At 42.3% G+C, this 48,506-nt stretch carries 46 protein-coding genes and 2 pseudogenes; 12 read left to right on the forward strand and 36 right to left on the reverse strand.

Features of this window, described 5'->3' with window-relative positions; all coding sequences use genetic code 11:
* Window positions 1–26: 26 nt before the first annotated feature.
* Genes L4D78_RS09930 through L4D78_RS09940 form a run of 3 tightly spaced genes read right to left on the reverse strand, consistent with a single transcriptional unit; the run spans window position 27 to window position 3,991 of the window.
* A complete protein-coding gene (locus L4D78_RS09930; protein ID WP_428466768.1) occupies window positions 27–1,193 on the reverse strand; it encodes an acyl-CoA dehydrogenase family protein in 1,167 nt (388 codons plus the stop codon).
* 36 nt (window positions 1,194–1,229) lie between these two features.
* A complete protein-coding gene (locus L4D78_RS09935) occupies window positions 1,230–2,738 on the reverse strand; it encodes a CoA-acylating methylmalonate-semialdehyde dehydrogenase (protein WP_428466769.1) in 1,509 nt (502 codons plus the stop codon).
* Between the two features lie 29 nt (window positions 2,739–2,767).
* On the reverse strand, window positions 2,768–3,991 hold the full coding sequence (locus L4D78_RS09940) for a thiolase family protein (RefSeq protein ID WP_428466770.1): 1,224 nt from the start codon (window positions 3,989–3,991) through the stop codon (window positions 2,768–2,770).
* Window positions 3,992–4,229: 238 nt separating this feature from the next.
* Between L4D78_RS09940 and L4D78_RS09945 the strand changes: the two genes are divergently transcribed.
* Genes L4D78_RS09945 through L4D78_RS09965 form a run of 5 tightly spaced genes read left to right on the forward strand, consistent with a single transcriptional unit; the run spans window position 4,230 to window position 9,228 of the window.
* A complete protein-coding gene (locus L4D78_RS09945) occupies window positions 4,230–4,607 on the forward strand; it encodes a MerR family transcriptional regulator (protein WP_428466771.1) in 378 nt (125 codons plus the stop codon).
* A gap of 52 nt (window positions 4,608–4,659) precedes the next feature.
* On the forward strand, window positions 4,660–5,829 hold the full coding sequence (locus L4D78_RS09950) for an isovaleryl-CoA dehydrogenase (protein WP_428466772.1): 1,170 nt from the start codon (window positions 4,660–4,662) through the stop codon (window positions 5,827–5,829).
* A 9-nt stretch (window positions 5,830–5,838) separates the two neighbouring features.
* Window positions 5,839–7,443, forward strand: coding sequence for a carboxyl transferase domain-containing protein (locus L4D78_RS09955; protein ID WP_428466773.1), 1,605 nt, complete (start codon window positions 5,839–5,841; stop codon window positions 7,441–7,443).
* A gap of 17 nt (window positions 7,444–7,460) precedes the next feature.
* On the forward strand, window positions 7,461–8,288 hold the full coding sequence (locus L4D78_RS09960) for an enoyl-CoA hydratase-related protein (RefSeq protein ID WP_428466774.1): 828 nt from the start codon (window positions 7,461–7,463) through the stop codon (window positions 8,286–8,288).
* The gene (locus tag L4D78_RS09965) at window positions 8,281–9,228 is read left to right on the forward strand and encodes a hydroxymethylglutaryl-CoA lyase (RefSeq protein WP_428466775.1); all 948 of its coding nucleotides are present in this window, start codon (window positions 8,281–8,283) and stop codon (window positions 9,226–9,228) included. Before L4D78_RS09960 ends, L4D78_RS09965 begins: the two co-directional genes overlap by 8 nt.
* 105 nt (window positions 9,229–9,333) lie before the next feature.
* Here the strand turns inward: L4D78_RS09965 and L4D78_RS09970 are convergent, their stop codons facing one another.
* Window positions 9,334–9,612, reverse strand: a complete 279-nt coding sequence (locus L4D78_RS09970) for a hypothetical protein (RefSeq protein WP_428466776.1) — start codon at window positions 9,610–9,612, stop codon at window positions 9,334–9,336.
* A gap of 312 nt (window positions 9,613–9,924) precedes the next feature.
* Between L4D78_RS09970 and L4D78_RS09975 the strand changes: the two genes are divergently transcribed.
* Window positions 9,925–11,046, forward strand: coding sequence for a hypothetical protein (locus L4D78_RS09975; RefSeq protein ID WP_428466777.1), 1,122 nt, complete (start codon window positions 9,925–9,927; stop codon window positions 11,044–11,046).
* 326 nt (window positions 11,047–11,372) lie between these two features.
* Window positions 11,373–11,996, forward strand: coding sequence for a PEP-CTERM sorting domain-containing protein (locus L4D78_RS09980; RefSeq protein WP_428466778.1), 624 nt, complete (start codon window positions 11,373–11,375; stop codon window positions 11,994–11,996).
* 71 nt (window positions 11,997–12,067) lie between these two features.
* Here L4D78_RS09980 and L4D78_RS09985 read toward each other — a convergent pair whose 3' ends face one another.
* The 25 genes and pseudogenes from L4D78_RS09985 to L4D78_RS10105 form a co-directional block, all read right to left on the reverse strand.
* Window positions 12,068–12,373: a YkgJ family cysteine cluster protein gene (locus tag L4D78_RS09985; RefSeq protein WP_428455456.1), complete on the reverse strand. Its 306-nt coding sequence runs from the start codon at window positions 12,371–12,373 to the stop codon at window positions 12,068–12,070.
* Between the two features lie 123 nt (window positions 12,374–12,496).
* Complete coding sequence (locus tag L4D78_RS09990) at window positions 12,497–13,399, reverse strand: metal ABC transporter substrate-binding protein (RefSeq protein WP_428466779.1); 903 nt, start codon at window positions 13,397–13,399, stop codon at window positions 12,497–12,499.
* A gap of 12 nt (window positions 13,400–13,411) precedes the next feature.
* Window positions 13,412–14,287 (reverse strand): metal ABC transporter permease, encoded by an 876-nt coding sequence (locus L4D78_RS09995; RefSeq protein ID WP_428466810.1) that lies wholly within the window; start codon window positions 14,285–14,287, stop codon window positions 13,412–13,414.
* Window positions 14,287–15,039 carry a metal ABC transporter ATP-binding protein gene (locus tag L4D78_RS10000; RefSeq protein ID WP_428466811.1) on the reverse strand — a complete coding sequence of 251 codons (753 nt, stop codon included), beginning with the start codon at window positions 15,037–15,039 and terminating at the stop codon, window positions 14,287–14,289. The genes L4D78_RS09995 and L4D78_RS10000 overlap by 1 nt, the downstream gene beginning before the upstream one ends.
* Complete coding sequence (locus tag L4D78_RS10005; protein ID WP_428466780.1) at window positions 15,039–15,974, reverse strand: metal ABC transporter solute-binding protein, Zn/Mn family; 936 nt, start codon at window positions 15,972–15,974, stop codon at window positions 15,039–15,041. The genes L4D78_RS10000 and L4D78_RS10005 overlap by 1 nt, the downstream gene beginning before the upstream one ends.
* Window positions 15,975–16,010: 36 nt before the next feature.
* On the reverse strand, window positions 16,011–16,610 hold the full coding sequence (locus tag L4D78_RS10010; protein ID WP_428466781.1) for a DUF6162 family protein: 600 nt from the start codon (window positions 16,608–16,610) through the stop codon (window positions 16,011–16,013).
* Window positions 16,607–16,924 (reverse strand): hypothetical protein, encoded by a 318-nt coding sequence (locus L4D78_RS10015; RefSeq protein WP_428466782.1) that lies wholly within the window; start codon window positions 16,922–16,924, stop codon window positions 16,607–16,609. Before L4D78_RS10015 ends, L4D78_RS10010 begins: the two co-directional genes overlap by 4 nt.
* Window positions 16,925–16,981: 57 nt before the next feature.
* On the reverse strand, window positions 16,982–17,818 hold the full coding sequence (locus L4D78_RS10020) for a DUF4198 domain-containing protein (protein WP_428466783.1): 837 nt from the start codon (window positions 17,816–17,818) through the stop codon (window positions 16,982–16,984).
* Between the two features lie 40 nt (window positions 17,819–17,858).
* The gene (locus tag L4D78_RS10025; protein ID WP_428466812.1) at window positions 17,859–18,383 is read right to left on the reverse strand and encodes a DUF2271 domain-containing protein; all 525 of its coding nucleotides are present in this window, start codon (window positions 18,381–18,383) and stop codon (window positions 17,859–17,861) included.
* Window positions 18,384–18,426: 43 nt separating this feature from the next.
* The gene (locus L4D78_RS10030) at window positions 18,427–19,056 is read right to left on the reverse strand and encodes a PepSY-associated TM helix domain-containing protein (RefSeq protein WP_428466784.1); all 630 of its coding nucleotides are present in this window, start codon (window positions 19,054–19,056) and stop codon (window positions 18,427–18,429) included.
* A gap of 252 nt (window positions 19,057–19,308) precedes the next feature.
* The gene (locus L4D78_RS10035; protein ID WP_428466785.1) at window positions 19,309–20,151 is read right to left on the reverse strand and encodes a DUF3626 domain-containing protein; all 843 of its coding nucleotides are present in this window, start codon (window positions 20,149–20,151) and stop codon (window positions 19,309–19,311) included.
* A 161-nt stretch (window positions 20,152–20,312) separates the two neighbouring features.
* On the reverse strand, window positions 20,313–20,852 hold the full coding sequence (locus tag L4D78_RS10040) for an AAA family ATPase (RefSeq protein ID WP_428466786.1): 540 nt from the start codon (window positions 20,850–20,852) through the stop codon (window positions 20,313–20,315).
* Between the two features lie 173 nt (window positions 20,853–21,025).
* Window positions 21,026–22,954, reverse strand: a complete 1,929-nt coding sequence (locus L4D78_RS10045; protein ID WP_428466787.1) for an FAD-dependent oxidoreductase — start codon at window positions 22,952–22,954, stop codon at window positions 21,026–21,028.
* Window positions 22,955–23,038: 84 nt separating this feature from the next.
* On the reverse strand, window positions 23,039–23,875 hold the full coding sequence (locus tag L4D78_RS10050; protein ID WP_428466788.1) for a peroxidase, FMP-type: 837 nt from the start codon (window positions 23,873–23,875) through the stop codon (window positions 23,039–23,041).
* A complete protein-coding gene (locus L4D78_RS10055; RefSeq protein ID WP_428466789.1) occupies window positions 23,847–24,125 on the reverse strand; it encodes a hypothetical protein in 279 nt (92 codons plus the stop codon). Before L4D78_RS10055 ends, L4D78_RS10050 begins: the two co-directional genes overlap by 29 nt.
* Before the next feature lie 483 nt (window positions 24,126–24,608).
* Window positions 24,609–24,704 (reverse strand): annotated as a pseudogene (locus L4D78_RS10060) (AAA family ATPase); the annotation flags it as partial.
* Window positions 24,705–24,790: 86 nt separating this feature from the next.
* Entirely contained in the window at window positions 24,791–25,291 is a 501-nt protein-coding gene (locus L4D78_RS10065; RefSeq protein ID WP_428466813.1) for a GNAT family N-acetyltransferase, read from the reverse strand.
* 289 nt (window positions 25,292–25,580) lie between these two features.
* Window positions 25,581–26,441 (reverse strand): hypothetical protein, encoded by an 861-nt coding sequence (locus tag L4D78_RS10070; protein WP_428466790.1) that lies wholly within the window; start codon window positions 26,439–26,441, stop codon window positions 25,581–25,583.
* Window positions 26,442–26,541: 100 nt separating this feature from the next.
* Complete coding sequence (locus L4D78_RS10075) at window positions 26,542–26,949, reverse strand: GNAT family N-acetyltransferase (RefSeq protein WP_428455468.1); 408 nt, start codon at window positions 26,947–26,949, stop codon at window positions 26,542–26,544.
* A gap of 77 nt (window positions 26,950–27,026) precedes the next feature.
* Window positions 27,027–27,637 (reverse strand): annotated as a pseudogene (locus L4D78_RS10080) (FMN-binding negative transcriptional regulator).
* A 113-nt stretch (window positions 27,638–27,750) separates the two neighbouring features.
* Window positions 27,751–28,218 carry a GNAT family N-acetyltransferase gene (locus L4D78_RS10085; RefSeq protein ID WP_428466791.1) on the reverse strand — a complete coding sequence of 156 codons (468 nt, stop codon included), beginning with the start codon at window positions 28,216–28,218 and terminating at the stop codon, window positions 27,751–27,753.
* A 75-nt stretch (window positions 28,219–28,293) separates the two neighbouring features.
* Entirely contained in the window at window positions 28,294–28,731 is a 438-nt protein-coding gene (locus L4D78_RS10090; protein WP_428466792.1) for a GNAT family N-acetyltransferase, read from the reverse strand.
* Between the two features lie 151 nt (window positions 28,732–28,882).
* Window positions 28,883–29,101 carry a DUF6500 family protein gene (locus L4D78_RS10095; RefSeq protein ID WP_428466793.1) on the reverse strand — a complete coding sequence of 73 codons (219 nt, stop codon included), beginning with the start codon at window positions 29,099–29,101 and terminating at the stop codon, window positions 28,883–28,885.
* Between the two features lie 175 nt (window positions 29,102–29,276).
* Window positions 29,277–29,750, reverse strand: coding sequence for a GNAT family N-acetyltransferase (locus tag L4D78_RS10100; RefSeq protein WP_428466794.1), 474 nt, complete (start codon window positions 29,748–29,750; stop codon window positions 29,277–29,279).
* Window positions 29,751–29,955: 205 nt separating this feature from the next.
* Entirely contained in the window at window positions 29,956–30,261 is a 306-nt protein-coding gene (locus L4D78_RS10105; protein ID WP_428466795.1) for an NIPSNAP family protein, read from the reverse strand.
* 571 nt (window positions 30,262–30,832) lie between these two features.
* Between L4D78_RS10105 and L4D78_RS10110 the strand changes: the two genes are divergently transcribed.
* Window positions 30,833–32,470 carry a hypothetical protein gene (locus L4D78_RS10110; RefSeq protein WP_428466796.1) on the forward strand — a complete coding sequence of 546 codons (1,638 nt, stop codon included), beginning with the start codon at window positions 30,833–30,835 and terminating at the stop codon, window positions 32,468–32,470.
* Between the two features lie 88 nt (window positions 32,471–32,558).
* A complete protein-coding gene (locus tag L4D78_RS10115) occupies window positions 32,559–32,705 on the forward strand; it encodes a hypothetical protein (protein WP_428466797.1) in 147 nt (48 codons plus the stop codon).
* Window positions 32,706–32,719: 14 nt separating this feature from the next.
* On the opposite strand, the gene L4D78_RS10120 is transcribed toward L4D78_RS10115, so the two are convergent.
* Together L4D78_RS10120 and L4D78_RS10125 are read right to left on the reverse strand one after the other, a co-directional pair.
* Window positions 32,720–35,965, reverse strand: coding sequence for a hypothetical protein (locus tag L4D78_RS10120; protein WP_428466798.1), 3,246 nt, complete (start codon window positions 35,963–35,965; stop codon window positions 32,720–32,722).
* A gap of 351 nt (window positions 35,966–36,316) precedes the next feature.
* Window positions 36,317–38,455, reverse strand: a complete 2,139-nt coding sequence (locus L4D78_RS10125; protein ID WP_428466799.1) for a hypothetical protein — start codon at window positions 38,453–38,455, stop codon at window positions 36,317–36,319.
* 244 nt (window positions 38,456–38,699) lie between these two features.
* On the opposite strand from L4D78_RS10125, the gene L4D78_RS10130 reads away from it, so the two are divergent.
* On the forward strand, window positions 38,700–39,653 hold the full coding sequence (locus L4D78_RS10130; RefSeq protein ID WP_428466800.1) for a LysR substrate-binding domain-containing protein: 954 nt from the start codon (window positions 38,700–38,702) through the stop codon (window positions 39,651–39,653).
* Between the two features lie 94 nt (window positions 39,654–39,747).
* Here L4D78_RS10130 and L4D78_RS10135 read toward each other — a convergent pair whose 3' ends face one another.
* The 3 genes from L4D78_RS10135 to L4D78_RS10145 form a co-directional block, all read right to left on the reverse strand.
* Window positions 39,748–40,233 (reverse strand): VOC family protein, encoded by a 486-nt coding sequence (locus tag L4D78_RS10135; RefSeq protein ID WP_428460892.1) that lies wholly within the window; start codon window positions 40,231–40,233, stop codon window positions 39,748–39,750.
* A 223-nt stretch (window positions 40,234–40,456) separates the two neighbouring features.
* On the reverse strand, window positions 40,457–41,569 hold the full coding sequence (locus tag L4D78_RS10140; RefSeq protein ID WP_428460315.1) for an NADH:flavin oxidoreductase: 1,113 nt from the start codon (window positions 41,567–41,569) through the stop codon (window positions 40,457–40,459).
* A 307-nt stretch (window positions 41,570–41,876) separates the two neighbouring features.
* Window positions 41,877–42,416 carry a PadR family transcriptional regulator gene (locus L4D78_RS10145; protein WP_428466801.1) on the reverse strand — a complete coding sequence of 180 codons (540 nt, stop codon included), beginning with the start codon at window positions 42,414–42,416 and terminating at the stop codon, window positions 41,877–41,879.
* 179 nt (window positions 42,417–42,595) lie between these two features.
* Between L4D78_RS10145 and L4D78_RS10150 the strand changes: the two genes are divergently transcribed.
* Window positions 42,596–43,363: an SDR family oxidoreductase gene (locus tag L4D78_RS10150; RefSeq protein ID WP_428466802.1), complete on the forward strand. Its 768-nt coding sequence runs from the start codon at window positions 42,596–42,598 to the stop codon at window positions 43,361–43,363.
* A 96-nt stretch (window positions 43,364–43,459) separates the two neighbouring features.
* On the opposite strand, the gene L4D78_RS10155 is transcribed toward L4D78_RS10150, so the two are convergent.
* Both L4D78_RS10155 and L4D78_RS10160 read right to left on the reverse strand, forming a co-directional pair.
* Complete coding sequence (locus tag L4D78_RS10155) at window positions 43,460–45,052, reverse strand: BCCT family transporter (protein ID WP_428466803.1); 1,593 nt, start codon at window positions 45,050–45,052, stop codon at window positions 43,460–43,462.
* A gap of 21 nt (window positions 45,053–45,073) precedes the next feature.
* Window positions 45,074–47,065, reverse strand: a complete 1,992-nt coding sequence (locus tag L4D78_RS10160; protein WP_428466804.1) for a CocE/NonD family hydrolase — start codon at window positions 47,063–47,065, stop codon at window positions 45,074–45,076.
* A 156-nt stretch (window positions 47,066–47,221) separates the two neighbouring features.
* Between L4D78_RS10160 and L4D78_RS10165 the strand changes: the two genes are divergently transcribed.
* Entirely contained in the window at window positions 47,222–48,097 is an 876-nt protein-coding gene (locus L4D78_RS10165) for a LysR substrate-binding domain-containing protein (protein WP_428466805.1), read from the forward strand.
* Window positions 48,098–48,506: the final 409 nt, after the last annotated feature.

Consider the following 48,506-nt stretch of genomic DNA (forward strand, 5'->3'; position numbering starts at 1 on the left):
CGACAAGAATAGGCACGATGACGGAGTTACAATAGCTCAACACCGTCGCTCAGAACACGTCGAGCAATAATCAATCTCATAATTTCATTGGTGCCTTCAAGGATCTGATGTACGCGGACATCTCTAAAAAAGCGCTCCATCGGGTACTCTTTGATATAACCGTAGCCACCATATAGCTGCAGTGCCTGGTCACAAACTTTAAAGCCTACATCGGTTGCAAACCGTTTGGCCATTGCGCAATATACAGAAGCTTCAGGGTCTGATTGATCCAATTTATAAGCGGCGTAGCGTACTAATTGCCTTGCCGCGACCAATTCCGTTGTCATATCTGCGAGTGAAAATTGGACCGTCTGAAATTGGGATAACGGTTTACCAAATTGCTTACGTTCCTCAACATACTGCTTAGCGTTATTCAGCGCCTGCTGTGCCGTACCTAATGAACAGCTCGCAATATTAATTCGGCCACCATCTAGCCCTTTCATCGCATATTTAAAACCTTCGCCTTCTTTGCCTAAGAGATTAACCTCTGGAATCACAACCTGATCAAAAGTAACCGCGCGTGTGGGTTGACTATTCCAGCCCATTTTGGGCTCTTTCCTACCATAACTCACACCATCTGCATTGGCTGGCACCACAAAGGCGGTTATTCCCTCCGAATTTGGATGACTTTCATCATGCTTTAGTCGAGCCATCACCACTAAAACATCGGTTTCGCCAGCTCCTGAGATAAACGCTTTGGCACCATTAATAATATAGTTTTCACCTTGTTTTACTGCTGACGTCGTCAAAGATGCAGCGTCTGATCCTGCATTCGCTTCCGTTAAACAGTAGGATGCAAGCAGCTCACCAGTCATCAACTTCGGGCAGTATTGTTGCTTCACAACCTCTTGGCCAAAGCTAGCAATCATCCAGCTCACCATGTTATGAATAGTCATAAATGCGGTGGTTGATGTACAGCCCATTGCTAAATGTTCAAAGACAATTGATGCATCTAAGCGCGGTAGTCCCAAACCCCCTTCAGACTCTGGCACGTAAAGGCTTAAAAAACCCATTTCACCCGCTTGTTGGAGTACATCTTTTGGGAAGGTTTGTGTTTCATCCCAGTGTGCAGCATTGGGGGCTAACTGTTCTTGAGCAAATTGGCTTGCAGCACTGGCGAACGCACGTTGATCATCATTTAGCGCAAAATCCATAATCAATTCCTCGAGTCATCAATGGCTCATACTGATTTATCTTAGATGAATAGTCATATTCGGACCTTCTGGAATATCTTCATCAAACCAACGTGCCGTAATCGTTTTTGTTTCAGTATAAAAACGAACAGCTTGTTTACCGTAAGCATGAAGATCGCCATAAAAACTGCCTCGCCACCCTGTAAAAGAAAAGAAAGGTAACGGCACGGGAATGGGGACATTAATACCGACTTGGCCAACTTGAATTTGATGCTGATACTTTCTTGCTGCAGCCCCGCACGCTGTAAATATCGACGTCCCGTTGCCATAAGGATTCTGATTAACCAGTGCTATCGCCTCATCCAGAGTTTCAACCTCTATACACACCAGAACCGGACCAAATATCTCTTGTTTATAAATCGACATCTCCGTCGAAGCGCTTGAAAACAGTGTCGGCCCAACCCAATTGCCATCTGCATAACCATCAACTTCACACTTACTACCATCAAGCTCGCAAACCGCACCTTGCTGCTTGCCTTCTTCGATGAGTGAAATGACTCGCTGTTTCGCTTGCTGGCTGATCAAAGGCCCAAAAGCAGCACCTTCATCACCCGAAGCGCCGGGCCTTACTTTTTCCATCGCTGTTTTCAGCTTTGGAATAACGGATTTAGCCTCTCCCACTAGCACCGCAACAGAAATCGCCATACACCGTTGACCCGCAGCACCCACAGATGAGCCAACCAAGTTATTCACGACTTGCTCGTGATTGGCGTCAGGCATTACAACCATGTGATTTTTAGCCCCAGCAAATGCTTGTACTCGCTTAAAATGCTGAGTTCCCGTTCGATATATATACTGAGCAACAGGTACCGAACCTACAAACGACACCGTACGAATGTCTGGGTGAGCAAGCAGGTAATCTACCTGCTCTTTTCCACCATGCACAATTTGTAATACACCTTTGGGTGCGCCTGCTAACTCAAATAGCTCAGCCAAACGCATTGCAGTGAGTGGGACTTGTTCTGAGGGTTTTAAAACAAAAGTATTACCTGCTGCTATTGCCATCGGAAACATCCACAGTGGGATCATCGCTGGAAAATTAAATGGAGTGATCCCACAACAAACACCTAGAGGCTGAATTAATGAGTAGGAATCAATGTCTGTAGCAACATTTTCAACGGTTTCACCCATCATCAAACTGGCTATATTGGCGGCTTGTTCAACCACTTCAATTCCACGCCAAACATCACCTTTTGCATCAGCAAAGTTCTTGCCTGTTTCACTCGATAGCAATGTTGCTAATTCATCGTGATGGGCTTTTAATTCATGCTGATAATTCAACATTAATCGTGCTCGTTCTGGTGTGGGAATATCTTTCCAGCACTGAAACATCGCCTTTGCACTCTCAATCGCTTCAAGCATTTCAATGTCGGTGGTCAGTGGAACTTGTGCTATAGCAGCATTGCTAGCAGGATCGGTAACATCTACCCAAGAAGTCGACGCTGACTGCTTGAATTCACCATTGATATATAACGGAACTTTTTTTGGTGCTGTTGAATTGCTCATTATCGTCCCCAGAAAGTCAATTATTCAGGTTACTTGGTCGATACAGGTACTTCCAACGCCATTGCAGTTGCTTCACCGCCACCAATGCATAAAGCAGCGATGCCTCTAGCGGGTTTAGATGTCGCTTGCTGTAAACGATTTAATCGATGGATCAAAGTGACTAATATTCGTGCCCCTGTCGCCCCAATGGGATGCCCTAGCGCACATGCCCCACCATCAGGATTCACCTTCTCTGGTGCTAATTCCAAATGCTTGATGACAATTTGAGTGACAACAGCAAAAGCTTCATTGATTTCCCAACTATCAATGTCATTTACCGCCCAATTTAAATCGTCAAGAAGCTGCTGTATGGCGAAAGCTGGCGCTATCGTAAATTCAGCAGGCTTACGCGCATGACTGGCATGGCCTTTAATGATTGCCAGTGGTGATAACCCCTCTTGACGAGCAGATTCAGCATCCATAAGCATCAGCGCTGCGGCACCATCAGAAATCGAACTTGAATTTGCTGCCGTAACGGTTCCAGAAGGTGAAAAAGCGGGTCTCAGCTGAGGTATTTTAGTAATATTAATTTCTTGTGGGTGCTCGTCAGTAGTAATGCGGTGTGATTCACTTTTCCCTTTTTTGCTTGGCTTTACCGCCACATCAACTGGCACAATTTCATCTTTAAACCAGCCTAATTCTTGTGCCTGTAATGCACGTTCCACCGATAATACAGCCCATTTATCCATACTTTGCCGAGTAAACTGCTCTTTCTCGGCAGTTGCTTGAGCATACACCCCCATGAGTTTGCCTTCATAGGCATCTTCAAGGCCATCTAAAAACATATGGTCATAGCTGGTGTTATGGCCGAGTCGCTGTCCTGCTCTTGCTTGTTTTTGCAGGTAAGGCGCATTGGTCATGCTTTCCATCCCCCCCGCAATGACGACGCGATTACGATTAAGAAGTATCGAGTCATAGCCAAGCATAACGGCTTTCATACCCGAACCACATACCTTGTTCAAGGTCGTACAACCAATACTAACAGGTAAACCAGCACCTAACGCAGCCTGTCTGGCTGGTGCTTGACCACACCCCGCCGACAACACATTCCCCATAAACACTTCGTTAACCCGGTCGGGTTCAACACTTGTTTGCTCAAGCATTCCCGCAATGGCTGCACTGCCTAGTTGAGGGGCGGTTAATGACGAAAAGTGTCCTTGAAAACTGCAAATCGGCGTTCTGTTTGCCGCGACAACCCACACGTCCTTACTCATCAGCATGTCCTCATATCTACCGAGCAGCATGTAGCACTGTGCACTCGATTTCTTGACGTTTACGTAAGCATAGCACTAACATTTACGTAAACGTTAAGAACGAAACACACTAAAGTGTCAACCTAGTTATCCAGTGACATTACTGCCGTTACAGGAGTTCTGAGTGGTTTATCTCGATACGTTTAATTGGATAAGTCATTGGTCTACCACAGTCGTTTGACCTAAGAGGCGGTTCAAAGTGGAGACATTTAAGATTAGTGAACTTGCTAAAGAATTTGATATTACAACCCGCAGCATTCGGTTTTATGAAGATGTTGGGTTGTTACAACCTGATCGCCAAGGCAATGCCCGCATTTACCAACGACGAGATAAAGTCAGGTTAAAACTAATTTTACGCGGTAAAAGGCTCGGGTTTTCACTAGCCGAAATACGTGAGCTTTTTGAACTGTATGATACAGATCAGAGCGTAATACAGCTGGCAAAAATGTTAACGATTATCGACACGAAGCAAGCAGTACTACAGCGCCAACTTGAAGATATTAATGTCGTGATGAATGAGTTAAAGCTTGCAAAAAATCGCTGCCAACAAGCCTTGAATAACCACGCTAGTCAATAGCAGCATTTACAGAGTAACAGTAAAAGCAACCTAACTGCCTTTTGGAGCTCGTATGAATGATATGTTCACCGCACTCAATTTCGGATTAGGCGAGACCAATGACATGCTCCGCGAGCAAGTGAATCATTTTGCTCAAGATACCATTGCTCCACTTGCCGCCCATATTGATCGAGATAACCAATTTCCCAACCAACTCTGGCCTTTGCTGGGTGAAATGGGATTACTCGGTGTGACGATCAGTGAGCAATATGGGGGAGCCAGCATGGGCTACCTCTCACATGTCATCGCGATGGAAGAAATAAGCCGTGCGTCAGCTTCTGTTGGTCTTAGTTATGGAGCGCACTCCAACCTTTGCGTGAATCAAATTTACCGTCATGGTACTCCAGATCAGAAAGCCAAATATTTACCGAAACTCGTTTCCGGCGAGCACATTGGGGCACTCGCGATGAGCGAAGCCAATGCAGGCTCTGACGTTGTTAGCATGCAATTGCGAGCGGAAGATAATGGTGATCATTACATCTTAAACGGCAGCAAAATGTGGATCACTAATGGGCCTGATGCCCACACCATTGTGGTTTACGCCAAAACATCACCAGCTGAAGGTTCACATGGTATTTCAGCTTTTATTATCGAAAGCGATTTCTCCGGTTTTAGTCATGCCCAAAAACTCGATAAGTTAGGTATGCGTGGGTCAAATACCTGTGAGCTGGTATTTGAGAATTGTGTTGTACCGCACGAAAATCTACTGGGTGAGCTTAACCACGGCGTCAATGTGTTAATGAGTGGTCTTGATTATGAACGCATTGTATTGGCAGCAGGGCCTCTGGGTATCATGCGGGCCTGCCTTGATGTTGTATTACCTTACATTCACGACAGAAAACAATTTGGCCAATCCATCGGTGAATTTCAGTTAGTGCAAGGTAAAGTTGCCGATATGTATACCCGAACCAATGCAGCCCGTGCCTATATTTATACTGTCGCCGCAGCTTGCGATCGTGGAGAGGCAACTCGAAAAGATGCGGCGGGTGCCATCCTATACGCAGCGGAACTTGCAACACAGTTAGCCCTAGACACTATCCAATTGCTTGGCGGTAATGGCTATATCAATGAATTTCCCGCAGGCCGGCTACTCCGTGATGCCAAACTTTACGAGATTGGTGCAGGTACATCAGAAATTCGCCGCATGTTAATTGGCCGTGAATTATTTGAAGAGTCAAAATAAGGATATTCAATGGCGATTATACAAACAGCGATCAATCGTGATGATGTATTTTACCGCGATAATTACCGAGACATGGCGACTCTTGTTGATGAATTCCAAACTCATGTTGCAAGCCTCAAACAAGGTGGCGGTATTGAATCGCTCAAAAAGCAAAAAAAGAAAGGGAAATACCCGGTACGAACGCGTATCGACATGTTATTAGATCCTGATAGCCGCTTTCTTGAAATCGGCCAGTTCGCCGCTTGGAAAATATATGACGATGATATTCCCTGTGCCGGTGTCGTTGCTGGTATAGGGCGTATTGAAGGCATTGATTGCATGATTGTCGCCAACGATCCTTCCGTAAAGGGCGGTACATATTACCCACTCACCGTGAAGAAGCACCTACGAGCTCAAGAAATTGCCGAACGCTGCCATTTACCTTGTGTGTACCTTGTTGATTCCGGCGGTGCCAACCTTCCCCATCAAGCCGATGTTTTTCCTGACCGAGACCACTTTGGCCGAATTTTTTTCAATCAAGCGCGCATGTCTGCCAAAGGGATCCCACAAATCGCGGTTGTACTTGGCTCATGCACCGCTGGTGGTGCCTACGTACCTGCAATGGCTGATGTATCAATTATTGTCAAAGAACAAGGGACGATATTCTTAGCTGGCCCGCCCCTTGTAAAAGCAGCAACGGGTGAAATCGTGACCGCTGAAGAGTTGGGCGGTGCCTTTGTGCACTGCAAAATATCTGGGGTTGCAGACTATTACGCCCATGATGAAGATCATGCGCTTGAGCTCACCAAGCAAGCCGTTAGCAATACTGGCCTAGAAGCGATTCCAAGCATCAAAAAAAACGCCCCGTCCCCGCGATATTCCGTTGATGAATTATTCGGGATTGTTGGCGCTGATTTACGTACCCCCATCAATATAAAAGAGGTGATTGCACGCATTGTTGATGGCTCTGAGTTTGATGAATTTAAAGCGCTTTATGGCTCCACACTGGTATGCGGCTTTGCCAAACTTTATGGTATGCCAATAGGCATAGTTGCAAATAACGGCATTCTATTTTCAGAGTCAGCACAAAAAGGCGCACACTTTATTGAGATCTGCGCAAAACGGAAAATACCTCTCTTATTCTTACAAAACATTACCGGTTTTATGGTCGGTAAAAAAATGGAGTCTGAAGGTATCGCCAAACATGGCGCTAAAATGGTAATGGCTGTGGCTTGCGCTGATGTACCTAAATTCACTGTGATTGTTGGCGGTTCATACGGTGCAGGTAATTACGGTATGTGCGGGCGAGCCTATGATCCCACCATGATTTGGATGTGGCCAAATGCCCGAATATCAGTGATGGGCGGAGAACAAGCTGCAGGGGTTTTAGCGCAAGTCACCAAGGATAACAAAGCACAGAAAGGTGAACCGTGGACACCCGATCAGGAAGAAGCGCTTAAACAACCTATTCGCGATTTATATGAAGAACAAGGATCCCCCTACTTTGCCAGCGCTCGGTTATGGGATGACGGCATCATTGATCCGCGACAAACCCGCGAAATTGTCGGCCAAGCTTTAGCGGCATCACGCCGAGCCCCGATTCCCAACAGCACATTTGGTATTTTCCGTATGTAAAACAGAGAGCACCTGCTATGTCGACGTTAGCGAACAAACAACTTCACAAAAACAATGATGATGACATCCTCTGCCATGTTGATGAGCACGGTCTAGCGACTATCACGTTGAACCGTACCAAGAAACACAATGCATTTAATGCCGACTGTATTGCTACACTGCGGCAGTTCCTTGAAGCCCTGAATAAACAGCGAGATATAAAAGCGTTAGTGCTACAAGCTAATGGTAAGTTTTTTAGCGCAGGGGCTGATCTTGAGTGGATGCAGTCGATGGTAAACCAATCAAAAAGTGAAAATAATGCTGATGCGGAACAACTTTCAGCCTTATTACGTGACTTGGATACTTTTCCACACCCAACCCTCGCATTGGTTCAAGGAAGCGCTTTTGGTGGTGCTTTAGGCTTAATCTGTTGCTGTGATATCGTGATGGCTCAGCAAGATAGCATTTTCTGTTTTAGTGAGGTCAAAATTGGTCTTGTCCCCGCAACCATTGCGCCTTATGTTATTCGAGTTATTGGTCAACGGCAAGCAAGACGCTATATGCTTACCGCCGAGACATTTGATGCAGCAACATCGCTCCAGCTAGGTATCGTTCATAGTGTTGTAGCTGATGCACTTGCCCTGAAAGTACAAAGCCAAAATCTCATCATGCATATTCTGCTTAATGCCCCTGTGGCTGTATCGATTGCAAAGCAATTATGTCTGGATTGCGACCCAATCCCAGAAAGACTGTATTCCTTTACTTCTGAACTAATAGCTAGGGTAAGAACATCACCAGAAGGACAAGAAGGACTCACGGCATTTATAGATAAGCGTCAGCCGACATGGGTGACGAAAGATGAATAACTACCGACTAGATCAGGCAAACCTTCCTAAGGAGGTGACAATCTTTGAAGTCGGTGCACGAGATGGTCTGCAAAATGAGCCGTTGATAAATACAGAACATAAAATCGCATTCATTAATGCCCTCTCGAAATCAGGCTTAACCCATATAGAAGCAGGCTCATTTGTTTCAGCTAAACGCGTCCCTCAAATGGCCGATTCTGCCAACGTATTACAGCAAATAGAAAGACACATTGGTGTGAACTACTCGGCTTTAACCCCGAATATACAAGGCTTTGAAATGGCACTACAAGCCAATGCTAATGAGATTGCCATTTTTGGTTCCGCTTCAGAAACCTTTAGCCAAAGAAACATCAACTGCTCAATTTCAGATAGCCTCAAACGCTTTGAGTCTGTAATAGCATTGGCAAAGCTTCATCAGATCCCTGTTCGAGGGTATTTATCCTGTATCTGCGATTGCCCCTACGACGGTAAAACGTCACCCAATCAAGTCGCAGCTGTTGCTAAGTCACTCATTGATTTAGGCTGCTATGAAGTATCGCTAGGCGACACGATTGGCACTGGTACTCCAATCAGGGTGGCAAAAGTATTAGAAGCAACCTATAAGCAAGTTGATACACATAGACTGGCGGTGCATTTTCATAACACTTGGGGGCAGGCTCTAGCTAATATTTATCAAGCCATCACTATGGGGATTACAACAATAGACAGTAGTACAGCTGGATTAGGTGGATGCCCTTACGCAGAAGGAGCAAGTGGAAATGTAGCAACTGAAGATGTGCTTTATCTTTGTCATGAGCTTGGCATTAATACTGGTATCGATATCAATGTTATCGCCCAAGCGGGCTGGGATATTTGCCATCAATTGAATAAAGTACCTCATTCAAATGTGTCTCTTGCATTATTGGCCCAATATAAAAAAGGGTTTAATTCTCACTACTGAAAATTAAACCCAACATGGTGTAACAAATTGGCTCAAGGAGAACTGGGGTGACTCGGGTTAAACCATTTCATAACACGTTAACTCATATCAACAATTACCATTTAACTAGTAATCATTCCGCAAAAACCGTTGTTCAGCTTCTAATTCATTCACAGCACGCCATAATTTTTGTTCCCGCTCGATACGCTTTTCATGGTGATGATTGCTACCTTCAATTTTTAATTGATCCATGGGGCCTATGTATTGTTCTGCATGACCATTAAATAAGACTCTAAACTCCTCTATGGTAGGTAGGCAGTTGTTATCTTCTTCAAAGTTTTCAAAAATATCATGAACCGTTAAAGAAATGTCACGCTTAATTCCATCAAAATCTGAGTTATCCATTTCCATACTCCAAAATTACAGTCACGCATGTAAAAAATCAAAGACACAAATAGTGTAGTTGAAAAAGTTGTGCTTCAGACAAGCAGAAAAAGTGTAACAAGTAAGAAATACATCAATATAAATATTTGTTTTAAATAGAATATAGTTAGTAAAAACCCGATAAAGAGCTAAAATGACTAAACAGGTAGGTTCATTTTTTAGAATAAGATCTCATTTTTCTAATAATATTAAATATGCCGTTTCATCATGAAGAAAGAACTATAATAGATATTATTGATTATAAGACTAAGTCTTTGTACGTATGGGGGAATAATGGCATTTTTATCGTTCCCGCTTAACCAATTTCTCTTGCTCAAAAGGGAATCAGCATACGTTATTCTACTATTTTTAGTATTATTTACTTACAATTCACAAGCTGCCGTCTTTGACGAAATTAGCTCTTACAAGCAAACATCTTTTTCAATCTATCGTGATGACGACAACGTTAAGACGTTTATATACGCAAAAAATGATAATGAATTTCAAGCATGGATAGATGAAACTCAAGATTCGATTTCAGATAGTATCCATAGTTATGGTTCATCCTTTGACCATTTTATTGGTAAAGAGGATGATGAAATGCCAATGCAGAATCGTAGTTACTTAAAAATAAAATTAAAGCCTCGCTACAGCCATCGAGAATATTCAGACATTGATGCTAGTATCAAATTAAAAATAGACTTGCCACACACAGAAAAGCGCTGGAAAGTCATCTTTGAAACGGACCCAGACGATTTCGACCGATTAGAAGATAAACAAAGAGGGATAAGCGACAGCAGTGATAGCAGTCTATCAGGCGCTGTTGGGGGCTTTCGATTACAAGACAGGCAATGGGGAAATTGGAATGCTGACTTTGATGTTGGGTTAAAAATCAAACTCCCTCTCGACCCATTTACTCGTGCTAATGTACACAGGGTGGATAAAATAAGCAGTAATTGGACGACAAGAATCAAGCAAGAAGTCTTTTATTTTCACAATAAAGGCCCAGGGGCAATAACATCGTTTAACTTCTATTTTTCCACCGTTGAAGACCCGGACACAATATTAAAACTGAGCTCAAGCGCCCAGTTCCTCGATGAAGATGACAACTGGGAGTTTGTTCAACAAGCTGAAATTTTTGACCGAATCGATGAAAGTAACCTACTTCAGTACAGCATCGGTATCAGCGCTGATTCTCGTCCTAATTATTCAATCACTAACTCGTGGGTTTCTATTGGTTGGAAGCATCGGTTATATAAAGACTGGTTATACTTAACCGTTACCCCAGAACTCGACTTTCAAGATGAATTTAATTACAAGGTGAATCCTGGCGTAATACTTGAGATCGAGATGTTTTTCACAGCAGAAGGCGGTATAGATCGCCTAGCAAGAAAAATTCCGACACCAACGCTTTAGCAATCACTGATAACGGTAATGGTCGAAGAAGTTCTCACTTTATCCTAGCCCTCCCTCTATACGCCATAGCAAAGCACCGAGTAAGTTACGTTTAATTTGATGCTGACCACTACGTCATCGCAAAGTACTTTTATTTTGCAAATTGTAATTCCCATATTACGAGTATTTTCAATATCGATTTTTATCTTTAGATACTTATCCGTATAAACAATTAATAATAAGCGCTTGTTTTATAAACAAATACCATGATTGTAAATATTGGCCTACATGTTGCCTATCTTTTAGGGCACACACATTACATTAATGCCAACGATGGAAGGCTCAATATGTTTAAACAACTTTTATTTATTCTAGCTATTACGTCAATTTCAACGGTACAGGCGACTGTCTTTTTAAATGAAGATTTTGAAGGTGGATTAGTAACAGGAGGAAGCAGTGGATGGACTGGCAATTCGAGTGGCCAAGTTGTGACTGATCCTCTTCAAGGGGATAACGCAGTTAATTTTACACGAACCGCTGGCGGTAATGATTTATATACCGATATATTCACGAGTGGAACTGGAAAGTTTTTTGTATCTTTTGATTATTTAGGGACTTGTGGGGGAAGTAGCTGTGGCGGATATGTTCACTTTTCACCGATAGGGTGGATTGGTACTCAAATTCATCATAATGTACATTGGCCAAGGGAGTTAATTGATGATAATCAGTGGCATACGCACAGTTTTGAAATAACATCAAATACATTAAGAGTTAAATTTCAAGATTGGAACGGTGCGGGTCCTAATGCTGAAGATGCGTATTTTGACAATATTATAATTAGCGATATTGAGCATACCGCTTATGTTCCTGAGCCTTCAGCACTTGCATTCTTATGGCTAGGTTTATCAAGTATTGGGTTTACGATTAGAAGAAGGAAAGTGAATAAGGTTCAGCATATAAACAATAAATAAATTAGCATTAAGGGAATTATCATTTTATCTTTGAACGCCCATAATAAATAGTGGGCATTCAATAAAACAAGTTAACGAGCGGGATCAATCTTACCTTCAATTCGTTCATTGACGCATTCATACGAACCCATTTCAAACTCACGACAGATCCAAGGTCGATTTTCGTAGATAGTACACATGAACGTATCCCGATCTAACGCTGAGCACCAACCGTCATCTAATCGTAACATCGTTTCACCACCCCACTCGTCCAGCTTTATATGTTCTTCTGGCACACCAGTATCAGTAATGATCATCACTTCTAGACGGCAGCAACAAGCCTGACAGTTAGAGCAGGTTACTTCGGGTTCAGTTACGTTTTTAATATCAATAGTCATGGCTAGCTACAATAATCACAGTTGCAGCATAGTACTCCAAAACGGATAGATTCATAGGTATTATTTATTAGCACACAGTTTAATGCTGAAACTGTGTGCTAATATGTCTACTTTTCAATCAAGTTAAACTCTTATATTCCAACGAGCTAGTGGTTTTTCTGATTGAATGCCTTGGCTTCCCCAGCGATCAATACTGTCAATTACTAAGATCTTCTCTGGGTTTGGTACTAACGCTTTTAATGATTTACTGACTCGTTTCGACGTCAGCAGCCAAATAGTGTCATCACTTTTTAGCAGTTCAACAAGTGCCAACTTATCTTCTTCTGTCCAATCAAGCTCTGGCTGAGTAAGCCTTTCCACAACGAAAAGTTGATTACCGACGGCAAAGTCTTCCAGCTCTTTCGATAGCAGAACGACCGAGTCTACCTCAGCATCAAACAATGCGGCTTGCTGAGTATTTATCAACTGTCGTACATCAAGCATCAATGCTTGTTGATTCGTAGCTATCGTAAGAGCATGTTCAGGCCAAATACGCTGTAGATCGGCACTTACAATTGCAGCCATACGCGTTAAGTTCGTTGGGTTTAGCCAAACATACGGAGAGGTCGAGCCATCTTCAAGCTGCATTGCCGCAACCCCTTGTGCACGTGGCGAAATAGACTGCGTGGCATCGATTTCAACAATTTGTATATTACCTTGGCGAGCATGCACAAATAATGGCTCTTGTGGCCAAACAGCACCTAATGTTACCGCCGCTTTCGCGCTAAGTGCTTCTTTTTCAGTTGCCTTCGCACCTTTACTTGAAAACCAGTTTGGTAATCGCTGCAAACCATAACGTTTTGGCGGTAAATAACTTGTTTCTAACCCTGTCCCCTGCGTTAACTCGGAAGCTAACATATAGGTAACGGGTGCTGCCGTTAATATATCTTTAGCCTGCACCGTTAGTGACGACAATGTTGCACCTGCGACTAGGCATGCTATAGCCATCTTTTGTAAGCAAAATGCTTTGTTAAATTTCATTTCCATAGAGTTCATCACCTACCCTTTACGCACAATGCGAAAACATGTCGCCATCAAGAAAAATACCGCTGAAACAATGATAATTGCAGCGCCCGATGGAATCGGTAGCTCAAGTTCCATCGGTAAAATAGTGCCAACTAAACAGCTTACTGTTGCTAAGAATGCAGACAACAGTACGAAGTCGCCCATGTTCTTCGTTAGCAAGCGAGCTGTTGCACCCGGTATAAGCAGTAGTGCCCCAACCAACACTGCGCCAATAATTTTGACAGAGGCAATAGTGACAAGTGTGATCATCATGACAAACAAGTAGTCATAAAAATTCGTCGAATATCCACGGACTCGGGCTATGTCTGGGCTAATACAAGTTAGCAAAATACGATTAAATGTAGGGATAAGCACAATGGTAATGAGCAAACAACTTATCGCCAATATCATTAAATCTTGATCTGTTACGGTTAAGATAGATCCAAATAAGACATTTTCGAGCATGTGAATGTTGATTTTACGTGCCACGTACATCAACAAAGCCGCACCAACCGCTAACGCTAAGGCAAGAAAAACCCCTACCAAGGTATCGTAAGGTACATTGGTTCGGTTTCGTACAAAATGCAGCAGCAAAGCAAAGATCATACAGAAACTAAACAGACCGATAATTGGGTTATCAGGCGGTTCACCTAACAACACGCCCAACGCAATACCGGTTAGCGCAGCATGCCCTACCGCTTCAGAGAAAAAGGCTAACCGCTTAGCAATCACTAATGTGCCTAGGCCACCTAATAAAGGGCCGACCAACAAAGCTGCAACCAATGCATTTACGACAAAGGCATAAGAGAAACTGTCACTCAGCCACCCTGCTTCGACACCTTGCAGTGCCAATTGACGAAGAAAGTCCATCATGCTGCTTTACCTACATTTCGTTTAATGGGTTCGGGTGTTGCACTGTAGTGGTTAAATAAGCGCTCTATTTTTTCTGGCGTCAGTACATCTTGCACACTTCCGCTATCTATTAGCTGTCGGTTTACAACATGTACTGTCGCGTCGAGACGTCGCACGGCAGTAACATCATGGTGTACAGCTAATAGGGTTCTGCCCTCATTAACCAGTTCTTTGATGAGTGCCTCAAGGTATCTTACCCCTTGCTCATCCATGCCTGTTGTAGGCTCATCAAGCACAAGTAAACTCGGGTTGTCTAAAAGAGCTTGTGCAAATAGCACGCGCTGTTGCTCACCGCCAGATAGCTGCCCCATCCGGCGATCAGCACGCGCAGCCATACCAACGCGATCTAATTGCTCAAGGGCAAAAGCTTGCTGCTTAGATATATTCCGCCAACGCGACCAAAATAGCGGGGTGCGACTCTGGTTCAATAAGATAAAGTCCATCACCGTTAAAGGAAGGCTTGATTCAAAAGTCGCCTTTTGAGGCACATAACCAACTTGGCCTTTTTTCTCAGGCCACTGGATGTCTATATTTCCACTAAACGGAGTCAGGCCAAGAATAGAACGTAGTAAAGACGTTTTTCCTCCACCATTTGGTCCCATCACAACATGGCATTGACCTGCTGTAAATTCATGGCTGATCCCTTGCAAAATGGTATTGTCACCGTATTGCAGGCCAACGTTGTCTAATAAAATACTCGGGCCCACAATTAGCTCACTTTATTTTCTGCTGCAAATTTCATAGATTGGATCAACGTATCGAGATTCGCTTTCATCTCGACCTCAACTTTATTATCTTCATACGGCCCATGAGTCATATGAGAGAAGCGATAAAGCTGTACGCCAGTTGCTTTCTCGATCGTATCAACATATCGATTCGGCATATTGAGCTCATAAAACAACACATCAATGCCAGAATCTCGTATTTTCTCGATAGTTTCTTGTAACTGGCTCGCACTAGGTTCAACACCATGGGCAGGTTCAATAACGGCAGCGACATCGACACCAAATTCTTGTAACAGGTAGCCATAGGCATTATGGGTGGTCGCAACGACCATGCCGCTAGTATCAAGGTTACCTAACGTCGTCATCGCTTCATGTTTCAGCTTACGGAAGTTTGTGGCGTATTTACGGGCATTCTTGCGGTAATAGCGGGCGTTATCCGGATCAATTTTTGAAAGCTCAGAAGCGATGGTGTAAACCTTCTGAATCGTTGTCGAAAGGCCAACAAAAGTATGTGGATTAACGGCTCCATCTCCTACCGACTGACCCATTGCTGGTAACAGTGGCACATCTTTATTGGCTTCAATCACAATGAGATCTTCACGGTTGGCCGCTGCAATCACTTTTAATGCAAAGTCATCATGACCAATACCGTTAACGACAATCACATCCATCGCTTTCAAACGGCGAAGATCATTTGGTTGAGGTAGATAATTGTGTGGATTAAACCCCGCATCAACCAGCGGAAGGATATCTGCCTTGTCACCGACTACTGCTTTTACATAACTGTAGTAAGGCTGAAGTGTAATACCGATAGTCAATTTTTCTGCTGCCTGTACAAATGGTACCTGAGCAATAAAAAGCACCGGTAAAGTCAGCAATAACATTGTTTTTTTGATTATTTTATTCTTGAGCTGTTTCATAACACATAACCTCGACACCATGAATGGCGTCGGTATTTAATGGACATGAGAATCTGAAGCGGAGGCAAAAACAACTTTTATCCAACCTGCTTCAATCAATTTTTCTGGTGATAGCAGTACGTGTGGCTGCTCTAAATTTCTGGTTAAAGGTTGCGCAGAATCAAACAGGGCAAACCAGATTTCAGGATCATTATTTCCGGTATGCAAAATGACTGATGCAGAGCCTTGAGCCACCTGCTTAACCCCTTGGTAATACGCTGGAGCAATGTGTAGCCACTGATGCTTACCTTTGTATTCCCAGCTTTTATCTTTAACAAAGGGCGCTAACCAAATTTCTTCAAGTTCGGCTAGTTCTGGCCATAATTCATCACTCGACATTGCTGGTTCAAAATCACGATTGTCTTGATATATATTGCGAATTTCTTCATGAGCGAGCCGTAAATCGGCAACCATCGCAAGTTCAGGAGTAGCTAAGTCACTAATCGAAACTTGATAAGGCGCAAGTATTTGGCCTTTTGATGACGCTTGGTGCATTGGCAAAGTAAATGCTGCAATAATCAATATAATGGCTATCGATAATGCAACCCACTTCCCTTCTCTACCGCCATCATCCGAATGAACAGATTGCGTGATCATTTTTCTTCAATCTCAACAACATCTACTTCAACTGGGTTCTCGTGCCCTGCATCGAACACAAGGTAGAAGTCAGTATCTGGCATATCAAATTCAGCTATTGAACGCTTGTCTGTGATTACACGACTCACTAAATTATCATCGTAATCAAACATATCGACATCGTATTTAACCGCGTCGCTCCCGTCGCTATAACCGGCTTTACAAATCACCTTGTCAGATTCTAACCAGCAGCTCATGAGTGGAAAATGGGCATGTACCGCAGCAGATTGCGCCGCTAACACTAAAAGCAACGCCAGTTGTGAACGTTTTTTCATCAAGACCTCAAAACAAAAAATGAAATAGCCTGAAAAAACAGGCTACTTAAAAAAGGATTACTGAAGTACAGCTTCAAACATAAGGTGCACGTTTGCGCTAGCGCGATCTGCAAGTGGGTTGTTATCAAGATCGCCTTTATAATTTGCTTTCATAAGCCAGCGTCCTGCTTCTGCGGGTATGAATGTCACGACACCATTTTCATCACTTACCACATCAATTTGCTCTTGGTGGTTACGGTACATAGTGCCATCACGGGTAATTTCAGCCGTTACACCCTGTTGTGGTTCACCATTAAAGAAGAACTGAAATTGCACTTCTTCACCTTCAACAATATCTGCTGGGTGTGTAACGGGGACCATTTCCAAATATTTGCCTTCCAATTTGAAAACTTCCACTGTTGGCATTCCAACGGTGACGTAACTTTCGGCACGGGTGTAGCTCACTTGAGTTACTACATCACGTGCTTTCTTTGGTAACACGTCATTACGCTCAGCCTTGTGGCCTTTAACCCATTTCACTGTGTCACGACGACCCGCTTTATACTGGGTGTAATAAGACGGTACATTGTTAACGCGAACTTTGTGTGTACCTTCTTCTTCGAAATGAAAGTCAAATACTGATCGACGTTTACCACGAGTGACATAAGTTGGACGCTCCACACGGCCATCTGGCATGATGATTTCACCTGTTTCTGCACCTGCGGGTTTATCAAACACAAACGTACCGTGTGACGCCGTCACGTCAAAAGTCAACCAATCGCCGCCCTCTTTAGACACTGTAAAGTGTGATGGTAATATCCAACGAGGGTGAGCATTTGCAGTTGCGGTAACGGCCAAACCTGCCACTAGGGCACATGCCATTGAAACGGCTTTCAACTTTTTGTTATCAATCATTATTCATTCTCTAATATCAAAATTTATGCGTGTATGCGATTTAACCTTGAGTTGAATAACTCAGGAGGATATGACCGGTTTCTTCAGTTGGTGCAAGTTCACGTGTAAACGCCTCTTCGCCCAGCGTTAATTTTTCACGTATGTAATTACGGCCGCCATGTTCACGTACTACTTCAACATAGAAGGTATATTCACCTTGCTCGACACGCTCACCATCATCATTTAGGCCATCCCAAACAAAACGATATTCACCCGCAGGACGTGTAGCTGATGTCACGGCATCAACTAACTCGCGATCGTAACGACCCACTTTCCGCCACCAGCTGCGTAAATCTTTTAGCCACTCATCCTTGCCCACCCAAAGCTGTACCGTACGAACAGGTTTACGATTGGCATCTTCAATCCATACAGCAACATATGGACGGGCGTACATGCCTGTGTCGATTTTGGGCAATACAAATTCCACATCCATTGAAGCAGATTCAGGTAATGGCTTTGCGTTGACACTAAACGTTAAAGGTACAGCGAGTGCCATACCCAGCAGCGATTTAGACGCCGTTCTCATCAAACGTGAGTTCATGGTTAGTCCTTGTTAAACACAGCTGGCATTAAGGCACAGCAAAAAAGAAAATCAGTAAGGTGACAGCCGAGCCAAATGCAGTCCATTTAATCGAGGTCGAAAAGGTTTTTCTCTTAGGAATTAGCAGACAAACTCCCGTTAGAACGAAGAACACCATTAGCAATGCCGTAATATCTATGAACCACTTCCACACTTCCCCGCTATTGCGGCCTTTGTGCAAATCGTTCAGTACAGCAACGGCACCGTAATATGATTTTTCTATCTCGACTTCACGGGTAGTAAGGTCAATAAACACCGTGGCATTAAAACCAGGGCCCTTATAGTTCAGCGAGACTTCACCTTCAAACAACTCGCCATCTTCTACCTCAGTAAACACTTCCATCGAGGATGGCGTACCCGAGATATCCGCCTGCTGTTTTAAATACTGCAATAATTGCTGTTCATCAGGCACGTATGCCGAACGGCCTGAATTAAGCAGTTTCACTGGCACTTCTAGGGTAATTGATTCAACCGTTGGCTGACTTTTAACAAACAATTCAGGGCGATTAAGCGTTATACCAGTTACCGAAAAGAACAGCACAACAAGCAACAGTGCCATCGAAATATAGATATGCAGACGACGGGCCCAAAGCTGAACCGCTTTACTTTTTAACACCATGATTGAAGATAACTACCAGCCTAAATTTATGCCGGATAACATAATTGATAATTGTTTGCATTGGCATTCAATTTACATTGTTTACGAAAGTAAAGATGGTGGTGTGGTGAAAGGCAGTATCTAGGAAAGTATAAAGGTGGAAAAGTAACCAGATATAGCATCTGAAAAATAAAGTGCCCTTCCAAGTTAGAACGTTTTATCTAACTTGGCTTATTCGGATAATAAAAAATGCTTGTAGCATTTACATGTTTCTTATTCTTGTGCTGATAAAAAACCAAATCTAGCTAAGTAGTGCCAAATTTTCTTTATGTCTTGCGCATCGTACCCCTGCTCAGTTACAGCTGCTCCTAATACCTTCGCATTAATGACTCCATTTACAGCGATATCGTTAGCCAAATGAATAAATTGCTCTCCTCTATATTCAGGGTAGCAACTCATTTCTTCAACACTCAACTCGTAACCTGCATGCCAGCGAACAGAAATGCCTAATTGATTGGCCTGCGCCTCGACTACACTAGATTTGTATATTGGGTCCAAAACCAAAGACTCTACGTCAGTTTTAAGTGAGATAACGCCGTGAATGTGGGCTTCTATATAGTCATCAAGTAAGTCTGTTTTTGCCAAAGTGGCCTTATTAATTAATGGGCTTATTCTCTCAGATACAGCAAAATCTTCTGGTTCGAAAAAGCTATCTGGATAACAAAATGTTGTACGCTCAAGCATATGGGGCTTTAGTTGAAAGTACGCTGAACCAAAACGTGGTGAGGCGCCAGTTTCGTAACCGCGAAAGTTGAGCGCACCATACTTAGGCCTCAGGTTTACAGGAGCATCGTCATAGGCCCCATCAAAAACTCTTTTCTCCCATAACCAACGGTCACCTCCTTTGTAAGCAGTCAAACCTCCATTACTTGTACCTGTTTCAAATTGAGATTTTAATTCACCATCATGAGCTATGGCAGAGAGTAACGGCACATTATCTGATGTAAATCGATCAGGGTGAAAGTTGATGGTTATTGGGTATTCCATCACTTCGGAAGCACTTTGAGACTTTAATCGAATGTTTTCAATTGCTTTATCAACTACATGTTTACTCATTTGGCTTCCATTTTGATTGCCTCTCGATATAGAAGACACAATACACGCCTAACAAAATTTAGGTCAATGGCGATTGAGTGGATCATGCTTGAACAGACAGGTTCTATTAATGAACCACGACAAAAGCACAAAGCCTATAACAAACTGGAGGTTGATGTGTGTTACCAGCTTTTCACAGAAGCCAAGATGAAGTTGACCCTTTTACTAATAGAAGACTTCGGAACCTCCACTAACTCATAGCCAAACTTTTTATACGCTTTTTCCATTTCGTTATAAGTCGCAACAGCCTCGTTAAAGTCCTGCTTGCGCTCTAGATCGTTAGTGAAAATTGTTTCCCAAGGTGGAAATATGAATACCTTCTTACAATATTCAAGTTCATCACAACTTTTTAGCAAAGCCTCTGACATAGGTAGCTGTTCAAGCAAGCTGTAACCGTATGAATCAATAATGCTTCTATCAAAGAAAACAGTATCTTGGCACACGTCGAATTTTTTGTAATTTTCGAGTTCTTCTCGTACCATTTCATCACGAAATGCCACTTTATTGCCCCACGGTAAAGCGGAGCCTTGTGATTCAACTTGATTTTGAATAACTTTGCGACCAACTTCTGAAGCACATTTGTAGCCAAGTGCATTCAAACGTTCAATAACCGATGTTTTTCCTGATCCCGGTCCACCTGTAAATACAATTACATTTTTCAAATTAACCTCTTGTGGCGTCTTAACGCCGTAAGCATGAAAAAACTGAAGGAGTGAACACTACCTCTATTTTTTCTTATTATTACAGATTTACCCATTAAAAGAATAATGGCCTTCTATGTGAGCAAGGCCTTTATTATCTTTATGCTTTTAGTCTTATAATTTCACTGACTAAATTAGCTGAGTGTCAACTCTTCAGTAAAGATAGCTTCAGACTCATTCTCACCCGTAATATACATACGTATTAGGTTATCCATGTTTTCATCGTATTTGCCTTTAACCACGTTATTTGCACTGTTCCCATTCTGATTCTTAAAAACAGTGGCGTATGGTTCTAACCCAAAAGCCCTGTTCAGCATAACGTTTGACGATCGAAGAGAGCCCTCTACCCACCCCTGATAATCCGAGTAAGCTTCATTACATGTATACACTTGGATGTCTTCACCAAACGGCTGAATCATTGTTTCTATAACCTCGCGGTCATTGGCGCCTAAGCCCCACTGGTGCACACCATATCCAAATTGTTCACTCGCTTTTACATCGAACTGTGTGCTTCCTTGCCATATTCGTGCGCTAGTAAACACAGGTTTAGGGACATAACTTGAGTTAAAGATTTGCTTGAAGAAGGTCGTGGCTTGTTTAACCACAGCCTTTGAGGCTGGAAAAATTGTTTGAGGGAAGGTGAAATTTGCTTCTTGCTGCATTTCCGAGGAAAATTTCTCTCCCGTATTTTGTAGCGCGCTCCAAAAGTTAATATTTAGATAATCACAGTAAATTGTTAACGCCGCTGGTTTATCGTACTTTTCTTCATTTACTTGGTTAATTCGCTCTTTTTCACTATCAGATAACACCATCTCGCCATTATGACTAGACTGTGATGCCGCTAACGCAGCGGATAATTCATCATCTAAGCTATAGAACGGGTAAACAGAGCCCGTTGGAAGATCTGAAAAATTTGGTCCAAATTCAACGGTAGGCTGTGCCGTCTGGTCTTCAGTCCACCAAGCTTTATCGTAATAGAGGTTTATTTTTAACAGCGGCTGATTCGTACTACTTTGCAATGTATTCCAAAGTTCTGAAGCTTGTTGTTCATGTAATCTATTATACGCATTCGATTTAACAAATAGCTTTTCCAAAGCAAGCCGTGGAAGTGCCAAGATAACTTTATTCGTTTCTATCTTACTTTCACTAACCAAGCCGGCAGGGGTTGTACCTTTATAAGTAAGGGTGTATTTCATTTTCGATTTTTTGTCATTAATCTCAATATTTTCAAGTCGCGTACGTAGATGTATTTTATCTTTACCAATGCTCTCGACCAACGCATTGGGTAAAGTACTGAAGCCTTTTTTTAGCGTCTTGAATTGAGGATCATTTGGGAAGTCTAATAGTAACTGAAAAGCTTCACCCGCATTCATTCGAGATAAAAACGTACCATTGAACCCTGTTAGTCGATACAACAAGGTAACGCTTTCATTGCTGTAGTCCATCGCCATAAATAAGTCCCACAACGACCAATTATACAGCGCAGTACCATCCCATTTGCAGTCAAGTCGAAAAGCCTGCCAATACTCTGGTGTCAAGTCATCCGTATCCCACTGATTTGTAAAATCGGGGTTTGCAGCAAGAATACGATTGTATACCGTCTTGATCATCTCGTTCGGCTCAATGTTTTTTTCTGATGGGCTAAGGTTGTATAGATCAGACCAAACAGCATAATCATTTTCACTGGATTGATTAACATTAAAGCTTTCACCGCGAAAGTAGCGCCGATTATTCCCATTACTATTCATAGGAAAAGGGACAATATCATCGGTAATATCAAGCTTCGAGAACAAGGCCATTAAGTTATCCATATAGTCAAACGTGAAGCGCATCCCCCCCTCTTCTTCCTTCACAGTACTTCCATCAGAAAAAGTGATGAGATCAGAGTCTAATCGACCTCCAGTACGATTGGCACCATCAATAATGACCAAATCTTCGCAATTAGTTTCCTTTAATATTCTCCAGCTCGTATAAAGGCCAGCCATCCCCGCCCCCACAACAACAACTTCTGAACACTCAGGCAGTTGGGCGTTTTTTATTTCCCTTTCATCGTAATGCTTCATTTAAATTAACCTATTATTTTCGTTAAAATAATAGACAGTCACAAATCTCGACAATGTGATATCAAGCGTATCAATTTTTTGGGGTTACCCTTTCTTACGTAGGGTATTGATTTGAATATGTGGCCATCTTGTTGTGCCGCCATCTTCACCAAATTGAAATTCAAAGAATTGAATTTGCTCATACTGTAATTGAAGGATTTCTTTTCCGTTCTCAACAACAGTCTCAATCCACATTCGTGTACGCATCTCTGTCACTGGCGAGTGTTTTTGAACGAAAGGGGTATTTATAATTCCGCCTTGAGGGCCACCTTCAAAACGTGAAGACATCTCAATTAAGGTATATTCGCTAATGCACTGATCTTTTATCGCATCACGTAAACGGAGATCTGGCCGCACTGAATAAGGGTAATGTTTATTGGCTAATATTCGCTGGGTATAAGCCCGATTACTACTTGGTTCTTGTTCTGGAAGAGCCTTGTCATGCACCCATTCAGGTGCTGGTTCATCGAGATTAATAGGATCGCTTTTCTTCGTGCCAGCCAACCCCATACTCGGCGATATTGATAAATATTCAGGCTGCCAAGCTTCGGTGCCACTGGGGAACTCCGGGGTTTTATCAATACATTTTTCAGCTTTACCAAGCAAGTTAATCGTTGTTCCATGCGGTATGGTACCACTACGGCAAACTGAATATGGTGGAACAAAAATTGGCCCATTCGCGCCGTCGCCTACGGCCATTTCGGGAAAGCCTACATCCTCCATAATTGAGGTTTCATCTGCAGGGTGAAGGTACATTTCATTAAGCCAAAGGTACATTCCGTTTTCTTCATGAATACCTGTACCATCGAGCTTTTGAATACTCTGGCTATATTTTACTGCGCCAGTAAACTGCTCATTCGCTCCCCCCCCGATTACGTACACCGCCAGACACCAAGGTGAATGTTAACTCTTCAGTATAATCTTCACACAAGAATGTAAATTTCCCAGGAAGAGTTTCAGGGTTTGAGCCAGGGGAAGGCATACAGGTAGTATGTAGGCCCCAACCTGTTTTGTTATTCTCTGGGTTATGGTTAACCCAAGTGCCCTCTAACTGTTTCAGAAGGCCATAGTCGGCCTCTTGAGTGAGCACTTCTGGTGAGAACAGTTTTGTTTCTTTTTCTGACGCGTTCATTGTCTACCATCCTTGTTGTGTCATTGGCTGTAATTTATATTCGGTGCACTGACTTTCAGTACACCGATACAGTTGCGCGAACTCTGCAACACGCTAAGAAAAGCGTCACCAAAATAAGCGGCTGCTGAACATAAACGTACCTGTTCATGCTAAAAATCGTTATTACGCCTGTATTACGCCAAGCAAGAATGGGAGGAGATGTATTACTATTATCTACAGGCATTTTGAAGGTTCAGATGATTACGCCACTGACGACGCCAAAGAAAAAATCGCTTCAAAGTTTTTAGATAAAGACAACAATGGCAAAGATACGACGGTTAATTGTCTCTTGGTATCAGGGCAGAAGGAAGAATTACGATAGCTCAACAAGTCGTAGCTGGTGGAAAGCACACAGCATATAACATCATGGAGGTTAATGTGCGTTACCTGATTTTCACAGAAGCCAAGATGACATTTACCCTTTGACGAATAGAAGACTTTGGGACTTCCATCAAAGAAAGCAGTATCTTGGCAAACGTCGAATGTTTCGTGATTTGCGAGTTCCTCTCGTACCATTTCATCACAAAATGCCACTTTATCACCCTATGATTAAGAGTGGGCTAGACATAGTCTTAATTACAGGGTGATGAGAGTAACGCAATAAGGATCTAAGCTATTGCGCTATGCTACAACCACTTTTCTATTAGTACTTCATCAATAAACTCGCCATTGATTTGAGCGTGATTTTTTGCGGTACCAACAACGTCAAAGCCTTGCTTCAGATACACAGATAAGGCTCTTTCATTGTCACCTCGAACATATGCAAACAATTTTTTGTACCCTTTAAGTTTTGCTAATTCAAATGTTGCACTAAACAGGTGCTTTGCAATACCTTGTCCTCGATGTTGACCATCAACAAACGTACCAATGATACCAACATGATCGAAAGCCTTTGTATATGTAGCAAAAGGCTCTACATTTTGGAAACCAACTACTGTTGAGTCGTCCTCCAGCAATGCTACATTAAAGACACCTCTTTCAGGAAAATCTCGAATAAACTCGCGCTCTTCATCTGGTGTAAATGTCTTATCTAAGATGGTATAACGACCTTCCTCGATAATTGGATTAAGCAGATTGGATATGCCTGCTGCATCGTCTACTGATACTTCTCTAATGTTCAATTTAATACTCAACAAATCTTTTTCGCATTGAATGCGCATGTTACAAAATTTTGCTCGCAGGTACCATGCCACAACCATTTATAGCATTGATTTATCGACACTCTTTCAATTCCAGCATCAAAGGCTTTTCAAGCCTGTCGAAAAAGTAGCCATCATAGCGTGATAGCCAGCTCTTTAACTTAATCCGTATATCAAAACACCATGATCCCGTTTAGGATTGTTCGTAACCTAAAATTTGAACGCAAACTCAACCCCAAATGCAGACACGTACTCATATCGTTTGGTGCTAATTTAGTTAACTGTTAACTGCACCCCATAAATCATCTATATCTGAAAGCTGAATATTTAGCTCGGTGGATAATTCTGAGTAACTTTGCGCAAGTTTTATTTGATGCTCATCGTTGAAACCAACACCCCACAGCGTCGGATCTGATAGTTCAAAGCGCTTTGGTTGGGCCAACTGTAGCCCTGAATCAGGCTTTAAATCGTTTAAATCAAGCTGGATTAAAAGTTGCGATGCTGCCTTGCTAGCTAAGTCGGTATAACCAAGTTCATTCAATATGAACACAGCATGCGCATGTGTAATGCCATGAATTTTTTCTCCTGCAAAAAAATAATCACTCGTATCAAGATATACATTGCTAGAACTTCGTGTAACCGCAAGTGAACATAAAGTACGAATGTCTTTCTCGGTCAAGTTAGAATGCTTATATTGACGGTAATCTACTAAGCCAAAATAACGACCCCAATTATCTTCGGTGCAATTCACGATAAGCTTGGCGATATTTGATACGGTTATTTCACTTACATTGATATCATTGTTTGATATTGCTTTAAGAAACAGAGCTCCATATATAACACCGTGACCAGATCGACTTAATTGACGCGTATTCAGCTCTATAGCATTTAGAATAGCGGTATAATCTGATGTCAATTGACTTGATTCTAGTGGCTTAAGTAGATGTTCATACTTTTCAATTTGCTTTTTTAGTCTCGATTTCAAACTGTCATAAGATGCTTTAGGTAACACTCCACTTTTTAACAATGCAGAACCTGCAAGTAGAGATGCTCCCACATGTCCTTGAATCCACCCAGTTCTGTCACATTCAACAACGTTAGCTAATGCCAAAATTCCATTTTTTACGAATATGTCCATTATACCCCCCAAATACATAACGCCTAACACTTACGAGCCGACACAAAAACCTAGAAAATCAATAAGTAAGAACACACATATCTTTCATAACTCTGTACCGTTAGGCACCCGACCGCCGCATTAGTCTGACTCCACCGACTTCGGTGCTGAAGCCAAATGAATTGTAATAATCCTCCATACTGGGGAGACAATACAGCTCGAAATGTTTTACCTTCTTGAGCTTGTCATGTGTTTTCACTAATTGCATTAGCTCTTTACCCAAACCAGTACCACGATGTGTAGAGCAAACAATGACATCAAAGATTATGGCTTTAAATACCAAGTCACTTAGAACACGAACGAAACCAACCAGTTGGTCAGTCTCATCTAAAACACCGATACAAACTTGTGAGCCATGAACACAAGCTCTTGTCTCTTCGAGTGTTCTATCCTTAGCCCACCATGCTTGTTTGTACAAACCATGAACTTGAGTTATTTGTTCATGAGAAAAGTCATAAATTATCTTCATATATTCCTGAGGCCTTAAACGAGAAACACTCAACAGACTGAGAATGCCGAGTTCAGTAAACCTTGTTGATACAATTGTTAACTACCTATACCGAGTTTCCGCTTTTCCATATATTCTGCTAATTCCTTATCACCAGAATATTTACTCTCTTTCAGTGCGAGATGAACCCCATGTTGATCTTCGACTTTCCTTTGTTGTCCCAGTTTCTCGACACCTTGGTAATCGTCAATTACAACCTTGAAAGCAACTATCGCAGCTTTCAACTTCGTCTGATATTCAACAGGCATTAAATCTGAGTTTGAAAGTAACTCAGGTTCATGAGCCAATATTGTATCGTCCATAACCTCATTAACGCCGTCACCATCTATTATTTCAACAACGCCATAGCAATGAACGGCTGCATAGTTCCATGTTGGTACTGCAGGTTTATATGCGTACCAAGTTGGCGAAATATACGCGTGAGGCCCATTAAATACGATTAATACTCTTTGATTTTGAAACTGCTTCCAGTGTTTGCTTTAGCAAGGTGACCATATAAAGTGCCTTTGCTGCCTTCATCTGGTTTCAATACAAATGGAATGTGTGTTGCAGTTAAGTCAGATGAAGTTAACACACCAAAATTGTTGTTTTTTATAAAATTAGAAACCAAATTATGATCTTTCATTTCCATATTTCTAGGTATAAACATACGAATCCTTTCGTTTAATTTTAAAAAGCTGCTAATGCTCTCCACTGCGACGCATCCACAAAATACCTTTGTAGTTCAGTGCTTTAGCTCAACTTTTCAAGTTGGTGGTCTTGTTAGACTAATTTCTTTAGGGCTAACTGCCCTCTTTCACCAATATCGCCTACATCCTGCCAGCCATGTTTGCGATAAAATGACTTTCCTTGAATATTCGAAGGCCAGTATCTGAGTAGTGCATATTCGCAATTGTGATTTTGAAATCTCGTAAAAATGAAATTTTGCAAGATATTCCCCAAACCTTGACTTCGGTGCTCTGGGGTCAGGTATAGCAAGTTAATGTAGCCATAAAGCTGATCATATTCATCTTTAAGACCACTGATGAATTCAGTTTGACCAATAATTTGATTATCGTTAACAAGATGAAAGAAACCAGCTTTAGAATTAGTAGATAAACGATCAAACCATGCTTTTGTATCGCTGAGACTAAAATCTACTGTATCTCCATGGCTCACAATATGAGCATCTTTCCTGAACTCAATGCATAAGCCTAAATGCTTCTGAAGATTAACAGGGACAAATTCCAAATTTTACTCCATAACGAATTGATATATGTAGCCTAAACACCTAGCTAAATTACAGCTGCCGATTTGAGTAATTTGTTAGGCTTGAAGCTTCATCAAATACTCATCACCCTCTCGACTAATAACCTTAAACCCAAGGTTTGTATATAGCATCATTGCTGGATTTGATTCAATAACGCTTAAACCGACCGTGGCTCCCGATTTTGCAGCTGAACGAATCAGTGCTTTGAGTAAGTCGCTGCCAATACCAAGACCTTGAAACTCAGGTGCTATTTGAATTTGGATAAGTTGCCAATGGTTTATTTGAGAATTGTACGTTGCTTTGAACAAACCAATTGCTTGGCTATTAACTTCAACAATTTGTGCTGAGTGAAACTCGTAACGAATTCGAGCCTCGTAAGCATCAACCGTTACCTGCATACCAGCTTGCTCAAGGTACTTGCGCATTGTGTAGTCTCTTAGCTGATGAAGAAAAACCATATCATCTTCACATGCATTTCTTAGAGTAACGTCCATTTTACCTCCAAAAACCTAACGTCCTTGTAAATTACCCGCCCCGATGCCAAAACATAGCCCCATTAAGACAAAAGTTAATTCATACTAAAAATGCCTCGTGCTAACGGGCAACTTACACTGTTTGTTGAGGCTCAGCATCTAGAGGGGATGATTACACCCCTGACTTAGCCATCGTCATGATTTTATGGGCTTTTTCGAAGTGATCTAACTTATGTTGTTGAATCCACCATGTTGCTGCTTCCATCAACAAATCAGGCTCGTCGTTTTTATTGGCAAAAAAAGCATAAAAAGAAACACCAACATTATCACCCTTTTGCTCAATCTTTTTAGAGCAAACTTGGATCACTTTATCTCTCAATGAACTACGCACTTATTCCCTACCTAGATTGTTCCAAATTTATAAGCACCTTACACAGGCAGAAAGATGGAAACAAGAAAAACTGTTTTTATATACAGTATATCTAATTCGAGAGAGCCATAGCGCCTGCTTAACACGTTTATTGCTATACAAATTCCGAGTGTAATGAATCGTGTTAATGCGATTGTTAGGCATCTTGAGTATGACTAAAACGCTGCCTTGTTACTAAACCCCACTTTTCATCAAGGTACTTATCTTCAACAAAAGAGCCTGATGTGTAGTCATTTACTACATTTTGCCAAAATTTCACGGCATGATCAGCACCTGCAACTTGCTTAATCTCCCAAGATCCTTCGAGGAGTTCAAAAATACTTGATATAAAATGCTTACCAATTTTGTTTTTTCGAAAACATGGCAGTACATAAAAATCACAGATTTCATATTCCTTTGGTGATTTTTCCAAAATAGCAGTAAGGGCAGCAGGAATCCCATCTACATACAATAAGTAGCCTGAAACATTGCCTTCAATTTTTGGGTATATTTCAAATAAACCATTTTCATCTGGTTTATCTTCTATTATTTTTGAAAATTCGGCTGCATAGCCTTGGTACAAATTAGCGTATACGTGCTTATTATTACTACTCACATTTACTATTTTCATAAACAATCCCCTACATAGTTGTTCACAAACTTACCTTTAACGCTAATAAAATTAAGAGCTAAATACTAAATCAAATGCCTAATTATAGTCATAAGTTGCCCGCAGCAAAGCCCAAACAGACCACCATATACACATATAAACCAATTCATACTTAAATCACCGCGTAGCAGAATCAACTTGATGGCCTTGTTATGGAAAAATCAGTTTATCTTAGAACGGGACGAAAAAAACTACGTTCATAGCTAACTATAAAATCATGATGCTCTGCCAACTCAAATGCCTTTATACATTCCGGATCATCTAAGGATTTTATCCGATATTCTTCATATGCTGACAAACTTTCAAATGTGAAAAGTGCTAGAGCGATGTTGTTAGCACCTTCAGAGGGTAAATAATAACCATTGTGCTGTCCTCCAAACTTCTGGACCAAAGGTATCCACATTCTTGCATACTCTTCAAATTCTTTAACCTTCTTCGGGTCAATTACATATCTTACATAACAAGTTATCACGTTTAAAAATCCTTTTATTTCGTAATTATTAATACATATGCCATAACATCTTATCCCACGAACCTAGTACGTATATCCTCGGCATAGATGCATGACACTCACAAATCTTGACTGTTTATACCACCAAAGCTACTCAAGCGTGTGCATGACTCGCTACCGCCAGCGGCTCTCACATGCAGCACTGCACTATATCAATAGATCCTACATGAATGCATTAGAAGTCTAATTATCTAGGCTTTGATTGCCAGCTTTTAGCTCGCAAGTATTGGGGGTACGACTTTTAGACATTATTTGAGGCACTACTGAGCATTGTGATGTAATGCTCTTTTCATTAGACCAAAATATAAATCTCTATAACGTTGTTTATCTAATTTCACGGTGTAGTGCTTGTCCCTTTCATTCTCATTATTTAGCAGGCATCACATACCCAACCAATTGAGTACCGAAGTATCCCCCAACCGACTACTTTATGAATAGCGATTAGGTCATATGTGTCTATGATATCGGCATCGAATGACCTGCCAGTTAGTAAGAAATGACTTTCATTGCTCTTAAAAAATTGGAGATCACTATGACGATATTAAAAAACGTAAAAGCATGGCCAACTCACTGGATCCAGCAAAACGACAAATTCCCTGAGCAAACCATTGATGCTTTTATTGAATCAAGCTCTGGTAAAGACATTGGCGTTGCATTTTCGGGGGGTGGTACACGTTCGGCATGTTGTACTGTGGGACAATTAAAGGCTTTGCATGATACTGGACTCATCAACCGTGTTAAATACATCTCTGCTGTTTCTGGTGGTGCTTGGGCGAGTATTCCCTACACATATGTAAGTACACAGAAGTTAGAGCATTATTTTGGTGATATCGAAGAGCCACAATCACTGTGTTGGGATAGCGTCACGAAAATAACCCCGAACTCGATGCAAGATTGTATTGTAAACTCCGGCATACTTGGCAAGCTGATCAGTTCGGGCTTAAAAGGCAAAGGCGATGAGAGCTTCGCCAATGTACTCGGTGATATTTTCCTTAAACCACTGGGGCTTCATTCGCCAAATATGTCATTTACATATAACGACCAAACTCGAGGCGAAGCGTGCGAAGTAAACTCAGCATTGACAGCACACTCATTTATTATGGCTCGCCAAGATGCCCCTTATTTAATTGTTAATGCAACCCTTTTAAATCAAGACGGTATAGAATTTAAGAAAAAATATCACGTCGAATATACACCATACTATAGCGGTATACGCAGAGAAGTGACGGATGAAGACGCGTTCAATGCAGACGACTATTTTGGTGGTGGCTACATAAGCTCTTATGCATATGACACTATTGGACCTTATGATGTAAAGGAAACCAATAATACTTATGAATTTACAGTCAAGCGCTCTCCTAAGAAGTGGCTAGATTGGACGAGTGAAAGAGCCTTCTCGCTATCTGATATTATGGCTAGTACAGGAGCTGCACCTCAAGGTGTCACTGATGCACTGAAGCTTTCAGCCATCGGCTTTCCAGAATTTAATCATTTTCCAATTTCAATTCCGCAAAACAAAACAAGAGTCGCTGAAGAATACTCTCATTCAGATGGAGGGCAAATGGAAAACCTTGGTATTATGCCGCTGCTTGCGCGTAAAGTAGAAAATATAATCGTATTCATTAATACCAAGAAACCCTTTAAGTCAGGTGACGATGTTGCGAAAGCAGAACTTAACATTTCATTAAAAAACCTTTTTATTAGTACTGATAACTGGCATAAATTCACCCAGTTTGACGACAATATTGTCTTTAAAGACGGCGAAGCTGAACTCAACAGAATAATACAGCAGTTCAATCAATGCGTAAGTAAAGTGGATGGCGAATGCCCAGCAGACCAAGTCCTTTTTGCTCAAAGTAACCTAGTTACCTGCAACAATGAGACTTATGCAATAAAAGAAGGTCATGCGGTATCTGTTACTTGGATATACAACCAACGTTCGTTGGAATGGGAAAATAAGCTAGCAGATAGAGACATAGCAAAGGCTATTGCCGAACAGTCTGCCAATAAAGATAACCAATATAAGCTAGATAACTTCCCTCACTATAAAACGTTTATGGAAAACTCATCAGTAATTAAGCTGACTAAGCTACAAACTAATTTATTGTCAGGGTTAAGCTACTGGACTGCTAAAAAAGTGATCACCGAACATCTTCAATCAGACAGCTAATATATAAACGATTTTATTCATTGATGCTGTTCATCCAACGCAAGCAACTAAAATTACACATGGTTGGATATGTACAGGGCAAGATAAAGTGCTTGAAACAACATATAGTGATTTAGTAGCCATCCATAAACTACTGTACGAATTAGGTAAGTTATATAGTGAGCATGAAAAAGCTGGAGGAGTAAACACCGCCCCCAGCCTTTCATTTTTAATTACAAAAGATGCTTTCGCCTAAATTTAAATGACTAATTATCGGCACAGCATATTAGCAGTATATTTATCGAGCTCTCTTGCCAGAATGAGCGCATCACGACGCTCGCGATAGCTCAAGTTATAGCCTTCTCCTGCATACCCACTTCCTTCAAGTAATCGTTGGGCATTTTTCATCGCGATATCTGCTGCATAGCAAGTACTTTGGCCAAGGCCATGATGGAGCTGTGCATTAAGTAGCTTCACTGCAACATAATCTGAGCTTCCTTCATATGCATCTCTTCCAAGTAACTCCGAAGCTTTATCACAGCTATCTACGTAATAGTGACCAACTTTATAATTAGAGGCCTCGACGTGATCATCACTTAAATACTGACCATATATTGGTTTATCGTAGCACTCTTCTTTTGGCGGATATGGTTGAGGTTCTTTAGTCTTCACGAACTGAATATTATCAATCGCAAAAACTAATGTCTGGCCTGGTTTTACAATGAAGTTCACACAGAATTCCGAGTTGCCTTCGTGTAACTGTTGCTGGCCAGCATTAGGGTTATAAACCCTACTCGCGCCTAAATAATAATCAATCGATGACTCGGACTCTCTGATATCAAGAAAGAGAACTTCGTCCGCATAGCCATCGTTGTTACTGTCGACCTTCCAAACAGGTTGCCACCCATAAGGTACACCGACTTCACAAAGTGTGTATGGCGTTTTCGGTGTTAGTTTTGCACCATTAAAATCAATCACATTTGGTGGCGTTAGCGCATATGAATTTAATTCAGGGCCTGACAGGGTGAATTTCCAAACATCATTAGTTGAATAGCCATTAGTGAATTTCTTAACCACGACCATACCATTTTCACGGTTGATGTAAGTACATTCAACGGTTTCATCAGGATCCAACTCAATGCTCGCAATGCGTGTCATTACATTAACTTGGCTATTGCCATTTACTGTTTCAGTACAGCTTAAATCAAGCAACGCAAAGTCAGGGTTTGGATCAGCTTCTTCTACTTGATAGCTGCCCGGTAACACCTCGACAAACACTTTGCTCTGTCCATGATCCAGCGTAAATTCGTTTGTCTCGTCAATATTATGTAAGAAGCTAAAGCCCATACCGTATTTAGGCTTCGTTAGCTTATTAATAATAATAGTGCCTAACTTTTTATTGGTGATAGAACACTGCTTGGTTGTACCGGCATCTTCAGGTAGAGATACGGTAAACTCACAGCCAGAGCTTGCTGTTTGTGCCCAACCTTCACGCTGAGTTTCTGTTATGGTGTAGCTCCCTTCAACAAGTTCGAAATCACCGTCTTGTCCTTGGAATTTTTCAAATGCACTTGGCGCTGAATCACTTGTAATCAATATAATGCCATCAGGGCCGGTATTCGGTCCATTCAATGTCATCGTCCAGCCATTCTCTTCTCCCTCGGGCAAAGTCACTTTATCAACAGCGACTAAAACGGGGTCTACTGGCTCAGGCTCTGTTAACACAAATGCAAGTTTACCGAAACAATCTGCTGGCTCAGCCAGAGTCGTGAGGTTAATGCTATCCATGGTATTCCCTACCAAGCTACCGCAGCTAGTAACTGTCGCGGTATAGCTGTCGGGGGCAATGTCATCCAATGTCTGAGTAATATCATTTGCATTGCTATCAAAATCGAACGTCAGAGTACTAATAACCTGGTTGGAAGAGTTTTTTACCTCTACGGTACACTGCAAGGTATCCGGGGCATCCAATTCCGGTACAGTTAACTGAATATCAAGATCGACAAGTGCTGAGCTGGTGATGTTAATAGAAACTGGAGACTCTTCTGTACCGCTTATCGCTGTTGTGCCATCAGAGGCTTCAAGTAACGCCCAATCGGAAAGTGTCCCGTCGGTGCTAGTGAGTGCTGCTGCAGAAATTGTTTTAGTGAACTCGACAAAATTAACCAAACAACCATTATCGTTAGCACACTCCACTGGGTTCTGGTCTTCTGATTGCCATATGAGATCGTTATCACTTGGTGTGAGTATGTCATTTAACTGATAACTATCAGAGAAAGTACCGTTGGCGCCGGTAACTTGTGAAACAAAGTAGCTAAGTCCACTTCCCGTTAACCGCTCTGTATCGGAAATAATAGCCGTTGTATCGCCCTCACCATTAATAATCTGAATAGCGTCTTGTAATGTAAACTCAACCACTAAAGGTTCGTCAGAAAATGGAGGGCTATTTTCCAAGTCAGGATCTTTCAATGTGGCAGATGCTACATCCCTCAAGCCAGAAACCTCTTCCGGCTGAGCATTAATCTCAAATGTATGAGTAACAAATACCTCACTCTTTGCTGGAACTAAGACATCTTCAAAAAGAACGTTATCTAGCAGTTGCTCTCCAGCACCTATATCGCCAAAGATATCATCCTCAATGTCAGCCAAAACTGCACGTGAGGCACTATTTGAGACATAAATATTCGTAACCACACGTACTGAGTTAGCCGAGGACGGTATCACACTCCATTCCACCCGAATTTTAACCTCGGCACTGTTGTCAACGGTTTCATCGCAGGTGTTACCTAAATCGATAAACGCAGGGTCGACACCTTTGGTCACATTCCACACAACGCCGGCCCCTGAAGATGCTGTCATGTCTTTTCTTATGCCTGAAGCAACAATATCTTTAACTGGAATGGAAACGGTACGTTTACCCTTTTGAAAATCCTCCGACTCAAACATATAGGCTTGCAGCGAAGAACCGGGAAATTGGCTCGCACCTATTGCTAAGCGATTTGCCCAGTCAATAACACACGTTGTTCCTGCATTTTGAGTAATGGTTAGCTGACGGAAGATCACATCTTCAATACCTCCCGTCACAGTGCCTGAGGTATCTATCATTTGCTCACCAACCTCAACCTCACAGGAGTTGTCTGAAAATAGATTTACAGTATCAGGTGCCTGAATAATTTGTACATCAACGATTTGATCGTACCCCATTACCCCATTGATATCGGCGTTGTCAGCTGCAATTAAGACATCGTAAGTAACAGTACCGCCATTATTACTGTTTTCAGTAATCAAACGGTATGGCACAAGATCTAACTCATTCCACCCTTTACCTAAGTTGCTAGGTGTATACGGGGTATCATTCCCCCCTAAACTACTAGGGTCTTGGCAAGTAAAATTACTATCAATGTTTGGCAAAGTATTACTGCCACTGATTAATGTCGGGTTCCCGTCATTACGACAGCCTTCTAACCTAAACTGAACTGTATTTGGAGCTTCTATGAATGCCCAAGCTGTCGACATCGAAGCTCCCCAAAGAAGGATTATTCCCAGCAGAGAATACCTTTTCTTTTGAAAGAAATTTCTGAAATTCATTACACCCAACCTTCTTAAGCTATTATTGTGACTTTTAATATGGCTACTTCAAACCTAGCTAGGTGCATGACCGAAAAATCATAGAATCTGCGATTATGCAGTAAATAATGCTATTTATTGGTAATGAGGCTGAATATCTAATTTTATAGACAGCTCCATGATTTTAAGAAGCAGCTAGAGGACAAAACAATATGCAGTTGGTAATAAAGGATTTTATGGTAAAACGGGCCGTTTTAATAATTTGGCTCACTCATAAAAGTGAGCCATTTTATTTACAACTTAGTTAGCAAGCTCTGCTTTTAGCTCTTCCATTTGGCGACGACGCTGCCAAAAGGCTTCAGATTGTTTCTCTTGTTCAGATAGGTTTGGGTTTGCACCCAAATACTCTACAACCGTAGAGAAAGACTTACTTGCCATGTTAGAACGACCCGAGGCCAACGACAGTTTATCGGTAACAGATTGTGCAGCGCTTCCAAGAGCCACTACTTCACCAGGTGTAAACGTTACGTTGTCCCAAACAATAAGTTCATCCATCATGACAGCATGTCCGGTATTGTACGTTTGAGCATGATCATTGTTAATCAACCATGGCAAACCAGTATGAATCGTGTTCTTTCTATCGCCAGTCAGATCAACACTACCGTATTGCAGATTACCTTTCGCGTTATAAACACCAAATGTCATCACTCCAAACCCTTCACCATTACTCCACGCTTTCGTCTTGTCCACGCTTGCAACCAGCAGGTTCCATTGCAAGTTGTCCATACTTGTTGTTGGGGTATAAGGTAATTGGACAAAGCAACAGCTCCCTTCACCATCAACACCAACTTGGAGTTTCAAACTGGCATTAAGCTGAGCCAAGATCATTCCATCTGCAGCCGATGCCCAGCGCTTATTGGTTAAGATTGCAGGATCGTAAGATGTACCATCACCGATAAACCATAATGAAATAGTGAATTTGTCGGTATTAGTGACTAGATCGTCAAACAATAAGTCATTGTTGAAATTTCGCACATGATACAGTGCGTTTTCATACTTGCCTGCCGTAGAAGCAATGCTCGGCTCGCCCGTTTTACTTAACGCATGACCACCAGCAATACTGTTATCGGTTAATTCATCGTCAAAGCTATACAGCGCACTAATCGAACCAAATGGCAGATCATCATAGTCAACATCATCGAGTATGGTGACAGCAGTGGTTATCGACTTAGGGATGGCATTATTAACTAATGTAAAAGTAATTTGATGACTGCCGGGCTCTAAATTATCAAGCTCATATTCAAAGGTATATATATCGCCTGTAGAGGCATTGTCTATTTGAACGATTTCACTACCGTTTGCAAAAACTTGAACGGGTAAGTTGTTTGATGCAGTAAACGTGATTTCGACCGTGTTGGCATCTTGAATATTCTCGACAAATAAACCACGTACACCAATTTCACCAATAAGCGGCGTTCCTTCTATCGCCCAATCTGGCTTAATATCTACGTTGTGCCATGTAAGCAGAGTCGGAGTTACATCGGTTTGGGCAACATAGCGGTAAATACCATCTTTGTCTCGGTTACCGATGGAATTTAATGGGGATGTAAACTGCTGGTTTAGCTGTTCTGCTTGATTTGATGCCACCCAAATTTTCTTGGCATCAATGTCTTGGGAGCCATGAGCACAATCAACCGAGCCATTATCTTTTTGGCGGTTAAAACCATGATCAGGGGCGACCATAACCAACCACTCTTCATTGTATTCAGCCTCTCTTGCAAGGACGGCATCCATCATGTAACCGAATACTTGGTCTGCTTCTTCAATGGTTTTGACATAATCATCTGACCAAGCCCCGCCACTATTGCCATAGTAACAGTGCCCTGAGTAATCAACCATATCAATCGTCGTGAACAACGAATCATAGTCACCAGATAAAATCTTATCAGCGATAATGCGTGCGTTATCGTGCTCAGCATCAATATTGGTGCCGGTACGAAAAGCCTTTTTATTTTCAATCACACTCAGGTCAAAATTAACGTAGTCAAAAATAGGCCAATTTGGATAAAGTCCTATCGTGAATTCTGGTTGGTCAGTAATTAGATGCTGCCATACGGTTTTGAATCCGTTTTCGCCTGACTTTTGAACCGTGTGCCAACTTCCTGTCCAAAGTGTCGACTCACCTTCTACGGTACTCGTCCCAGACTGAGAAAGCGTATCCGAAATTCCGCCCGTATACGCTTGTTGAATTGCTAACTTATCCAAGTTTGGGGTGGTTGCGTTGAGTACTGCTTCATAACGAGCACCATCAATCATTACAAGTAAAGACTTACGCTCTTTCTCTAACGGCTGACTACTCTTTTCATCAGTAGAGCTGTTACACCCTGCGAGCATAGTAAAAACAACCACCGTACTTGCATATCGGAACGCATTATTCATGTTTGTGACTCCATCATTTAGTGATGAAGTGAGGCTATAGGTAGACAATGTCAATTATATTTCAAGACGTTGCATGTTTTCTTTACATGATCGGGAATAAAAATAGCTTGTGTAACAACTTAAAATCGATTAAGCATTCACTGCTTGGCCAACGTATGATTTAAACAAACTGCATCAATCATTCATTAGTACTTCATAAAGCCGAGTTATAGTTTTTTGACTACTTCTCTTTCTAACTCTTTACATGAAAATCAATAACTGCCAATCGAGTCATCATCAACGTCGAATTCCCCCTTTTAAAGCGCTGCGGGCATTTGAGTCTGCGGCTCGACATGGCAGCTTTTCTGATGCGGCTGAAGAGCTCAACGTGAGTCGTGCAGCCATTAGTCAGCAGATAAAATCTTTAGAAGATTTTCTAGACGCCCGTCTTTTTGCTCGAATTGGTACCCAGCTTATGCCTACTGAGCAAGCATTACAGTACTTACCTCTTCTGACAGATACGCTTAATAATCTGTCTCTCGGTACCCATCATTTATTTGGAAAAAAGAAGCGCCAAACACTGACAATAAGAGTCGCTCAAAGTTTTTGCCATACATGGTTGCTACCGAGACTGGCTGATTTTCATCGCAGCTATCCTGATATATCGATCCAGTTTTACTCGACAACAAACCTATACCCAAGCAATAACAACACCGTTGATCTTGAGATCGTCAATGGCTACGGCAACTGGAAGGACATTTGTTATGAGCCCTTAACATCGAATGAGCAATGGGTAGTCGTAGCCAGTCCATCATTTAGTAAAGAGCATAACTCTGTCTGCAGCATTGAGGAATTTGCCAGTTTCCCGAAACTCGCAACACTGGGTTATAGCGAAGGTTGGCGAGATTGGTTTGACTTGCATGAGCGTAACATATCGTTTGTCGAGCCAATAATGTCGTTTGATAGTACTCAGCTGTCTATGGAAGCGGCTAGCCAAGGGCTTGGAATGCTTCTCGCTAAATCGATATTGGTTGAAGATGCCGTAAAGCAAGGCGATCTCGTTATTGCCCATCACCGTTCAATGCCAAGCAAAAGCCAACATTATCTGGTGAAGAACCAAACCAACATGAATGAAGCCAAAATAACTGCTTTTTGTGAGTGGCTGAGAAAATGTGACATGTTAGCGAGCACAGTGTCAAAAGTAGCACCTAGCACCTAGCACCTAGCACCTAGCACCTAGCACCTAGCACGCCGAATATACAAAAAGGATTGGCATTACACCAATCCTTCGTCATTAAGCTTTTAGGTTTTATTTACTCGTAGTCAGACGCGTAAGTCTCTTCATATGTGTGCGAGTAAAGCTCAAATAAGTTGCCAAACGGGTCTTCTAGGTAAACCATTTTCGCTTGCTTGTTATCGTCTTCTGGGTGGTAACGCATGATATCCATACGTACTTTACCGCCAAACTGCTCAACTTTCTCAATCACACCTGCGAAGTCATCGGTCTGAAGACAGAAGTGGAAAATACCAAGTCGAGAGAAATCAACTTCATGACGTTCCTGACGCTCTTTCATTTCAAACAGCTCAACACCAATCCCGTCAGTTGTCACTAGGTGTGCGATGTTGAAGCCTTTAAAACCTTCACCAAAAACAGCGATACACATTCTGCCGATTGCACTTTCGCGCTCTTCAACCACTTTGGTGTTGCCCATTACCACTTTAAGACCCAGCGCATTAGTGTAAAACTCAACCGCTTTATCCATGTCGCCAACCATGATGCCTACGTGATTCATTTTCATAATCTGCTCAAAATTCCGATGTTTGATTCGTGTCTTGTTTCAATGGAGTCAGTATATTGCGATATTGTAATTATGGAAAATTATCATTAATTATTAAAATGATAACTTTATGTAATCACTGTTGCGGTATGTACAAAAAAGCCAGCAAACAACTGCTGGCTCAATGAGGGGGAACATTAAGCGGTTAGGCTCAACGGCCTACCTCTATAACAAGTTGGCAAGATTACAGGTTAGCAAGTTGCGCCTTTCTGTCTTTGTTCACCACGCAGAAATTTCCGCGCTTGGTGCGACATTTCGAGCACCTTTCGCACTCTACAGGCGCTCTGTCGTCTTCCTTCCAGCGCTTTACCAGATGCGGCTCAGACAACAACGGCCTTGAAAGCGCAAAGTATTGGATGTTGGTGTTATTGGCGATGTCTTCAATCGCAGCAATATCGGTTAACCCACCAACCGTGATAATCGGTACATCCACTTCTTGGCTAATAACATTGCCATATTCATGGAAATATCCCTCTTCTTGGATGGTATAACCATCATGGGACTCACCCACCATGGTGTTTGCCTTGCCATGGATATTACCCGAAATAATAATGGCATCTACACCCACTTGTTCTAGCTTTTTACACACAAGGCGCGTTTCATCAAAGGTTAAACCGCCTTTGAAGAACTCAGTTGCTGTAAGCTTAACCATGATCGGGAAGTCGTCGCCCACCAGCTTTCTGGTTTCGGCAAAGATCTCCAACAGGAAGCGCATTCGGTTCTCTAAGCTACCACCATATTCATCTTCACGACGATTATAGTATGGGCTTAAAAACTGGTTAATTAGATAAGTATGGGCTGCGTGGATCTCAATACCATCGAAGCCTGACTCTAATGCCCTGAGACCCGCTTGAGCAAATGCATCAACAATGTAGTCGATATTATCTTTGGTCATCGCTTTACCTTGTGTCTGCGTGCCTCTTTCACACACATCACTTGGTGCAAAGATCACTCGCTCACCAACATTATAAGTGGTTTTTGTACCACCATAGGCAAGCTGCATGGCAATTTTAGAGCCATGGCGATGTACAAGATCGGTCAGCTTTTTATACTCATCGATAAATGAATCGTTATACATGCCCATCATGCCAGCGTTGGGCTTTTCTTCTTCGACAATATTTGCGTAACCCGTAACGATTAGACCCACCTCGCCTTTCGCAAGCTCTTCATAGATGGCATACAGCTTATCCGTCATATGGCCGTCTTCGGTTGCCATATTTTCCCACGTCGCGCTTCGCATAAAGCGGTTTTTCAGTGCTAAGTTGCCAATGCGGGTTTCAGTAAACAAAGTACTCAAGTCTAATCCTCTTAAATTTGTATTGCCTGCTCAACGATAAATACAAAAAAGAACAGCCACACCGTTAGCATGGCTGTTCCTTTTCTATTTACTGCTCTAATCCAGTGAGCGGAGCGGGATTCTACCGAGAAAATCGACGACAAAACTTAATCTAGATTAAGGTTAGGTCATACAAATCATCGAAGGCTTTACCTAACTAACATTGATAAACAACAAAGCTTAAAAACTATTCTAAGCCGTCCTATTATTTTTATTTAAATACCTGAACGAATGTCTAGGAGACCTCAGTTACTAGTTATCTACGAATTTACTGTGACGATATCTTTTCTACTGCGTCTTTCATCCAATTTATCTCCGCTTTTAGTCCTTCAATAATACGCCCATAAAGCAGCTTAGCGCTTAGTGGCATCGCCATTTGAGCCATCTCTTCTAACATGTCTAGTGTGCTTTGTAGTGATTTTTGCCGCTCTTTAAAGCATTCAAGTACCTTAGATACAGGTAACAGGTCGATACCGCATAGGGCAAGGTTATATCTTGGGTCAGTCTCTCTGGCATATGTTAGCGCTTCTATTGTGGCGAGTTCTAATGCTTGCTTTCCACCATCTGTTACATTGTAAATTCTTCCGGTTGGCCCCTTGCTCTGCTTTTGAGTATCAGGCTGGGATAGCACAAAACGTCTCTTTTCAAGCTTCTTTAGGGTGACGTAAATTGAAGAGGAGCTAACGCCACTCCACGCACCATAGCCTCGCTCTTCAACGCTCTGTCGAAGTTGGTAGCCATTGCAGTTACCTAGCTCTTCTATCAAAGAGAGCAGTGCAAATTCTGAGTTGTTGATCTTATAGTCCATATATGGAATATTATCGCTCAATAATATAAAGTCAAGTCAGCAGGTACATATGTAAACAGCTCTCATTGCTAAAAGAGAGTTAATTGACGCATTAGGAAGTGCCTACAGTCTCAAGGGGGATAGTCAAATTTATATATACCATCTGGCTGATATGTAATTCTTTTTTGTAGGACTCATTGATGAAAGACAACCAAGTATTCTGCGTATTAGGCGCCACAGGCCGAATCGGAATTGAACTAACCGCTAGCCTGCTCTCTAAAAACTTAACGGTTCGTGCCGTAGTGCGTGACAAGACTAAATTGCTAAATATGCTAAAAGAGAGAGGGATCAGTGCTGACCAGCCTACCCTTTCTATTTTCGTAACAGACCTGTTTTCAGCTGCGCCAAATACTGCGCTAAATGACGCTTTGTCGAACTGCTCAATGGTGTTCAACTGCGCCTCACCTAAAATTTCATGGGTGCCATTATCGAAAGTGAATAGACAATGGGGAACCCCTGTTTTATCTCTCACTCGCAGTTTGATTGAGCATGCCAACCAAGCTGATATCAAACCTCACGTATTTACGTTTATTGGCCCAGAGTACTTTGGCCAATATGACGCCCATATACGCCCCCATCATAGAATCTTATCCAAGCTGTTAAAGGCAATCTATCCAGCGCTGAAGGACAACTACTTAGAGACAAATTTAATCCTTGATGGTGAATATAAGAAATGGACGGTGCTACGCTGTGGCGGTATTCGTCCAGGAGTAAAAGGAAGGCTGGGCGACTCACAAAACGTTGATATGGACTACAAAGTGGATGGCAGTAATTACAAGCTTGGTAAAGGTTACTCACTACAGGCAGAAGATCTCGCCGCTTACCTGACAAGTCTGATTCAGAATAAAACAGTTGGTGACTTAGAAGCACAGATGCCTTTCACCTTTAACACTCATTTTTCTGTTTAAACATCATCGATATACATTGCTGAATTAGCCACTTTTAAACAATCACTATTAAATATTTCGAGCACATCGCCCTGTATGGACGATGTGCTCTTATGGTTATAGCTTCTCGTATACCGGTTCTCCACCAGCATTATTGTCATCAAGTGACTGAGCCATCTCATTTTGGTGAGCGTCGGAAGTCAACAGTTCAGGCTTTCTCAACCAGCGAATTAATGTCAGGCTACAAGCTAGAATAATTACTGTTGCAGGAAGTCCCCCGAGGTTCGACAGCTGTTTAACCCCATTGATACCAACCGTACTCACCATGATCCAAGCAACCAAGCCAATGACTCCCCCCCAAAGAATTTTAATCGGAAGTGAAGTGCCTTCATCAGACTCAGAGTCAAAATCTTTAGTACATAAATCACCGATGGCATCAGTACTAGAATCCGCTGCGGTTACATATGAAATGAACGCAATCAGGATCAAAAATAATGAGGTTATTCCGCTGAAAGGCAATTGCCCCATAATATGGTATAGCAGCTGTTCGATACCCTGTTCATTAAGCACGGTATATAACCCACCATTACTTTGCGCATCCATATAAATAGCAGTGCTGGAAAATACCGATACCCAAACCATGATGAACAAGCTTGGATAGATCAAGTTAACCTGAATAAACTCTTTCACCGTGTAACCACGGGCAATCTTACCAAGGAACATTGCTGTGATAGGCGCCCATGCAAACCACACCGCCCAATAAAATACACTCCACCATTGAGGCCATGGGTCATTGGCGGCCTGACCGGTAAATAAGCTCAAACGGAAGAACGATTGAATAAATTCGCCCAACCCTTCAACACCAAGCGCCAAAATGTACGTTGTTGGGCCAGCAAACAGCACAAAGACAAATAACGCAATAAGCATCCAAAAGTTCGCCTGTGACATACGGGCAATACCTTTGATCAAGCCACTGGCTGCAGAAAAGATGAAAGTCCCCACGATCACAGCGATAAATAGGCCGAGTGTAAACATATTACGCTCAATCTCGACAAACTGGCTTACACCACCCACCAAGGTCAGCGCACCAGTACCGAGCGATGAAGCCATCCCCACCACCAAAGAGTAAAGTGCCAAGGCATCAATCACATCACAAACCTGTGGTGTCAGGTAACGACCAAACACCGGACGCAATGAGCTGGAAATCGAAAACGGAAGCTTAAGATTATAAAATGCGAGCGCAAAAATAAGCGCTGGCACACAATAGATAGCATATGGCGTCGGCCCCCAGTGCAAAAACATCGCTGAAATCGCAAACAGTGTCGCATTTGCGCTGCCAGGCTCGATACCCAAGCTCTCTGGTGGTCCATAGATGTGGTATATCGGCTCCGCAGTAGTCCAGAACAGTACACCCACCGCTAATGTGGTGCAGAGAACTATCATAAACCAGCGTTTTTTATTGATACGAGGCGTACTAGACTCCCCCCCAATACGGATATTACCCAACTTAGAGAAATAAGTGATCACGATAAGCACCAGCAGGTAGAAACTCCCTAGGCTGAATAACCAGGAGAAATGCTGCAAGATACTGTTGTTAATCGCACCAGTGAGCGCGGTGAAACCCGCTAAGTCAACCAAACTAAATACTAATGCTGCCATCAATATCAAGAAGGTTGGGAAAAAGACCAAAGGTCGAATATTCTTAATCATTTACTCATCCTTGAACATCGATTACATGTAGTTGCGCTTGATAGTTTCATCAAAACTTTTTTCAAAAATTACTTGCCCATCGCAACAGGCTTTCCATTGCGCTTTAATGTAGAAGTGCTTTGCATCACACGTCATTACATAATGCGCTTCTATTGCAGTACGCCAGCCATCACGCCCCATATCTACACATAAGCGAATGTCGTTTTTCGCACTTAAGGGATCTTGCGAGTGAATCGACAACGCTTGCTCAATGGTAAAGTCAATTTCGCTCTGCGATGAAGTGATAAACTGACGTCCAAAATCTTCAACAGTTTCAAGGGTACTCACACCGGTTTTATAGTCCCGATGAACAATACGTTTACTGCTTGGCTCACGTATTACTTGACCATCAAACGCCACTGGCTTGTCATAACTAGGGACAAGTTCTGACGTTGCAGGTGATAGATTCAGCGGAATACTCACTGAACATTGCGATGGTTGTAGCGTCAGCGTAGCATCTTCTGCACATGGCCATATCAGAGGCCAGTAAGAAGTCGATACGGCAATCCGAACTTTATGGCCTTTTGGCACGACATAAGCCATATGATTCAACGCGACATCCACATCATAAACTTCATCGGCAACAAGAGATTCAGGAAATTCGTTACTGTTACGGTGTGACAAGTTCAACAGACCGTGAGTTATTCGAGTTACCTCGCCAGTCGGATGTACATCAGAGATCCTAACAATAACATAGGCCTGAGGTTTATCACTTGATAGGGATAAATGCGCCATCACCTGCCCTGCTATCGGCAGATCTTCTGTTAGTGTATCGGAATCAAAAACCAGTGAGCCAGCATCGTCGATACGTTGATCTGCCGGGTTTTCCATATCCATTCGAATACCAACACAGTATCGACCACCGTCTAAGCCGACCGTTTGTGGGGAACGGATACTCAGAGGCTGACTGTCTGAGATCGTGTTTGACAGCCCTTTATCTGATAGGTGCCATTTTTTATAACTGGTGTTAAGAGATGGCCATGTTGGCTCACTCACCCAAGAGCCAGCACGATGTTCATAATCAGTGTGTGGCAGTACGCTGTCTTGCAGGTAATAATGCAGCTCTGGTTCTTTCTCTATGCCATTATCAGTCCCTTTCAACCAGCGATCCCACCACCTGACAGATTCAGCGACATAATCCATCTTTGGGTTTGGATAGGCGATATTAGGGTATTTATGTGCCCATGGCCCTACAAGACCTTTCTTTGGACCAGACAAATTACTCAGTAGAGAAAAAACAGTATTACGATACCCATCTGCCCAGCCACCCATCGCGTAGACAGGTATTTCAATATCTGAATAGTCCTCACAGACCGAACCATGCTTCCAGTAGTCAGAACGTGTTTGTTCCGTCAACCAAGGTTTGGCCAAAAACGGCATCTTATTGAGCCGGTCAAGCCAGATATCTTTCCACTCATCACCAACCAATTTAGCATCTGGAGAGCGGCCTAATGCATAAGCCCAGAAGAAAGCTGCCCAATCCATATTATCATTAAGCAGACAGCCTCCAGCAAAGTGGATGTCATCCCTGAAACGATCGTCAGTCGAGCATTGGGTAATAATCGCTTTCAATGAAGGAGGCTTAAGTGCTGCTATCTGTAGAGAGTTAAACCCTCCCCAAGATATGCCCACCATACCGACATTACCGTCACACCATTCCTGCTTGGCAATCCAGTCAATCACATCGCAACCGTCTTTAAGTTCCTGCTGGGAATACTCATCCTCAAACAGACCTTCTGATTCACCACAGCCCCGAAGATCCACCCGAATACAGGCATAGCCATGTGCGGCCGTTTCCGGCATCGTGATTTCATCACGGATGATGGTACCGTCATTCTTACGGTAGGGAAGAAACTCTAATATGGCGGGGACAGGATTAGCAGCAACATCAGCAGGCATCCAAGCTCGGTAAGCGAGCCGTGTGCCATCAGGAAGGGTAAGCCAGTCGTGATGGATCTTTTGTACGGTCTTCATTGTCATCCTTGTTACATAAGCAAAGAACCTTCTATGTTATAGCGCGTAGTTTGTCAGTAAATCAGTATTTAGTTACCATGGTGTTAACTTTAAGTTCACACAAGTAATACTATGCCCATAAACTCCAAGTTAATACCCTCCACTAATAGCCTAATAATGTTTGAAGCGGCTGCGAGGTTGGGGAGTTTAACGAAAGCCGCAGATGAGCTTTGCGTGACGCCTACAGCAGTAAGTAAACAGATCAAACAACTAGAGTCGCTGCTGAGTACAGAGCTGTTTATCCGCTCACCACAAGGTGTGCGTCTTTCTGACGAAGGGCGCCGGTATTTAGACCGAGTAACTGAGGCACTAACAATACTTGCTGAAGAAACTCTGATCATGGATGAGGCCGCGAATGTTCCAGCCTTGGATATTGAAGTCGGCCCTTGTTTCTTACACTTTTGGTTATTGCCTCGATTAGATCAATTCCGTCAAGAGCACCCTGATGTTCTATTTAATATTAATGTGAACAACGAGCGTCAAGTAGCAACCGATGACAACTATGATGTCGCGTTTTTCTACTCCCCTATACACTCGAAAAATCAAAATAACTATCTGGTATTTCATGAACGGGTATTACTCGTATGTAGCCCAGGGTTCCTCGAAAAGCACGGCGGATATATTGATATATCAACCGTGTTTGATTTCCCCCTTGTCATGCTAAAAGATGAACTTGAATTCTGGGAGGGTTGGCAAACTTGGGCTGAAAAATCAGGACTAGAATACCGTATACCACATGATGCGATTTGCATGACTGACCAAGTTGCCGTGATACAGGCAGCCATCAATGATGCTGGAATTGCCCTCGTGTGGGACTGGCATGTTGAAGAGTTATTGGAAGCCGGCCAGTTGGTTGCTCTAACTGAATTGCTTGATTTTACTGATAAAGCTTATTTTCTCTCGGTTGCCGATCACTGCACCGATCCAGCCGCTCAAACATTCGTAAACTGGGTGCTCAAACAAGAACAGTCGGCATCCATTACGCGTTTATAATACGGTTTTATGTGAATTAGCGTTACGTGAGGCGAAAAAGTGATCAGAAACGAGCAAGATAATTGAATAAACGCGACAAGTTAGTTCTCAAAACTGCGAAAGAGTGAATAGCTATCGGCTTCATAGACACTAAGTAAAGATTAGAAAAAATATGCAAACTGGCCTTAGTCCAGCAGATGCTTCAATAACTCGTAACAAACTTAGGGGCGTGCGACGTGAAGTCGTATGAAGCGCTGTTCACCGCTTAATGTGTGAACCATCTGTATCACCAGATGAACCTAAGAGCCTGAATAAAGTAGCGGCTCCGACAATGTAACGAAGATTGGCATTTGCCAATCGGGATCTAAATCGTAAGAGGACGATCCTCCTGATAACCACAATCGGGTGAGTGCTAGGTAGTCAGTATGAT

This window comes from Photobacterium minamisatsumaniensis (assembly GCF_050336695.1).
GTDB classification, from domain to species: domain Bacteria; phylum Pseudomonadota; class Gammaproteobacteria; order Enterobacterales; family Vibrionaceae; genus Photobacterium; species Photobacterium minamisatsumaniensis.

Coding starts and splice junctions, on each gene's coding strand:
- L4D78_RS09995 (WP_428466810.1), bottom strand. CDS start 14,287: ATGGACTTTCTTCGTCAATTGGCACTGCAAGGTGTCGAAGCAGGGTGG.
- L4D78_RS10025 (WP_428466812.1), bottom strand. CDS start 18,383: ATGAGAACGGCGTCTAAATCGCTGCTGGGTATGGCACTCGCTGTACCT.
- L4D78_RS10055 (WP_428466789.1), bottom strand. CDS start 24,125: ATGAACGCGTCAGAAAAAGAAACAAAACTGTTCTCACCAGAAGTGCTC.
- L4D78_RS10160 (WP_428466804.1), bottom strand. CDS start 47,065: ATGAAGACCGTACAAAAGATCCATCACGACTGGCTTACCCTTCCTGAT.
- L4D78_RS09975 (WP_428466777.1), top strand. CDS start 9,925: ATGGCATTTTTATCGTTCCCGCTTAACCAATTTCTCTTGCTCAAAAGG.
- L4D78_RS10020 (WP_428466783.1), bottom strand. CDS start 17,818: ATGATTGATAACAAAAAGTTGAAAGCCGTTTCAATGGCATGTGCCCTA.
- L4D78_RS09935 (WP_428466769.1), bottom strand. CDS start 2,738: ATGAGCAATTCAACAGCACCAAAAAAAGTTCCGTTATATATCAATGGT.
- L4D78_RS10030 (WP_428466784.1), bottom strand. CDS start 19,056: ATGGTGTTAAAAAGTAAAGCGGTTCAGCTTTGGGCCCGTCGTCTGCAT.
- L4D78_RS09955 (WP_428466773.1), top strand. CDS start 5,839: ATGGCGATTATACAAACAGCGATCAATCGTGATGATGTATTTTACCGC.
- L4D78_RS09970 (WP_428466776.1), bottom strand. CDS start 9,612: ATGGATAACTCAGATTTTGATGGAATTAAGCGTGACATTTCTTTAACG.
- L4D78_RS10045 (WP_428466787.1), bottom strand. CDS start 22,954: ATGAAGCATTACGATGAAAGGGAAATAAAAAACGCCCAACTGCCTGAG.
- L4D78_RS10125 (WP_428466799.1), bottom strand. CDS start 38,455: ATGAATAATGCGTTCCGATATGCAAGTACGGTGGTTGTTTTTACTATG.
- L4D78_RS10135 (WP_428460892.1), bottom strand. CDS start 40,233: ATGAAAATGAATCACGTAGGCATCATGGTTGGCGACATGGATAAAGCG.
- L4D78_RS10100 (WP_428466794.1), bottom strand. CDS start 29,750: ATGAAAATAGTAAATGTGAGTAGTAATAATAAGCACGTATACGCTAAT.
- L4D78_RS10075 (WP_428455468.1), bottom strand. CDS start 26,949: ATGAAGATAATTTATGACTTTTCTCATGAACAAATAACTCAAGTTCAT.
- L4D78_RS09960 (WP_428466774.1), top strand. CDS start 7,461: ATGTCGACGTTAGCGAACAAACAACTTCACAAAAACAATGATGATGAC.
- L4D78_RS09965 (WP_428466775.1), top strand. CDS start 8,281: ATGAATAACTACCGACTAGATCAGGCAAACCTTCCTAAGGAGGTGACA.
- L4D78_RS10070 (WP_428466790.1), bottom strand. CDS start 26,441: ATGGACATATTCGTAAAAAATGGAATTTTGGCATTAGCTAACGTTGTT.
- L4D78_RS10110 (WP_428466796.1), top strand. CDS start 30,833: ATGACGATATTAAAAAACGTAAAAGCATGGCCAACTCACTGGATCCAG.
- L4D78_RS09930 (WP_428466768.1), bottom strand. CDS start 1,193: ATGGATTTTGCGCTAAATGATGATCAACGTGCGTTCGCCAGTGCTGCA.
- L4D78_RS10150 (WP_428466802.1), top strand. CDS start 42,596: ATGAAAGACAACCAAGTATTCTGCGTATTAGGCGCCACAGGCCGAATC.
- L4D78_RS10155 (WP_428466803.1), bottom strand. CDS start 45,052: ATGATTAAGAATATTCGACCTTTGGTCTTTTTCCCAACCTTCTTGATA.
- L4D78_RS09990 (WP_428466779.1), bottom strand. CDS start 13,399: ATGGAAATGAAATTTAACAAAGCATTTTGCTTACAAAAGATGGCTATA.
- L4D78_RS10010 (WP_428466781.1), bottom strand. CDS start 16,610: ATGATCACGCAATCTGTTCATTCGGATGATGGCGGTAGAGAAGGGAAG.
- L4D78_RS10145 (WP_428466801.1), bottom strand. CDS start 42,416: ATGGACTATAAGATCAACAACTCAGAATTTGCACTGCTCTCTTTGATA.
- L4D78_RS09985 (WP_428455456.1), bottom strand. CDS start 12,373: ATGACTATTGATATTAAAAACGTAACTGAACCCGAAGTAACCTGCTCT.
- L4D78_RS09940 (WP_428466770.1), bottom strand. CDS start 3,991: ATGAGTAAGGACGTGTGGGTTGTCGCGGCAAACAGAACGCCGATTTGC.
- L4D78_RS09950 (WP_428466772.1), top strand. CDS start 4,660: ATGAATGATATGTTCACCGCACTCAATTTCGGATTAGGCGAGACCAAT.
- L4D78_RS10005 (WP_428466780.1), bottom strand. CDS start 15,974: ATGAAACAGCTCAAGAATAAAATAATCAAAAAAACAATGTTATTGCTG.
- L4D78_RS10120 (WP_428466798.1), bottom strand. CDS start 35,965: ATGTCGACAGCTTGGGCATTCATAGAAGCTCCAAATACAGTTCAGTTT.
- L4D78_RS10130 (WP_428466800.1), top strand. CDS start 38,700: ATGAAAATCAATAACTGCCAATCGAGTCATCATCAACGTCGAATTCCC.
- L4D78_RS10090 (WP_428466792.1), bottom strand. CDS start 28,731: ATGGACGTTACTCTAAGAAATGCATGTGAAGATGATATGGTTTTTCTT.
- L4D78_RS10035 (WP_428466785.1), bottom strand. CDS start 20,151: ATGAGTAAACATGTAGTTGATAAAGCAATTGAAAACATTCGATTAAAG.
- L4D78_RS10015 (WP_428466782.1), bottom strand. CDS start 16,924: ATGAAAAAACGTTCACAACTGGCGTTGCTTTTAGTGTTAGCGGCGCAA.
- L4D78_RS10165 (WP_428466805.1), top strand. CDS start 47,222: ATGTTTGAAGCGGCTGCGAGGTTGGGGAGTTTAACGAAAGCCGCAGAT.
- L4D78_RS09980 (WP_428466778.1), top strand. CDS start 11,373: ATGTTTAAACAACTTTTATTTATTCTAGCTATTACGTCAATTTCAACG.